47 protein-coding genes and 1 tRNA gene (1 of these 48 running past the window's edge) are annotated in these 57,671 nt (G+C 39.0%); 13 read left to right on the top strand and 35 right to left on the bottom strand.

From position 1 onward, the window contains the following. The 3 genes in view from IE056_RS16035 to IE056_RS16025 are tightly spaced (at most 1 nt apart) and all read right to left on the bottom strand, a layout consistent with a single transcriptional unit that may run on beyond the window. A protein-coding gene (locus IE056_RS16035) for a xanthine dehydrogenase family protein molybdopterin-binding subunit (RefSeq protein ID WP_189605808.1) crosses the window boundary here: on the bottom strand, positions 1-646 show its 5' end (the start). The gene continues 1,583 nt to the left of window position 1, outside the view; only the first 646 of its 2,229 coding nucleotides appear in the window; it begins with the start codon at positions 644-646; its stop codon lies off the left edge, out of view. A gap of 1 nt (position 647) precedes the next feature. Next, a complete protein-coding gene (locus IE056_RS16030; protein WP_189605806.1) occupies positions 648-1,637 on the bottom strand; it encodes an FAD binding domain-containing protein in 990 nt (329 codons plus the stop codon). Further along, positions 1,634-2,158, bottom strand: coding sequence for a (2Fe-2S)-binding protein (locus IE056_RS16025; protein ID WP_189605804.1), 525 nt, complete (start codon positions 2,156-2,158; stop codon positions 1,634-1,636). Before IE056_RS16025 ends, IE056_RS16030 begins: the two co-directional genes overlap by 4 nt. Positions 2,159-3,247: 1,089 nt before the next feature. Between IE056_RS16025 and IE056_RS16020 the strand changes: the two genes are divergently transcribed. The 3 genes from IE056_RS16020 (at position 3,248) to IE056_RS16010 (ending at position 7,578) form a co-directional block, all read left to right on the top strand. Beyond that, complete coding sequence (locus IE056_RS16020; protein ID WP_189605802.1) at positions 3,248-3,889, top strand: spermidine synthase; 642 nt, start codon at positions 3,248-3,250, stop codon at positions 3,887-3,889. A 293-nt stretch (positions 3,890-4,182) separates the two neighbouring features. Further along, entirely contained in the window at positions 4,183-5,178 is a 996-nt protein-coding gene (locus IE056_RS16015) for a glycoside hydrolase family 43 protein (RefSeq protein ID WP_189605800.1), read from the top strand. Positions 5,179-5,199: 21 nt separating this feature from the next. Next, entirely contained in the window at positions 5,200-7,578 is a 2,379-nt protein-coding gene (locus IE056_RS16010) for a GH92 family glycosyl hydrolase (protein WP_189605799.1), read from the top strand. A gap of 255 nt (positions 7,579-7,833) precedes the next feature. Here IE056_RS16010 and IE056_RS16005 read toward each other — a convergent pair whose 3' ends face one another. The 15 genes from IE056_RS16005 to IE056_RS15935 all read right to left on the bottom strand — a co-directional run bounded on the left by IE056_RS16005 (position 7,834) and on the right by IE056_RS15935 (position 28,156). Beyond that, complete coding sequence (locus IE056_RS16005) at positions 7,834-9,303, bottom strand: family 43 glycosylhydrolase (protein WP_189605797.1); 1,470 nt, start codon at positions 9,301-9,303, stop codon at positions 7,834-7,836. A gap of 236 nt (positions 9,304-9,539) precedes the next feature. Further along, entirely contained in the window at positions 9,540-10,718 is a 1,179-nt protein-coding gene (locus tag IE056_RS16000; RefSeq protein ID WP_189605795.1) for a glycoside hydrolase family 43 protein, read from the bottom strand. A gap of 53 nt (positions 10,719-10,771) precedes the next feature. Then, positions 10,772-11,851: a glycoside hydrolase family 43 protein gene (locus IE056_RS15995; RefSeq protein ID WP_229793788.1), complete on the bottom strand. Its 1,080-nt coding sequence runs from the start codon at positions 11,849-11,851 to the stop codon at positions 10,772-10,774. 13 nt (positions 11,852-11,864) lie between these two features. Further along, entirely contained in the window at positions 11,865-12,827 is a 963-nt protein-coding gene (locus IE056_RS15990) for a glycoside hydrolase family 43 protein (RefSeq protein ID WP_189605793.1), read from the bottom strand. Further along, entirely contained in the window at positions 12,824-13,837 is a 1,014-nt protein-coding gene (locus IE056_RS15985; protein WP_189605791.1) for a glycoside hydrolase family 43 protein, read from the bottom strand. Before IE056_RS15985 ends, IE056_RS15990 begins: the two co-directional genes overlap by 4 nt. After that, on the bottom strand, positions 13,834-15,018 hold the full coding sequence (locus tag IE056_RS15980) for an aldose epimerase family protein (protein ID WP_189605789.1): 1,185 nt from the start codon (positions 15,016-15,018) through the stop codon (positions 13,834-13,836). Before IE056_RS15980 ends, IE056_RS15985 begins: the two co-directional genes overlap by 4 nt. Position 15,019: 1 nt before the next feature. Further along, positions 15,020-16,081 (bottom strand): cellulase family glycosylhydrolase, encoded by a 1,062-nt coding sequence (locus tag IE056_RS15975; RefSeq protein ID WP_189605787.1) that lies wholly within the window; start codon positions 16,079-16,081, stop codon positions 15,020-15,022. 25 nt (positions 16,082-16,106) lie between these two features. After that, on the bottom strand, positions 16,107-17,087 hold the full coding sequence (locus IE056_RS15970; protein WP_229793790.1) for a glycoside hydrolase family 43 protein: 981 nt from the start codon (positions 17,085-17,087) through the stop codon (positions 16,107-16,109). Positions 17,088-17,136: 49 nt separating this feature from the next. Further along, the gene (locus IE056_RS15965; RefSeq protein ID WP_189605783.1) at positions 17,137-18,903 is read right to left on the bottom strand and encodes a sugar-binding protein; all 1,767 of its coding nucleotides are present in this window, start codon (positions 18,901-18,903) and stop codon (positions 17,137-17,139) included. A 14-nt stretch (positions 18,904-18,917) separates the two neighbouring features. Continuing rightward, positions 18,918-19,961 (bottom strand): glycoside hydrolase family 43 protein, encoded by a 1,044-nt coding sequence (locus IE056_RS15960; RefSeq protein WP_229793787.1) that lies wholly within the window; start codon positions 19,959-19,961, stop codon positions 18,918-18,920. Positions 19,962-20,007: 46 nt separating this feature from the next. Next, positions 20,008-21,189: a glycoside hydrolase 5 family protein gene (locus tag IE056_RS15955; RefSeq protein WP_189605781.1), complete on the bottom strand. Its 1,182-nt coding sequence runs from the start codon at positions 21,187-21,189 to the stop codon at positions 20,008-20,010. 65 nt (positions 21,190-21,254) lie between these two features. Continuing rightward, entirely contained in the window at positions 21,255-22,787 is a 1,533-nt protein-coding gene (locus tag IE056_RS15950; RefSeq protein WP_189605779.1) for a RagB/SusD family nutrient uptake outer membrane protein, read from the bottom strand. Positions 22,788-22,804: 17 nt separating this feature from the next. Beyond that, positions 22,805-25,870, bottom strand: a complete 3,066-nt coding sequence (locus IE056_RS15945) for a SusC/RagA family TonB-linked outer membrane protein (RefSeq protein WP_229793786.1) — start codon at positions 25,868-25,870, stop codon at positions 22,805-22,807. A 380-nt stretch (positions 25,871-26,250) separates the two neighbouring features. Next, positions 26,251-26,955: an NUDIX hydrolase gene (locus IE056_RS15940; protein ID WP_189605778.1), complete on the bottom strand. Its 705-nt coding sequence runs from the start codon at positions 26,953-26,955 to the stop codon at positions 26,251-26,253. Positions 26,956-27,493: 538 nt separating this feature from the next. Continuing rightward, complete coding sequence (locus tag IE056_RS15935; protein WP_189605776.1) at positions 27,494-28,156, bottom strand: DUF2652 domain-containing protein; 663 nt, start codon at positions 28,154-28,156, stop codon at positions 27,494-27,496. A gap of 406 nt (positions 28,157-28,562) precedes the next feature. On the opposite strand from IE056_RS15935, the gene IE056_RS15930 reads away from it, so the two are divergent. The 3 genes from IE056_RS15930 (at position 28,563) to IE056_RS15920 (ending at position 30,147) form a co-directional block, all read left to right on the top strand. Continuing rightward, positions 28,563-28,727: a hypothetical protein gene (locus tag IE056_RS15930; RefSeq protein WP_189605774.1), complete on the top strand. Its 165-nt coding sequence runs from the start codon at positions 28,563-28,565 to the stop codon at positions 28,725-28,727. Between the two features lie 241 nt (positions 28,728-28,968). Beyond that, on the top strand, positions 28,969-29,199 hold the full coding sequence (locus IE056_RS15925; RefSeq protein ID WP_229793785.1) for a hypothetical protein: 231 nt from the start codon (positions 28,969-28,971) through the stop codon (positions 29,197-29,199). Positions 29,200-29,385: 186 nt separating this feature from the next. After that, entirely contained in the window at positions 29,386-30,147 is a 762-nt protein-coding gene (locus IE056_RS15920; RefSeq protein WP_189605772.1) for a DUF481 domain-containing protein, read from the top strand. A gap of 158 nt (positions 30,148-30,305) precedes the next feature. On the opposite strand, the gene IE056_RS15915 is transcribed toward IE056_RS15920, so the two are convergent. The 3 genes from IE056_RS15915 to IE056_RS15905 all read right to left on the bottom strand — a co-directional run bounded on the left by IE056_RS15915 (position 30,306) and on the right by IE056_RS15905 (position 33,109). Further along, the gene (locus IE056_RS15915) at positions 30,306-30,911 is read right to left on the bottom strand and encodes a hypothetical protein (protein ID WP_189605771.1); all 606 of its coding nucleotides are present in this window, start codon (positions 30,909-30,911) and stop codon (positions 30,306-30,308) included. Between the two features lie 148 nt (positions 30,912-31,059). After that, positions 31,060-31,545: an SRPBCC family protein gene (locus tag IE056_RS15910; protein ID WP_189605769.1), complete on the bottom strand. Its 486-nt coding sequence runs from the start codon at positions 31,543-31,545 to the stop codon at positions 31,060-31,062. 448 nt (positions 31,546-31,993) lie between these two features. Next, entirely contained in the window at positions 31,994-33,109 is a 1,116-nt protein-coding gene (locus IE056_RS15905; RefSeq protein ID WP_189605767.1) for a DUF2914 domain-containing protein, read from the bottom strand. A gap of 359 nt (positions 33,110-33,468) precedes the next feature. On the opposite strand from IE056_RS15905, the gene IE056_RS15900 reads away from it, so the two are divergent. Next, positions 33,469-34,134, top strand: coding sequence for a class I SAM-dependent methyltransferase (locus IE056_RS15900; RefSeq protein WP_189605765.1), 666 nt, complete (start codon positions 33,469-33,471; stop codon positions 34,132-34,134). 93 nt (positions 34,135-34,227) lie between these two features. On the opposite strand, the gene IE056_RS15895 is transcribed toward IE056_RS15900, so the two are convergent. Both IE056_RS15895 and IE056_RS15890 read right to left on the bottom strand, forming a co-directional pair. Then, positions 34,228-34,563, bottom strand: coding sequence for a cyclic-phosphate processing receiver domain-containing protein (locus IE056_RS15895; protein WP_189605764.1), 336 nt, complete (start codon positions 34,561-34,563; stop codon positions 34,228-34,230). Continuing rightward, entirely contained in the window at positions 34,560-34,949 is a 390-nt protein-coding gene (locus IE056_RS15890) for a hypothetical protein (RefSeq protein WP_189605762.1), read from the bottom strand. Before IE056_RS15890 ends, IE056_RS15895 begins: the two co-directional genes overlap by 4 nt. A gap of 255 nt (positions 34,950-35,204) precedes the next feature. On the opposite strand from IE056_RS15890, the gene IE056_RS15885 reads away from it, so the two are divergent. Both IE056_RS15885 and IE056_RS15880 read left to right on the top strand, forming a co-directional pair. Further along, on the top strand, positions 35,205-37,127 hold the full coding sequence (locus tag IE056_RS15885; protein ID WP_189605761.1) for an ATP-binding protein: 1,923 nt from the start codon (positions 35,205-35,207) through the stop codon (positions 37,125-37,127). A gap of 1 nt (position 37,128) precedes the next feature. Then, positions 37,129-37,788 (top strand): DUF5932 domain-containing protein, encoded by a 660-nt coding sequence (locus IE056_RS15880; RefSeq protein ID WP_189605759.1) that lies wholly within the window; start codon positions 37,129-37,131, stop codon positions 37,786-37,788. A 51-nt stretch (positions 37,789-37,839) separates the two neighbouring features. Here IE056_RS15880 and IE056_RS15875 read toward each other — a convergent pair whose 3' ends face one another. From IE056_RS15875 to IE056_RS15865, 3 genes are all read right to left on the bottom strand, one after another. Further along, on the bottom strand, positions 37,840-38,913 hold the full coding sequence (locus IE056_RS15875) for an AAA family ATPase (RefSeq protein ID WP_189605757.1): 1,074 nt from the start codon (positions 38,911-38,913) through the stop codon (positions 37,840-37,842). Positions 38,914-39,015: 102 nt separating this feature from the next. Continuing rightward, positions 39,016-39,375 carry a hypothetical protein gene (locus IE056_RS15870; RefSeq protein WP_189605755.1) on the bottom strand — a complete coding sequence of 120 codons (360 nt, stop codon included), beginning with the start codon at positions 39,373-39,375 and terminating at the stop codon, positions 39,016-39,018. 59 nt (positions 39,376-39,434) lie between these two features. Further along, a complete protein-coding gene (locus IE056_RS15865; RefSeq protein WP_189605753.1) occupies positions 39,435-40,334 on the bottom strand; it encodes a helix-turn-helix transcriptional regulator in 900 nt (299 codons plus the stop codon). A gap of 486 nt (positions 40,335-40,820) precedes the next feature. Here IE056_RS15865 and IE056_RS15860 point away from each other — a divergent pair, with 486 nt between their 5' ends. Next, positions 40,821-42,077: a hypothetical protein gene (locus tag IE056_RS15860; RefSeq protein ID WP_189605751.1), complete on the top strand. Its 1,257-nt coding sequence runs from the start codon at positions 40,821-40,823 to the stop codon at positions 42,075-42,077. Positions 42,078-42,304: 227 nt separating this feature from the next. Here IE056_RS15860 and IE056_RS15855 read toward each other — a convergent pair whose 3' ends face one another. From IE056_RS15855 to IE056_RS15845, 3 genes are all read right to left on the bottom strand, one after another. Next, positions 42,305-44,788 carry a DUF5916 domain-containing protein gene (locus IE056_RS15855; protein ID WP_189605749.1) on the bottom strand — a complete coding sequence of 828 codons (2,484 nt, stop codon included), beginning with the start codon at positions 44,786-44,788 and terminating at the stop codon, positions 42,305-42,307. Positions 44,789-44,933: 145 nt separating this feature from the next. Continuing rightward, complete coding sequence (locus IE056_RS15850; protein WP_189605747.1) at positions 44,934-45,380, bottom strand: hypothetical protein; 447 nt, start codon at positions 45,378-45,380, stop codon at positions 44,934-44,936. 64 nt (positions 45,381-45,444) lie between these two features. Next, positions 45,445-47,043, bottom strand: coding sequence for an energy transducer TonB (locus IE056_RS15845; protein ID WP_189605744.1), 1,599 nt, complete (start codon positions 47,041-47,043; stop codon positions 45,445-45,447). A gap of 654 nt (positions 47,044-47,697) precedes the next feature. On the opposite strand from IE056_RS15845, the gene IE056_RS15840 reads away from it, so the two are divergent. The 3 genes from IE056_RS15840 (at position 47,698) to IE056_RS15830 (ending at position 49,596) form a co-directional block, all read left to right on the top strand. Next, positions 47,698-48,435, top strand: coding sequence for a sensor histidine kinase (locus IE056_RS15840; RefSeq protein ID WP_189605742.1), 738 nt, complete (start codon positions 47,698-47,700; stop codon positions 48,433-48,435). A gap of 9 nt (positions 48,436-48,444) precedes the next feature. Beyond that, on the top strand, positions 48,445-49,191 hold the full coding sequence (locus IE056_RS15835) for a LytR/AlgR family response regulator transcription factor (protein ID WP_189605740.1): 747 nt from the start codon (positions 48,445-48,447) through the stop codon (positions 49,189-49,191). A gap of 228 nt (positions 49,192-49,419) precedes the next feature. Beyond that, positions 49,420-49,596, top strand: a complete 177-nt coding sequence (locus tag IE056_RS15830) for a BF3379 family histone-like protein (protein ID WP_189605739.1) — start codon at positions 49,420-49,422, stop codon at positions 49,594-49,596. A gap of 136 nt (positions 49,597-49,732) precedes the next feature. On the opposite strand, the gene IE056_RS15825 is transcribed toward IE056_RS15830, so the two are convergent. The 6 genes from IE056_RS15825 to dnaE form a co-directional block, all read right to left on the bottom strand. Beyond that, positions 49,733-50,113: a site-specific integrase gene (locus tag IE056_RS15825; protein WP_189605737.1), complete on the bottom strand. Its 381-nt coding sequence runs from the start codon at positions 50,111-50,113 to the stop codon at positions 49,733-49,735. A 6-nt stretch (positions 50,114-50,119) separates the two neighbouring features. Then, positions 50,120-50,947, bottom strand: a complete 828-nt coding sequence (locus IE056_RS15820) for a site-specific integrase (protein ID WP_189605735.1) — start codon at positions 50,945-50,947, stop codon at positions 50,120-50,122. Positions 50,948-51,222: 275 nt separating this feature from the next. Continuing rightward, a tRNA-Asp gene (locus IE056_RS15815) sits at positions 51,223-51,296 on the bottom strand. A gap of 180 nt (positions 51,297-51,476) precedes the next feature. Further along, a complete protein-coding gene (locus IE056_RS15810; RefSeq protein ID WP_189605733.1) occupies positions 51,477-52,406 on the bottom strand; it encodes a DUF58 domain-containing protein in 930 nt (309 codons plus the stop codon). A gap of 153 nt (positions 52,407-52,559) precedes the next feature. After that, positions 52,560-52,892: a thioredoxin gene (trxA, locus tag IE056_RS15805; RefSeq protein WP_308427655.1), complete on the bottom strand. Its 333-nt coding sequence runs from the start codon at positions 52,890-52,892 to the stop codon at positions 52,560-52,562. A 104-nt stretch (positions 52,893-52,996) separates the two neighbouring features. Continuing rightward, the gene (gene dnaE / locus IE056_RS15800) at positions 52,997-57,382 is read right to left on the bottom strand and encodes a DNA polymerase III subunit alpha (RefSeq protein WP_189605730.1); all 4,386 of its coding nucleotides are present in this window, start codon (positions 57,380-57,382) and stop codon (positions 52,997-52,999) included. Positions 57,383-57,671 lie beyond the last annotated feature (289 nt).

Genomic DNA, 57,671 nt, shown 5'->3' with positions numbered 1-57,671 from the left:
TTTTTACACCCTGGGTTTTATCATAAATGGTAAGGCTACCGTCTTCCTCATAAAAAACAGTAGCAGCATGCATTTCCATAGGGTTATGATGTTCTGCACCATGAAAATATTCCACGTCCAGCTGTACTTCAGAATTTGAAAAGGCTTTTTTGAAATTACCCTGAGATTTAGGGGGTACAAAACCAGCCCGAAATCCATCTCCATCTATTGCGTCCTCCAGGTGATCTGCCAGTTTGGTGCGGTGTTCTTCAACTTCATATTCTACTTTTACAAGAGTGGCAGCGTACTGTGCCAGCTCCAAAGTCTCTGCCACTACCAGTGCCACCGGCTGCATGTTGAACTGAATTTTATCGTTATGAAGAGGCCGAAAGGGTTCCCCGGGAGGAGCATCCATATCTTTGTAGCTAAGATCCAGCCATGCCTGCTTTGGAGTGTTTATATGTGTAAAAACCTCTACCACCCCTTCTAATCTTAAGGCTGCAGTAGTATCGATATTTTTGATCCTGCCCTTTGCAATGGTCCCAGAAACAACTACCCCGTGCAACAGACCCGGCCGGTGGAACTCTGCCGTATATTTTGCAGTTCCGGTTACTTTGTCCCGGCCATCTACCCGGTTCTTTGGTTTTCCTATAAAGTTTGTTGCCATATTATTCCTCTATTTTAGCAGCCTGCATTAAAGCACGGACAACAGAGCGCCGGGCCAGTTCAATTTTAAATTTGTTGTATTCATATCCTTTTGCTTCGCGCACAATGACGTCTGCCACGGCCTCAAAATTTTCCCTGTTGGCTTCCTTGTTATTCAGAAAGGCTTCCGCTTCTTTATTTCTCCAGGGTTTATGAGCCACACCACCCAGAACAATTCGTGCTTCTTTTATTTTATTTCCCTTCATCTCGAGACCAACAGCAATAGATACCAATGCAAAAGAATAAGAGGCCCTGTCACGGTTTTTTATATAACTAAAGTTTTCTGCAAAACCATTTGCGGGCAGGTCTATAGAGGTTATGATCTCATCTTTGGAAAGGTTGGTGTCTTTTTCCGGATGATCCCCCGGTAAACGATGAAAATCTTCAAAAGGAATGTTACGCTCTCCATTTGGTCCGGTAACATTTACTTTGGCTTCCAGAGCTGCAAGCGCAACACACATATCTGAAGGATGAGTGGCAATACATTTTTCACTGGCTCCAAAAATGGCGTGCCAGCGATTATACCCGTGAATGGCAGAGCAACCGCTACCCGGCTCCCGTTTGTTACAGGGAGTAGCAGGATCATAAAAATAATAACAGCGGGTTCGCTGAAGTAAATTTCCGGCATCTGTAGCCTTATTGCGTAGTTGAGGGGAAGCACCGGCCAGGATTGCGTGCGAAAGCAAAGGATAACGATTCTCTACCTCCTTATGATAAGCAGTGTCGGAATTAGTGACCAATGCTCCGAGACGAAGGCCCCCATCTTCCAGATTTTTGATATAGTTTAAAGCGATTCCGGTAATATCAATAATGTTTTTAGGAATCATAACATCAAACTTCATAAGATCCAGCAGATTTGTTCCACCGGCAATGAATTTTGCTTCTTCTTTTTCTGAAATCTCCTTTACCGCAACTGCTGAGTTTCGGACTTTGGTGAATGTAAATGGTCTCATGATCTTTCCCTTTCCAGTGCTTCCTGCACTACTTTTAATATATTGTTGTAGGCTCCGCAGCGACAAATATTCCCACTCATGAGGTCACGAATGTCTTCAGGAGTTTTAGCTTTCCCTTCATTGATAAGCCCAATGGCAGAACATATTTGTCCCGGGGTACAGTAGCCGCATTGAAAAGCATCCTGTTCTATAAAAGCTTCCTGAACCGGGTGAAGCTGCTCTCCTTTTGCCAGCCCTTCTACCGTTGTGATCTCTGCACCATCATGCATCACCGCCAGGGTAAGACAGGAATTGATCCTGGTACCGTCCATTAAAACCGTACATGCGCCACATTGCCCGTGATCACAGCCTTTTTTTGTTCCGGTTAAATGCAGGTGTTCCCGCAACAGGTCAAGAACAGTTGTCCAGGCATCCACCTTAATTTCCTGTTCCACCTCATTAATAGTGAGGATAATTTTATGTTTCTGAATGGAAAAAGCAGCTTCTGCTGCCTGATTGGGTCGATGCGGTTTTTCTATCATGAATTTATTTTTTAAAAGCAGACTTTATATTTGTAGCAGTTCTGAATACGGCACATCCATTCGGAATAAATTGCCAGGCATCCGGGGAAACGTCACCCGATAAAACTGTTTAAGGCTACAGATTCTTCAGAAGAAAAAATACTTCCGGATTACTGTTTACTTCTGTTTTTGCTGAATTCTTAAGCTTCATGAGCAGCAAAAAAATGCCTGAAAAAACATCCTCGTGGGGAGCAGAAATTCAAAAAAGAAATAAAAAATTATTTTTACAGAATCAGAATACCAGACAATTACTTCTCATGACTTTAATTAAATTTAAGAAAAGAATTCATAAAATAGCTGATCCTCAATAATTTTAAAAGATTTTTATGAGAATTCAGGTAAATTCAGCTTCAGGGAATAAGAAAGAGATTTAAGAAATTTTTGCCAGGTGGTTTTGTCTGGCTTTGAATTTAGGAAAGAAAGGGATCGATCTTAATCGTTTGTTTAGGCAGAATTTCCCACCCTGTTTTCACCTGTAGCCATTCCGTTCTTAATTTTTTTAAAAAAAAATTGTGTAACAAAAGGCATGGTAAAGATTTCCAGTAGGAAAAGGGAAAAAGAAGAATTCCCTCAAAATAAAAAAGCCTCTCCTATACAGGAAAAGCTTCTCATTGGTTTACTAAACCCGGTAAATCTAAGATTTACCACAAACAACACAACTAACTTTCAATTTCACAAAAACTTCAATTTCCTGAAGCTTTTAAGCAGATTCAGCGAAAACAGATCGCCGGTATTTTATAGCCTCAAGGCTAAAATTATATTTTTTTATTCTTCCCTTAAGCTGCTTCTGATGAAAAAAGACGAGCTATAGAGTAAATTTTTATGAACTTCCAATCAATAATTTGATCCTGTTACCAATTGGGCGGACAAATATACGACCTTTAACTAATCACGAGCAAATTATTCCGGCACTTTTTGACCCCCTTCCGTTTTTCACCGGAAGAAATCTGGGTTTATTTTAGCGGAAGCACCCAAAAATTTAATAATATCTGAGCTTTGGAATTTAATCCTTTAGAAATATGAATTAGTATCTTTAAGGTAAATTTCAAAATGAAGAAGGCATTCAGTTATTTATGGCCACTTACCAGAAGGTTCAGCTCAGAATACAATGGAACTTTGGAGGTGACCTGGCTTAACGGCAAAAAAGTGCTGGATAGCAAGAATGCCAATTATTCTTACGGCTCCCTGCAACGGGTCCTGGATTTTGGATTAAGTCACACAAAGGCAGACAGAGGTGCAGAAATCCTTGTACTGGGCCTGGGAGGCGGAAGCGTACTCCCATTACTCCGGAATAAATATAAATATCTGGGGAAAATTACTGCTGTGGAAATTGATCCTGAAGTCATTAATATAGCCGAAACTGAGTTTGACATTGAAGATCATTCTCCCCTGGAGCTCATATGTGAAGACGCCTTTAAGTTTGTGCAAAATGCTTCAGCTCCATACGGCCTCATCATCATTGATATTTTTATCGACATAAAGGTACCTTTGCAGTTTTACTCTACGGGATTCTGGGAAAACATTCCGAAGCTATTAAATCAACCCGGAATAGTCCTTTTCAACGCCGGAATCAATTCAGCCAATGAAGAAGAAGTCCGTCAGCTAACGAAAAACGAAGCCTTGCAACTGGAATTCAGAAAACTTGAAAATGTGCATGGCACAAATACGCTCCTCCTGGGAATGAAAAAGTAGCCTTAAACCTCCTTTTTCGCTCCTCTTTGACAATGAAGTTTAAAGATTAGGATCATCTGGCTTATTGTTACTAGCTTCCTGGCATTCTTAATACTACTTCTTCATTATAAGATATGTCGGGAATTAAAATATTATTATGTTTACTTAACAAAAAAAAATTCTTTCAAAATACCTCATACATTTTAATTAAAAAGATCATATTTCCCGTAGAACTTAAAAGGCTCAATGGCAAAACGTTTCATGTTCAACAAATCTTTCCACCAACAAAATCTGACATAAAACTGATATTATTTATGAAAAACTTCATTTACACAATTCTTTTTTTCATCGGTCTTACATCTGTAGCCCAGGAAAAAGATGTTCTTAGACCAAAAGGCAATAATCCTGTCCTTCCGGGGTGGTATGCCGATCCTGAAGGGATAGTTTTTGACGATACCTACTGGATTTTCCCTACTTATTCTGCTCCCTATGAAAAGCAGGTGTTTTTCGATGCCTTCTCTTCTCCAGATCTGGTGAACTGGACTAAACACGAGAAGGTGCTGGATACTTCAGCCATTAAATGGGCAAACAAAGCGGTATGGGCTCCTTCAATAATAAAAAAAGAGGACCGCTATTTCCTCTTTTTCGGTGCAAACGACATACAAAGTGACGAAGAAAAAGGTGGAATTGGGGTTGCCGTCGCTTCCACTCCCGAAGGTCCTTATAAAGATCACCTGGGGAAACCTCTGGTAGATAAATTTTACAATGGAGCTCAACCCATAGATCAATTCGTGTTTAAAGATGCCGATGGACAGCATTACCTCATCTACGGCGGCTGGAGACATTGTAACATTGCAAAATTGAATGATGATTTTACAGGATTTACTGACTTTGAGGACGGAAAAACTTTTAAAGAAATAACTCCTGAAAATTATGTTGAGGGTCCATTCATGTTTATAAAAGATGGAAAATATTATTTCATGTGGTCTGAAGGAGGATGGACGGGACCAGATTACAGGGTGGCATATGCCATTGCCGATTCTCCAATGGGGCCTTTTAAACGCGTGGGAACAATTTTACAGCAGGATCCTAAAATAGCTACAGGGGCCGGACATCATTCTGTAATAAAAGTGCCCAACGAAGAAAAGTATTATATTGTTTACCACCGCAGACCCTTGAATGAAACCGATCGAAATTCCCGGGTAACTTCAATTGAAGAATTACATTTTGATGAAAAAGGTCTCATTAAACCAGTGACTATTACGCATGAAGGTGTACAAGCATACCCTATTAAAACCTCTCAGAATTAAACCATTACCAACTCTTATTAAATGACACTGAAACCTTTGAAAATTAAACCGTTCTTTCTTCGAAAATTAATTTATACCGGGTTTTGCATTAGCCTGTTCCCCCTTTTTACAAACTGCGAAAAATCTATTGCCAGGGAAGAAATTGTTTCAGAAACAGAAAACCTGAAGGATCTCGCACAGTATGTGGACCCCATGATAGGAACTGCAAAAATGGGCCATACCTACCCCGGAGCTACCGTTCCGTTTGGAAGTGTACAGCTTAGTCCGGATACTGATACGATACCCTATGCCGTCAATGGCAGCTATAACCCCGATGTATATAAATATTGTGCAGGTTACCAATATGATGATGAGACTATTGTCGGATTTAGTCACACTCATTTTAGCGGGACGGGCCATTCAGATCTGGGAGATTTTTTAATCATGCCTACCACCGGCGACCTGAAGTTAAATCCGGGAACTGAATCTGATCCCGACAGTGGCTACCGCTCAAGGTTTTCACATGAAAACGAAACTGCAGAACCAGGTTACTACAGTGTTTTGCTGGAAGATTACAATATAAAAGCAGAAATGACAGCTTCCAGCCGTGTGGGAATGCATCAGTACACATTTCCTGAAGCCGGTACCTCACATGTCATCCTTGACCTTGTAGCAGGGATCTATAATTACGATGATAAAAACGTCTGGACATTTGTGCGGGTAGAAAATGACACTTTGATTACCGGTTACCGCCAGACCAATGGATGGGCCCGCACCAGAAAAGTATATTTTGCCCTCTCCTTTAGCAAACCCATCCAAAACTACGGAAGGGAACGTTATGACCAGCAGCCATACGGTGGCTTTTGGAGGAAATTCAACCAATCGGAAAACTTTCCTGAAATAGCAGGTGAAAAGATCAAAATGTACTTTGACTTTGATATGAAAGAGAATGAAAAGCTGAACATCAAGCTTGCCATCTCACCGGTAAGTGCCAGAGGAGCATTGCAAAACATGAAAGATGAAATCCCTCACTGGAATTTTGAGCAGGTGAAGAATGAAGCCCGACAGGTGTGGAACAAAGAGCTAAATAAAGTTATTGTTGAAACAGAAAAACCTGAAGACATGGTCAACTTCTACACCGCCATGTACCACGCCTTTTTAGGACCAACAGAATATATGGATACCGATGGCAAATATCGCGGAATCGATATGGAAATTCACCAGGCAGATGGTTTTACCAATTATACCAGCTTCTCACTTTGGGATACCTATCGCGCCCTGCACCCACTTTTCAATGTTCTCCAGCCTGAAAGGAATGCCGATATGGTAGAAGCAATGATGGCGCATTACGACCAGAGTGTACATTCCATGCTTCCGGTATGGTCACATTATGCCAATGAAAACTGGTGTATGATTGGATATCACAGTGTATCTGTCATAGCAGATGCCATTGTAAAAGGTAATGCCGACTTTGACCAGGAACGGGCATTGGATGCTATGGTACAGACTGCAAAAACAGGATATTATGATGGGCTTGAATATTATATGGATATGGGATATGTTCCGGAGGATAGGAACGGAGCTTCCGTATCAAAAACCCTGGAATATGCTTACGATGACTGGGCCATTGCACAGGCTGCCAAAAAATTGGGTAAACAGGACATCTATGAAGAATTCATGAAAAGGTCCGAAAACTATAAAAATGTATTTGATAAAAAATCAGGGTTTATGAGGCCAAAATTGAGTGATGGCAGCTTTAAAAAAGAATTTGACGCGCTTGATACCCACGGACAGGGTTTTATTGAAGGAAACGCCTGGAACTACAGCTTATATGTCCCCCATGCCCCTGCTGAAATGATTGAAATGATGGGCGGAAAAGAAAGGTTCTCACACCACCTTGATTCTCTGTTTACCATGGATCTTCCCGATAAATACTTTGCCAATACCGAAGACATCTCCAGGGAAGGGATCATAGGGAATTATGTACACGGGAACGAGCCTTCCCATCATGTTGCTTACCTGTACAACTGGACAGACACTCCGTGGAAATCCCAGGATAAGATAAGGATGGTTTTAAAAGACCAGTATCAAACCGGAGCCGATGGATTGGGTGGAAATGACGATTTTGGACAAATGAGTGCATGGTATATTTTCAGTTCATTGGGCTTTTACCCTGTAGCCCCCGGAAGTGAAGAATATGCACTTGGAAGCCCTGCAGTCAATGAAGCTTCCATTAACCTTACTAACGGAAATACCTTCAAAGTAGTAGCCGTCAACCAAAGCGATAACAATGTCTTTGTAGAGAAGGTGGAATTAAATGGCAAAATTCTTATAACACCTTTTATAAATCACAGTGAGGTGATGAATGGTGGGGAATTAAAGTTTTATATGACAGAGACTCCTAATAGAGAATTATATTAAAAGCAGGTTAGTTCTAACTCTAAAAATAGAAAACTATCGAGGTTCGTAAACTTCGATAGTTTTTTATTAATTTCTTTTAATCGATGCAATAAATAAAGCAGGATCCCCTAACAATAAGATCCTCAGAAGCGTCTCTTTTAATTTGAACTAGAACAAGTTGAAATAAGAAAATCCAAACCTGCTATTCAGGAAAATTTCGGGGCTAAAGCAATTTGAATTTTTACGATAAAAATTATTGTTAGCCAAGGTATTGGTTTAATCATTTTTCATCTCAATAGTAAAAGAATTAAAAGCGATTTCCGTACCAGGTTCTCCTTTACTCACCAAACCAATGCGCACTGCTCTATCCCAGGGCGGCAAATAAAAGCCATTTACACTAGCACCTTCTCCTAAAACATGCCATTGTTTGCCATCTTCACTCCAGAAAAAAGAATAGTTCTCCCCATCCTCTACTCCCATTTTAAAGAAGATCTCATTTACTTCTGGTGCTTTAACTTGGGTTACTTCTGTTCTCTTATTCTGTTCTATCTTCCACACCACAACTTTTCCACCTGAATAGGAAATACCCAAAGCATTATTTTGATCTCCAATTGCAGCCATACCGTGTTCTCCCAATAAATTTTCCTTGATCTCAATCGAAGTTATGGCTTCGTAGTCAGGAGAAAGTGTCCTTTGAGCAAGAACAGCTCCGAGGTTCTCAGTTTTGGATTCCAGAATTAAGGATTCTCTACTTAGCTCATATGTTGGTGGATTGCCCACTGGCCATTGCCACGTTTTTGAAAGTTCTTCAGTTTCAAAATTGTCCTCAAAATTCCACTTTTTATTATCCTTTCTGGTACCCGTGACTGTATTAGTTTCTTTGAATTCTGGCCATCCATCTTCTTTCCATGTTACCTCAGCCAACATTCCCTGTCTTCCTGTATAAACAGATCCGTCTTTCCTGTAGGCATGGTAAAGGAAAAAATACCGCCCAGCTTCATCCTGAACCATAGAACCGTGTCCTGCACATTTCCATTGATCATTTTCCCTTTTAAGAGGATTGTTTTCATATTTCTCCCACGGTCCTTGTAAAGTCCTGGCCCTGGCAACTCCTATGCCATAGGTACATTCTCTCCCACAACAGGCATCTCCCGAATAAAATGTATAGTAAAATCCATTTTTTTTCAATAAATAGGCTCCTTCAACCAGATTTCCTTCCCAAGTTTCAGGATCATTCCTAAATAATTCAAACCGGTCTCCAATTAATTCAGTTCTTTCCTCATTCATTTGCTGTCCCCACATTGGTGTTGGTTCGCCTCTACTGTTTCCATCTTCCTTCCATATTAAGAACAACTTTCCTTCATCATCTCTTATTTGAAAACCGTCTATAGCTCCCGCTTCCTGGCATATTATAGGGCCGTGATCTTCGTAAGGACCTTCAGGGTTATCTGAACTTGCCACCCCTACACACAACGGTCCTTCTTTCTTCTTAGCTGTGTAATAGATATAGTATTTGTTATTATCATATGCTATTTCGGGAGCCCAAAAATGCGCCTCCGCCCATTCCGGAAGACCCTCAGGGAAAACATGATCTACTATTTCCCAATTTTCAAGATCTGTGGAGTGCAGTAAGGGAAATAAAGGTGCCCATTCCGAAGAGGTTGCTGTTGCCCAATATTCATTTCCGGTTCGAACGACAGAAGGATCTGCAAAATCCCCCGGTAAAACAGGGTTTTGAATCTGCATTGTAGCATTATTTTTCTCTTGCCCATTCAAGTTCTTCTTTTCTTCTTTCCCTTCTGCACAAGAAACCAACTGAGTGATTATAAGGATATACAATAAGAATCTCCCTGATTTTAATAAACTGACATACAATGACATAATTTTTATTTTAAATTTTTGATTTTCAATTCAGCGTATTTCATTGAACCAATTAATGCATTATTCAAACATTCATTAAGAGACGCGTAGCCAAGAAACTTTCACTCATTAGTTAAAGGTTTTGGTATAGGTTCAGTAGTAGGTCCTTCCACGACTAATCTTCCATTATCTTTTATCTTCAATTCATCAATGAAAACAACACGCTCATCTCCGCTGGACTTTGTTCTGCCATGGTACACGCAGTAAATTTTGTTGATATCCTTTAAAAAAACGAGACTATTATGTCCAGTACCAGTAACTTCTCCTCCTTTACCTGTGTTCTTTTCAAGGACAGGGTTGTTATCTGCTTTTGTAAAAGGTCCCAATGGTGAATCGCCCGTGGCATAACCAACCGCATAATTCTCACCTCCGTAAAAATTAGCAGAATACATTATATAATAGGTTTCTTTATTTTTAAAAGTATACGATCCTTCTGTCCATCTACGGTTCACTTCTTTTGAAGTAACAGATCTGCTCTCCCATTCCGCATTTTTATCATCCATAGTTTTAGGAGGACGAAGCAATAACACAGGCTCTCCAATAACACCTGTAAAATCAGGTTTGAGTTCTACACCATATACCCAACTCTCCTCAATTTCATCAAACCAGCCTTTATCCCTGGCCCACTCTGCAACTTCAGATTCTACAGGATGTTTATAAGCCACCCGTGAATAATACAAATAAAATTTTCCATCCTCATCCTGATAAACATTCGCATCTATAATGGGATATCCGGGGTCAAATAGAGGCTGGTTTTGAAGGTCTTCAAAAGGACCCTTTGGACTATCAGATACGGCTACCCCAATTTTAAAATTCTCCAGTTCGTTATTGGGATTATTCTTCCATTGAGCGCTGAAGAACATGTAATATTTATCGTCAAACTTATAAACCTCGGGGGCCCAGAATGCATCAATCGCCCAGGAGTCTTCTGTGTTACCTTTGTAAACTTGTCCCTGGAACTCCCAATTCACTAGATCTGTTGAGGAATAAGTAGCAAAACCGTCTACCGCTCCCCCGCCTGTACCATATAAGTAGTAGGTATCATCTTCGTTATTTAATATGTAAGGATCTCCAAATTCCACATTCAGAGGATTACTGTACATCTCTGTTTCAGTAAAATCATCTTTACTCTCAACATTCCCTTCCTTACTTTTACAAGAATTCAAAAAAATCGCAAAACCTAACGAAACGCAGGCTTTACAGAAAAACCTGGATTGGGTGGACGCTTTAAATAATTTCATTTCTTAGTATTTTATATTTATCTCAATTATATGTTGAAACCGTAATAATATTTTTAATTTGAAGAAGGGATTTTCATGGGGATACTGGTATCTGCAGGCACTCCTAAAACAGGAAATCCATTTTCATCCCAATCTATTTTTTGCATTCGGGGCTTCCTTTTTTCACCACAGCCCTCTCCAGAATTATTGTTTGCATGATATAATACCCAATCTTCTGTGCCGTCTGGTGATTTAAAAAAACTGTTATGTCCTGGACCATATACACTGTTTGCTTCGCTTTTCTCGAATAAAGGATCTACATGTTTAATCCATGAATCTGCATCAAGAGGATTTCCTCCTTTTAATTGCAAAACTCCTATTTTATATTCGTCTGTCCAGCAGCCTGAAGCCGAATAAAAAAGGAAAATCTCTCCATCAGGATTTCTCCACACTACCGGTCCTTCGTTAACCAAACCATTTCTTTCCCAGTCAAACTCAGGCTCTGAAATCATTACACGTGATCCTTCCAAAGTCCATGGATTTTTCATCCTGGCGATATAAAGTTGTTGCTTTCCTGAATTTTCAGGTTGATTTGTAGTTCGCCATCCAGACCAAATGAAGTAATTCCCTTCATCCATATTTAAAACTGTTCCATCTATAGCCCAATAATCAGTTTCATCTGAAATTTTTCCTTTAAACTCCCAATCTGTATTCATAGGTGATTCTGAAGAACTTTCTATTACGTACATTCTTCGATTCGCATCAACCTTTTCAGAGTCTTCGTTATGTGATGTGGCTGCGAAATACATATACCATTTATCATCAATAAAATGAAGTTCAGGTGCCCAGATCTGAAAAGAATAGTCCTCTCCCGACGGCGGCTCCCATATTTCCTGAACATCGGCATTCTCCAGATCTTCCATGAAAGCTGTTTCACGCAATTCTAAATTTCCACCTGTAGTGTGCGTGTAGAAATAAGAATTGCCATGTTTTAAAACCCAAGGGTCCGCCCCATTAGAAATTAAAGGATTTAAAAAAGTGTCCTTCCCGGGCGTATCTTCACCAACTTCTGATCCAGATACATCTCCTTCACTTTTCTTACTACACGAAACCAAGAAAAAGACCATTAAAGAGGTGACTAGAAGATTTTTCATATTATTGATTGTTCTAGCGTTGTTTCAAAAACCTGAAGGTTTCCTTTTGAACATCAAGAATTTCCCCTTCTTCTGAATTGGTAAATTGTAATTCTACAATAGCTGCTTTTCTGGGGTGTACATTCTCATCAGAAAAATGAGTGTGGAAGACATAAAACATTTTCCCACTTCCATCTGTGAAAACATCTCCGTGCCCGGAACCATTCTCTCCAATAGATTCTTTGTGAAGAATTGGATTTTCCGTTGACTTTTCCCATGGTCCAAATGGAGTTTCACTGGTAGCATATCCTACAGCATAATCTGGATTTCTGAAATCATTTGCGGAATATATCAAATAATACAGCCCATCTTTCTTAAGCACAGTAGGACCCTCAGCTACAGGCCATTCAACCTTCTGAGTATCCTCCCAACCAGCCTCTGCATTTATAGCTTCTTGTAAGGTTTCGGTTTTCATTTCCGTTAAATTCTCAGACATTTCTGCCACAAAAATTCTATTTCCTTCCTGCAATCTCACATGATACATATACACTTTCCCATGATCAAAGAAAACGAAAGGATCGATTTGCTTTACCTGAGCATCCAGGGGTTTCATTTCATTCTCAAATGGGCCTAAAGGACTGTTACTTTTTGCAATAGCAATGTTCTCATCGGCAGTATAAGCCAAGTAATACATATCCTTAAATTTAAAAATTTGAGGCGCCCAAAATCCTTTGGTACCATAAGCCTCTCCCTTTTTGAGCGCAAAACCCTCCTGAGCACCCACAGGGCCTTCCCAATGTTTTAAATCTTTAGATTTATAAACCAAAAAACCTTCTCCTTCTATTCGTGGGTCACCTTTAGTGCCATAGAGATAAAAAGTTCCGTTGTCTTCAAAAATTGTTGGATCAGCAAGATAAATTTGATCCTCATCCAATTCCTGTCCGTAAATATTAGTTACAAAAAATAAAAATAGAAAAGCAGAGGTCCAGTATTTCATTTTATAATGGTTTTAGGTGCTGGTAATTCTTTTGTAGAAGGAGAACCTTCTTCAATTACAGGCCAGCCATTTCTATAACTTAATTTATCCATTAAGAACATTCTTCCCTTTTCCGGGTGTTTAGAATTTATTGCATGGTACATAATCCAGTCGGCACCAGCTTCGTCGGTAATTACGGAATTATGGCCTGGAGCCAGCCATTGCTCATTCTGACCTAAAATTACAGGATTTCCCTTCTTATTTTTATATTTTTCAAATGGGCCTTCTGGGCTTTTGGAACGTGCAACCATAACGGCATAATGAGCATTCTCCCCACAACAATTATCTCCGGAGTAGAATAAATAATAGAAATCATCATGTTTTGTCAACCATACACCTTCAATTAATTTCTCATAATTTTCAGGCTCATCATTCATTACAGGATGAATAAGTTCTTTCATTTCTGATCCTTCCTTGAAATTTAAAAGATCATCTGAGAGTTCACGTATCTTTATACTTTCATGTCCAGAACCCCAGTACATATAATTCTTTCCTGTTGAATCATCCTGAAGAATCATAGGGTCAATATTAATAAAAGTATCTCCACATAGTAAAGGTTCACCTTTATCTTTAAAAGGCCCTAGAGGGGAACTGGAAACAGCAATTCCCAGACATTTTCCTATAGCCTCCTCATTTGATTCACCAGAATAATAGAGATAATAATCTCCACTCTTCTTATCATAGGTGACATGTGGTGCCCAGAAATCGGAAGAGGACCATTCCGGTGGTTCAGGCATAGCATCTCCTTCGTCTGTCCAAAGCACCAGATCGTCTGATTTTAAAATCTGTATATTAATCCTCTTTCCTTCCTTTGCAGTATTAGTTGCATAAGCATAGTAGCTGCCATCTCCAGCTTTGATCACAGTAGGATCTGGAAAATTAGAATCTACTACGGGATTTTTATAATTTGGATTTTGAGAAAACAAGTATCCGCTTAATAAAAACAAAAATAAAGAACAGTTAAGTTTCATAGGTTTGGCTTTCCTTCTAACGAAAATTGATATACCGATTCAGTAGAATATTGTTCTCCGGCGCTGAGCATGATCGAAGGGAAATCTGGTTGATTTGGTGCATCAGGAAAATGTTGGGTTTCTAAGGCAAATGCAGTTCGAAATTCATCTGTTGCACCAGATTTAAATTCGTTTTTTCCTTCCATAAAATTACCACTATAGAATTGGATTCCCGGCTCCTGGGTAAAGACATCCATTTTCACTCCTGAGTCGTCTCCAATTACCGTAGCAGCATGGTTCATATCTCCAACTTTGGTTTGATTAAGAACGAAGTTGTGATCGTAACCTTTACCATATTCCAACTGTTCATTATCTTGTTCTATGCGTTCCCCAATAGTATGGAACTGCCTGAAATCAAAAGGGGTTCCCTCTACATTAAAGAAGTTACCCGTTGGAATTAAACCGCTGTCCACTGGAGTAAATTCATCCGCATAAATTTTCACTTTATGATCCAGGATTCTTCCACTACCTTCACCGTTTAAATTAAAGAAAGCATGATTTGTAAGATTCACCGGGGTCATTTTATCCGTTTCTGCAGTATACTGCATTATTAAGGACCGATCGTCTGTAACAGAATAGGTTACCTGAACATCCAAATTTCCAGGAAATCCTTCTTCACCATCGGGAGATCTGTATCTAAAAATCACTTTTTTATCTCCTACTTTTTCTGCATTCCAAACCACATCCTGAAAGCCCTTTGTCCCTCCGTGCAAACTGTTTTCACCATTGTTTAAAGGGATATTAAATTCTTCATCTTGTATTTTGAATTTTCCCTTTGCAATCCTGTTTCCAACACGTCCAATGGTGGCTCCAAAATAAGGTTCTGTTGAATTCACGAAACCTTCCACACTTCCCATTCCCACCACTACATCAATTAAGTTTCCATTTCTGTCTGGCACCCATAATCCTACAAGTCGTCCACCATAATTAGTAAAAGCCGCTTTAATAGAATCGCTCTTTATCCAATATAGATTTACCTGTTTATCATCTATGATGGTATCAAAATCTGTAGATTTCAGCTTTTCTTCTATTTGATCGTTATTTTTTACCATATTCTCTGCTGGAGTTGTACTACTTTCTTTTTTATTATTACAGGAAGCTAATACTGTAATTAAAAAAACTGCTAAGCATAAATTTTTCATACTATTGTTTTTTACTTTCAGAGGTAAGATCTTCAATCAAATCTACCTCATCCTGGCGATAAGGTGTACCGTCTTTGCGAAAGACGTCATGAAACCATTCTGTAGGTTCTTCACCTGATTCTATAGGAGTATTCCATGCATAAATAGTATTACTTTTTCCATTCACCAAGCCCCAATTTATTGCTCCTATGTTTTCATTTTTAAGCATAGGCAAAGTGTTTGAAAATCTGTTATTCCTGGTACGTGCCATATATTCGGTACAAATCATTGGACGACCATGGCTTTTCAAAAGTTCAATTATTAATTCATGTTTCTCCGGATCATCATAACTGTGGTATGTAATAATATCAGAATTTAGAGCCTGAAAGGCATTGAGGTCTTTTAGTTCCCATTTCCATAGTCCGACTGAAAGTGGTTGAGATGGATTTACTGCTCTGGCCCATGAAAAAACTTCTTTTAATAAAGGCATGGATTCATTTCCTTTATCATTATTTCCAGGTTCGTTGTATAAATCCCAAAGCAGAATTCTATTATCATTTGCAAACGTTTGGAGTATATCCTTGACATATACTTCCAGCTCAGGAAAATTCTCCTCCTGAATAGAAGCAGGATATCCCGGATCTTGCACCCACCCTGAATTATGGGTTCCTGGCTGAGGTTCGGGTTGTTTTCCTATTTTAGGGTCTGCATTCCATACATCATCAAAAATTACAAACATGGTTTTAATTCCATGACTGTCGGCAATGGAGAGATATTGTTCCATTCTTTTTTTAAACCCTTCTTTATCGGCTTTATACGCCAGACTGTGCAAATAGACCCTCATCGTGTTCATTCCTATTTCTTCGGCATAAGATAGTTCACGATCAATTACTTCAGGATCAAAAGTATCTTCCTGCCACATTTCTAGCTGGTTTATAGCAGTACTGGGCACAAAGTTTGCCCCCACTATCCAATCATTTTGTTCATACCACTGGTTTGCTTTTTCCAAGCTCCATCGTTGCTCCTGCTGGGAGAATCCTGAAATGCTCATCAGGATAATTGCTGCAACTAATAACTGTTTCATCATGATTCTTATTTAAGTTTATAATTTAATTTGAAGGAATTTCTAACGTAGTATCTTCTGAAACTGGATCCCCGAAAATAGGAACCCCGTCTTTGCTCCAACTGATTTTTTGCATTCTGGGAGATCTTTTGCTTCCACAACCCTGGCCGGGTTTTGAATTTGCATGATATAAAATCCAGTCTTCCTTTCCATCAGGCGATTTGAAAAATGAATTGTGCCCTGGCCCGTAAACGCTGTTCTCCTGGGATTTGGTGAAAATCGGTTTGGAATGCTTTTCCCAGTTAGCGGGGTTAAGGATGTCTTCTCCCTTTAAGCGTAACAACCCTAAACTATAGAAGTCGGTCCAGCAACCACTGGCGGAATAAATTATAAAAATATTTCCATCATGTTCTAAATACTGTGGCCCCTCATTGACATTCACGTGAGGATTATCTTCATCATTTAAATCACCCTGTTTTTCCCAAACATAATCAGGCTCTGAAATCAATACCCTATTTCCTTCTATTTCCCACGGAGATTTCATTTTGGCAATGTAGATATTCTGTTGACCATTCTTATAACCTTCCCATCCAGACCAAATCATAAAAAGTTCATTTTTGTATCTAAAAACATTGCCATCTATCGCCCATCTGTCGGGATTGGCCGCAACCTTCCCTTTAAACTGCCATTCTCCAGAAAAAGGATCTTCCGAAATATTTTCCAGTACATACATTCGATGGTTAAGATTATCCCCATCATCTGCCGCAAAATACACATACCACTTATCATCGATTACATGAAATTCCGGAGCCCAAATGGAGTGTGAGTACATTGTATTTTTAGGAGGAATCCAAATTGTTTTCTTTTCAGCTTGGGTGAAATCTGCCAGGTTTTTTGTCTTCCATAGAACAAGTCTATCTCCAACAGTATGGGTATAATAATAAAAACCTTTATAATAGGTGCTAAAGGGGTCTGCCCCTGATGGTAAAATCGGGTTTGTGAATGTACTTGTTTGACCATACCCCAAAGAGCACGTAAGAAAAATAATTAAAACCTGTACATGTTTACACATATTCCTAATTATTTAATTTTAATGTTGACCAGCTATAGGGATGATCTGCTAAATTGGACGAGATACTTTCCTTATAATTAGATTCACCCTTTTCCAATAATTCCATGTTAAAACCAATACGGGAATTACTAGCTGCTTTTCCTCCAAGAAGACTCCATGGAATTGCAATTTCCTGAAAATACCCTTCAGAAGTCTCACTTGAGGCGGTAGTTATATTATCTCCTGAAATTTCTGTCCATGCTGAATCATCCCCTTCGAAAATTTCAGTATTACTATTGGCAGAAACCACAATTTTAAAAATTCCTGGCCCAGGAGCTACCAAACTTTCGTTGTGAGGATCCAGATAAACTACAACAGCGTCATTATTAGCGGGATTTGAAGATGTGGTTGAGATATCTTTATCTATAACTTTTGTTACCACATAAAGATGCTCATCATCGAAGGCAACATTAGAATATAGCTGAGTAGATCCTTTGTGACCTATGAAAACAGGATAATCTATTTTCCAGAGGTCTTCTTCAAGAGCCCCATCAATATTAATGGTTGAATTAAAAGCAATGATTTCTGAAATTACATAACCCTTAATCATCCAAACTTCTGAAGCATTGGAATTAGAAAATGCATTTGTTGTGGTTAAGGCAATAACAGAATCATCCTCTAATACTGCGATGCTATTCCATAAAGCGGATTTGTCCTCCTCAATAATAAAAGGAACAGTTTTCCGGTCAAAATTATAAGCCCGTTCATCCCCTATTACTACTTTCATATCTGCATTCCCGAGATTGTTACCTGATCTACCTTCAGTCCCCTGATATGAGAGCAAAGTTTCTCCTGAACTTAATTGAGCTAGATAAGGAGCTCCAGCATAGACAGCGGGATCCAACTCTTCTGATAATGAATAACTGCGATTAGGACTATTACCTGTAACCGTTTCCTTCCAGTTTTCATCAACAGAGTTTCTGATAATATAAGGTTTAAACTGATTATTCTCGCTGTTGTCTTCTATTGCAAATACGATTTCATTACTTTTATTGAGCAGAAGTGGTGAAGGCATCCCATCTCTGCTCCCTGATGTGAAACTGGCAATTTCTGGTGTTGATGTCCAGGTAACACCATTGTCTTGTGACCGCAAAAGAGATATATTCTGTTCATTTGACTCACGATAAATATTTTCATTAGAAAAAAAAAGCTGAATCTCACCATTAGGCAACTGCACCGCTGATGGTTCCCAAGCACCATCGCCAAAATTATTACTGGCTTCATAAACCAACTGATCATCTTGCCAGCTGGAACCACCATCGTAGCTCTTTGTGGTTCTAATAGCGAATTTTTCTGAAGGATCGGCATTATCGGTTGGCCTCGGGTTATAACTTATTAAGATTGAATGATCTTTTAACTGGATCAGATCTGGTGTTGCCATATTAATCCCATTTCTAGATGCCACTACTGGAACAGCTGCACTCCAACTATTACCATAATCCTCACTCTCCTTCATTACCACATTCCCATTCGATTCATATACCGTAAGTATGGAATTGTCGTTTAATTCAATTAATCTAGCGTATCCGTTATATTCACTGCTGTTACTTTCAGAAATTTGTTTTAATGATTGGTGGTCCCATGCAATTCTAATTCCTTCAACAGGTTCTTTAGAAGGAATTTCAGTAAGAGTTTCCACTTCTTCTTTTGGGTTTACAGGATCATCCTGACTACAGCTAAAGAAGAATACTTGCAAAAAGAGAATAGCTGAATATTTATTGAATTTAACCATATTTCATTTTTCAACTAGTTAGCACTTGGTTTATCATCAACTCCAAATTCTTCAACCAGGTTATTATATTCTCCTTTTGAAATTGTAATCATACAACCATGCCTCACTTTTTCCGGTAAACTGTATTTGTCCCAGTCGCTGAAAAAAGTATATCCAGAAGCTTGATACCAGGGACCATTTAAATTATCGGCTATGGAGAGTCCGTATGAAACTCCTGGATACTGCTCATAATACATGTACCAGGCTTTCCCGTTTGGGGAGGGGATTAAACTTGGTGCTTCCCTGAAATTAGGACTTATAGGATCTGATGGCAAGGAGTAAGGGCCTAACAAAGACTCCGATCTGGCAGTCCTGATGGTCTTACCGGTCGGCCAATATAAAGTAGGATAGGTCTCATCTTTAATAATGGCATAATAAGTATCTTCAACTTTTCGAATGATTACATCTATAGTTCCCATATCCCATTCAAATAACTTCTGGGGAGGTCCTTGAAAATTTTTAAGATCCTTGGATAGTACATACAAAGTTCTTTGACTTGCCCAATATCTTTCTGGATCTTCATCTGTTCCTTCTTTATGTGGAGTATGCCAAGTCATTACAAAATGGGCAGAATCTTTATCATAAAACAGTTTAGGTGCCCCAATTCGTTGCAAGGCTTCGGAATACCCAGGCGTTGCCTTCAGATCAGGGGTATATACAGAATGTTCCGTCCAGTTGATGAGATCATCAGATACCCAAATATTTATGTCAGGTGAACCATCGCTGGTATTCCCAGCAATATAATATTTGCCATTAGGCCCCTTTACTATATCTGGATGCCCCTGATAATCTTCAAACACTCTTTCTCCATTGTTAAGACGATTCCAATGGAGGCCATCCAGACTAACCGAATAATATAATCGACCATAATCCTGGTGGGTCATATGGGCAAAAAGATAAGCTTCGTTTTCAGCGGCTTCACCAGGTTCAACCTGTCCCGGAGGGTCTGGTTGTTGGGCAAATAACGGAATGCAGAAAAAAATTAGCCATAATTTCATATATCTTCCCCTTTCACTCATAGTAGATCAAGTTTTAAGAATTATTTTTCGCTCAAGAAAATGCCTGTTACCTCCTCTCCTCATTTACCTCCGAAACGGTAAGGTTTTTAATTAACTCCACTTCTTCCTCCTTATAAGGTGTACCATCTGCCTTAAAAATATCGTGGAACCAAAGATCAGGCTCACTGGTATAAGTTTTAGTCCAGCTATCCCATGGGTAAATTGTTTGTGTTTTACCGTTTACAAAACCCCAGTTATACATACCAATATTGTTCTCTTTAGCAATAGGAAGAAACCCTTCAAATGTACTACCATTCGGACGAGCCATATATTCCGTACACAGGATTGGACGATCATATCGTTGAAGCCATTCTATCCTTTTTTCAAATTCTCCCGGGTCATCATAGTTATGGAAAGAAATGATATCAGATTGTTCTATCTGTACCTTTTCAATAGGTTTTAATCCATCATGGGTACTCCAGTCTCCTACCCATATCCCTGAAGTCAATGGTTGACTAGGATTTACTGATCTGGCCCATACAAAGGCTTTTTCCAGTAAAGGCAGGACAAGTTCAACCTTATTCTCTATTTCCACATCTTCATATGAAGGCCCTGTCATGTTATCTGGTTCATTCCATACATCCCAACCTAAAATTCTTTTATCCTCCCTGAATTGGCCTATAGTTTCTTTCACATATCTCTCAAGACGAGGATACTCTGTACTGTCTTTTAAAACCTCCTGGCCTGGGCTTTGAACCCATCCAGAATTATGAACGTGAGGCTTTGGATCTCTTTGTTCTCCTGCTTGTGGAAACGGATCCCAACAGGAATCAAAAAACACAAACAAGGTTTTTATCCCATGACTATCTGCTATTTCAAGATATTCATCCATCCTTTTGTATAGCCCTTCAGGATCATTTTTATGCAGCAAATCGTGCAGGTAGACCCGCATCGTATTCATTCCTAAATCCTCTGCCCATCCCAATTCCTTGTCAATGGTTTCAGGGTCAAATGTCTCTTCCTGCCACATCTCCAGTTGATTTATTGCTGTACTGGGATTAAAATTGGCACCCACTAACCATGGTTGCTGGCCATACCAGCTATTTGCTTTTTCCTGGCTCCATATCTCTCTTGATTCCGAAGAAGTTGGGGTCTCAAGAGCAAGGGCTTTCTTTTCTGCTTCGGCTTCTTTACACGAAGAAAAGGCTAGAAGAATGAAAAAATTCAAAAAAAAATATCTTTTGTTCATTTGGCAGATTTTAAAAAAACCCTGAAGCGGCTAATTCTTTCACTCCAGGGTTAATCAATTAGTATTTAATATTCTGGATGTTGATCTAGATTAGGATTATTTTCGACGTCATCTTGAGGAATAGGTAATCTATGGTTTCTACCTACTACAAAATTATTGAAGTCTGGATCTCTATCCGCAATTTCATCCACAGATGCCTGGGTTTCCAGATCTCCCCATCGTTTTAAATCTGCCCATCTTACGCTTTCTCCCGAAAGTTCAAGAACTCTTTCCTTTTTCAATCTTTCCAGAAATGCATCCTGGTCGTTACCAATTGATGGATAAGCTACTGCCAATGGTGCCATGTTTGCACGGGCTCTCACCAAATCGACATATTGATAAGCTTCTGAAGTGTTTCCTAATTCATTAAGTACTTCGGCATATCGTAGTAGGATATCCGCATATCGGATTAACCTGAAGTTTACTTCTGAATAATAATCTTCATTATCCCTATAATAATCTCTGGCTCCTTTTCTGAACCATGCTTCATCTTCACCCCATTCCCATTCTCTACCGTAGGTTCGGTCACCAAAATCTTCGAAAAGATCAGGATAAAAGAAAGAGTGTTGCAGCCTCGGATCAAGATCCCCGTCTACAGTCGATTCTTCTTTAAAAGCATCGATTAACCAATATCTTGCCTGCCCATCTGACCAACCTATTCCTCTAGGTGCAAAAAATTGTGCACGAGTCGAAGACACGGCTGCATCTGGACCTTCACCTGTACCTCCCCTTCTTTGATCACCGAATTGAATTTCAAATACCGATTCCTGATTATTTTCATTTAGATGAGTGAAGTTATCTTTATAATTTTCAACCAAATCATATATAGCTCCGTCTCCAATCACTAAATAGTCTAAGGCTTCTTTTGCTTCCTGCCACTTATGTTGTTGCATATAAGCTTTTCCCAGCATAGCTTTTGCAGCACCTTTTGTTGCTCTACCCACCTGATCTGCCGGCCAATCCAGAGGAAGATCTGCGAAAGCTTCATTAAGATCTTTCTCTACTTGCGCATAAATTTGCTCTACTGGTACTTGTTGATGCAAATCTCCCGGTTGAGAAGGTTCTAGTACAAGAGGAACATCTTCCCAAAGAATAGCTGCATAGTAATAGTGAAGAGCTCTAAGAAATTTAGCTTCAGCTAAAATTTTCTTTTTATCATCCTCATTTTGAAATTCAATATCCGGTACATTTGCTAATACCTGATTTGCCCTGAAAATGGCTTTGTAGGTATCCCTCCAGGTTACCACGTTTCCTTCCCAGAAGTTATAATTTATATATTGGAATCTGGTCCAGTCGGCTAACTCTATCCAGGGACTCTGGCTAAAACCTTCATCAGAGGTTAAATCTAATCTGAAGTACATCCATCTCTGAAAAGATCCATCCTTGTAGAACATGGCATACACTGAATTTATGCCTAATTGCGCATCATTTTCAGTTTTCCAGAATTGTTCAGTTGTAAGTGCATTGGGATTGTCTAAATTCAATTCTTCTTCCTGACAGGACATTACGAGCCCTCCGAATGCAAGAATACAAGTTATTTTATATAGTAAATTTTTCATTATCCTTATTTTTTATATTAAAATCTCAAATCTAAACCTATAGAATAGGTTTGTAGATTAGGAAAAGATCCAAAATCTACCCCTCGCTGAAATATGTTCCCATTACTGAATTCAGGATCCAGACCTGTATAATCTGTTATTGTAATTACATTTTGGGCCGAAAGGCTGAACCTAACACTATTCATCCCTATCTTATCAATGGTGGTTTGGGGTAGACTATATCCTACTCCAATGTATTTAAGCCTCACAAAGCTTCCATCTTCCAACCATCTATCAGAATCACCTCTTGCATTTAATGTGCTCGCTCTTACCACTCGTGGAAAATCAGTATTAGGATTCTCAGGTGTCCAGGGCTGAATTCCTGATCTATAGTTACTATCATCATCAAAACGATCAACAATACTTCTATAACCGTTATAAACAGTAGCCCCAAAGGAACCTATCCAGTTCATAGAAAAATCAAATCCTCTATAACTTGCACTGGCATTCCATCCCATTTCAAAATCTGGCCAGGGACTTCCTACTACCGCTTTGTCTTCATTGGTTATTTCACCGTCATCATTTACATCTTTAAACCTTATATCTCCCGGTTGCGCACCAGGCATAATAACTGATCCGTCTGAATTGGTATAATTTTGAACTTCTTCTTCACTTTGGAATAAACCATCGGTTTGTAAAACATACCACATTCCTACAGGCTCTCCAGCCCTTGTGATGGTATTCCCCTGTATACTTTCATTCAATCCTGTTCCTAATGTGACCAATTCATTCTCTAATTTTGTAAAATTTAATGAGGTGTTATATTCAAAGTCACCCCTCGTTTCCCGGTAAGACAATTCAAACTCGAAACCTCTGTTTTCAACTGTTGCTGCGTTGGAAATAGGATTTCCTCCGTCATTCCCTGTAGTAAGTAAAATTGGAAAACCGAAAAGAACATCCTCGGTACGAGCCACAAAATAATCTGCAGTTAATCCAAACTTATTGTTATACATAGATAAGTCAAGACCAATATTGGTTTGTTTAAGCACTTCCCATCTCAGCTGAGAATTAGCCAACCGAACCTGGGTAGCAGAAGGATGGATACTTTGATCTTCACCGAGCACTATTGCTCCAAAAGTATTAATGAAACCGAGATATTCATACTCCCCAATATTACCACTTCCCAATTCACCATAACTGGCTCTTAGTTTCAAATCGTTAATATTTTCTACATTAAAGAAGGATTCATTACTCAATCTCCATCCCAGAGATATGGATGGAAAATTACCCCATTTATTCTCTTCACTGAACCTGGAGGAACCATCTCTTCTCAAAACAGCATTCAAAAGATACCTGTCGTCATAATTGTACTCTAATCTTCCTAAATAAGATAGAAGTGTAGCTTCATTCCTAAATCCACCAACCTGGGCCTGATCACCTAAATCAAGAACATCAAAATACTCCCCGGTATTAGAATTAACCAATAAGTTTCTTTTTGTTCCATTGATCTGTTCATAAATGTCTTTTTGATATGTATTTCCCACAAGAAGTGTAACTCGATGTTTTCCGAATTCTTCCTGAAATGTCAGAGTATTTTCTATAAGCTGGGTTTGGGACTGAGCCCTGTTCTGGTTCGTAAAGGTTTCTTCATATGGTTGGTTGAGCGTCCAACTCCCTGCTCTTCTTAAGTACAGGTAATTATCAAAACTTGTCTCATAACCAACATTCAGCCTGTATTTCAGGAAGGAGAAAGGCTCAATTTCTGACCATACATTTCCTCGAATCCGGAAATTTTCTGATTCAGAATCAATAATATTTGCGATAGCCACAGGATTGGCAGCGAAGGTATTCGCAACTCCTTCCCGACCATAACCAAAGCCTCCTGGGTTACTCTCATCATATACCGGAATGGTAGGGAACATTCGAATCACATCTATCATGGGATTACCACGCATAGCTTCCGGAGCTCCGATTTCATTTGTAACCGCATTGCTCAAGGCCAAATTTTGGCCAATACTAAAAATCCCTTTTTCACCACTTGTGTTGACACGGAAAGAAATTCGATCAAAATCAGTAGATATAACCGTCCCTTTGTTTCCGAAATAGTTTCCGGATACAAAATAGGAGGAATTATTACCACCTCCAGAAAAACTCACATTGTGATCCTGAATCAATCCTGTCCTAAATACCTCTTCTTGCCAATCCGTATTAACGTCTAAATTCAGCTCTTGCCTTGGAACACCAGCGTTATCATATGCCATGTTATTCAGACGAACAAACTCCTCCTGACCCGCCAGGTCATAACGCGGGATTTCAGTGAGACTAACTTTGGAAGAAACATTCACTTCCATTGGTCCCGATCTACCACTTTTGGTGGTAATGATGATAACTCCGTTTGCTGCCCTCGAACCGTAAATAGCTGCAGCAGCTGCATCTTTTAATATTTGAATAGATGCAATATCGTTCGGATTAAAATCTCGGTTCGCAGTAGTCACCAATCCATCTATAACATATAATGGATTAGAGTTTCTAAGATTTTTTAAGCCGCGTATTTCAATATTCGCCTCCTGCCCCGGTTGACCACCACCTCGAACATTAACACCTGAAGCAAGGCCCTGAAGACTCTCTGCTACCGTTGTGCTTTGTCTTTTTTGTATTTGTTCTGATTGTACAACCGAGATCGCACTAGTCAAATCCTGCTTCTGCTGGGTACCATAACCTACAACAACAACCTCATCAAGTTGCGCAACATCTGCTTCCAATACAACATCTATGGTTGAACGGTCGTTGACTGGAACTTCTTTAGTCCTGAAACCAACATAAGAAAATTGAAGAATAGCATCTGGAGCAGCAACCTCAATCTCATAGTTACCGTCAAAATCTGTAACTACACCATTACTTGTTCCTTGAACCTGCACTGTAACCCCAGGTAGAGGAAGCCCATCAGTATCGGAAATAACATTTCCTTGAACCACAAATTGTGGTATTTGCTTCTCCAGGTCCTTATTTGAACCTTCATTGGCAAACAACATATTGCCGGGGAGATAAATACAGAGAAGCATAAAAAGCCCTCTCTGCAAGATTACTTTAATTTTAATTGGCATAATTTTAAATTTAGATTTAACAATAATTGCAGACCATAACTATATCGATTTCGCAGTGCCCCAGGCTTGACGTGTAAAATCGAATTTTCCGGTATCCTTTACTCCTTTAACTTTTGAGTTAGGTAAATCTAAAAGAAAAATTAAAATAAAAAAAAGATTAAACGTAAAATTTACTATTATCTTTATTTTTAAAGCTATTTAACTGACTAACAATTATCTAAATCTATTGTTCTTGACATTAAAAATTAATTTAGGAAGAAAATCCCTTGCTTTTCATAGCATAATAAGGCCTAATAGTCAGCAAAAAAGAAGAATGAGAAAGTTTTAAACGTAAGAACTACATTTTAAATTTAGAAAAATGTCTTGAACATGAAAAGAAGTTAAGAAAGTTCAAAATTATAACCCGAAGTTAATAACTCCCGGTATCTTTTATTTTCAAACTTGTATAGAAAAGCTCCTCGACGCGATGTAGATTTATCTTTTTCATCCAATTTTAAAAGGACATTTAAAGAAAGAACCTTCTTTCTAAAATTTCTAGAATCAAGATCTTTTTGATAAATCGCTTCGTATAAACGTTGTAATTGAGGAATTGTAAATTTTTCAGGAAGAAGTTCAAACCCTATAGGCTTATACCTGGCTTTGCGCCTTATTCGCACGAGAGCATCCTGTACCATTTGGTTATGATCTAAAACTAGATTTGGCACCTCATTAATGTCATACCAATGAGCTCCATGTTTCTCCACGAGCTCTTTATCATAGTCATTAATTCTAATCAGGGCATACTGCCCAATCGACACACATCTAAAACCCGGATCTCTATCAGCTTTTCCGTAGGACTTCAACTCCTCCATAAAAACATCTTTTAAACCAGTAATTTCTTCTAAGACTCGCTGTGCCGCCTCTTCAACATCTTCATTTAGTTTTACAAAACTCCCTATAAGGGACCACTCACCTAAGAAAGGCTTAACCCGTCGTTTGAAAATTAAAAGTTTTAAAGATCCAGAATCAAACCCAAAAATGATACAATCTGTAGCCACATACATTCTGTCCTTCTGAATGTAATAATTTTCAGTAAAATTTACCATTAAAACTTATTTGTTGTTAAATATATAATTTTAAAACAAAAATGAGACGAAACTCAAATTCATTTATCCGACTTTACGATTTCCTGATCAAATCATAATAATTGCTTTCGCTACTATGAGAACCTTCACCGATTGTAGCATTTATACTCCTCAATATATATTCCGTCCTTAAAATCTTTGATAAGATTACAGTAACAACCAGGTTTAGTGCTCCACTATAAAAACTTAAAACCTGAAATACCGATTTGAAGGATTTTGAATCAAAGACTGGTGCAATTTTTTTTCGAGGTAAACCTAAATCCGGAAGTTAATAACCTACTCTTTTTATTTAACTTTTTATCATTATTTCTGCAACATCTTACTTTCCATAAACAGCCAACAGAATCTAAGTTTGAATTAGAAACTGAAGGAACAGTAAAATTTGTTTAATTCATAGCACCTTTACACACCTAAACTTTTCCTGATAATTTATGATAAAAAAAACATTTCCTTTCATAGTAGAACAATTCCAAACCTGCTATTCAGGAAAATTTCGGTGCTAAAGCAAATAATCGTCTTTACTTTCACTTCTATTCAGAATTTCTCCCGGGGAACATGCAGCTTCATAATTAAAAACAGTATATCTAATATTTCTTAAATCCCCATATGCCTGACACATTTTATTGCCTCTCAAAAATTCCGGATCATTAACGGCTGAAACGGTAGGGCTCTTTTCTAGCAGATCATCTGTCATTAGAACATACATTGAGCTTTTGACATCATTCTTCAATAATCTATGTGCCTCTATAATCGAAGTTCCATATAATTTTCTGAAAGTGCCCAGTTCATACTGACCAATTTCACCATAATGAGCAATTAGCTTCAGGGAAAGATTTATGTCGAGATTAAATTCTTTATTGATCAATGCCTGTTCCTTGTAGAAATTCTCAAGTATTGCCTCATACTGTTTTAGGATAGCATTAGGTTGAAGCTTTTTTCCAAACTTGTAAAGTAATGCCGCGTCGCCTTCAATTTCTGAAAGTTCCAGATCAAGAAGATCATTTTCTAGTAAAGATCTTATGAATCTTCGGGTGATAACCTGTCCATCGCTTAAATCTATACCCGTTACAAATTTTGTAAATCCGCTAATGTCAGGAATTAAAATATTCCCTGGTCCCGCTGTAGACCCTTTATTCTTACCCGCTCTATAATCCTCCTCCATTGATTCTCTTTTTAACTAATTTACATCCACCTATTTGTAAAACAGATGCCTGAATAAAAATTCCGCTGAAACAATTAGTGTAAAAAAAATTGAAAACGTCGTACGCGCAGAGCGGATCACCTTCAGGTATGAATGCTTGTCTACAAATTTACAGGCTTGGCAGCCAATAGACAATGATCTGTGATAAGAAATCGCCGTGATTTATATCACATAATTTTCCCGTAAGACGAGAGTACATGGCTTTTATAATTCTTCAAATAATTTTAAGCATTGATTTGAATATGATTCTCATGCACCTCTGCGATTTCAGTGTTTTTCTTTGGAAAATCCTTTACTGACTATTTCCTTTTTACGGCGTCATTGATTGTCGCCCCCTGCCCATAGATTGGCCCTAAGATCATAAACGATGAGATTACTAGAGATTCTTTTAATCGAAGAACAGTATCAATATATTATGGAAGAGGTAAGCTACGTCGGAAGACAGAATTTAGAAGAAGAAACCTTTGGAAGTTATGAACTCTGTCTCCACGTGGGCATCCCTAATATCTTCGAAAGCAGCCTGGAAATGTAAATGGCCAGAACAATTGATTTAGAAGAGGTGGAATGGACTTTCAGTCGGCAGTGAAAAAGTATTCGACATAATTACCTCTCCGACTTTATCCTGTGCCCAACCAGCGGGAGGAAAAGTCGAAGGCCCGGGGAAAGAAGTCATCAGTGGATTAATTTATCTTCTTTCACATTATACAAATAGATTCTACAATTTTGAAAAGAGCTCCTTAAAATACTTTAAATCCTTAATAAAATTCAAAACTATGACACCATACTGTGAAAAAATCATATTCACCTACAAAATCCTTCTTGAAATGCACAAAGAACTTCTTACCCGGACCATCAACGTAGGCATGGCCAGGGAATGGGCTGAAGTCAACTGGGCCTTTGAAGTAGGTGATACCTACCAGTTTGACATAGAACAATTCCGAGGCACCAGTGATACCAACCTCAACAAGCTTATATTTTCTTTGAAGAACTGGAAACGCTTATGAATTCCCTGGCGAATATTAATGGGATTACCGGGGAGGACCTGGGAGGACCTGGAAGGTTTTGATGACGAAGACCAGGAGGAGGAGATGTAGAAAAGCAACTATGCTCACAAGAGTTTATTTTTTGAAAAAAGCATAAACTCTTATTTTCTGATAAGTTGTTTTTACATTTGGTCTTTATTCGAGCTTATGAACAGAATTCTTTTTTTTAGTATATTTTGCCTGATTCCGGGGCTACTTTCCGCGCAACTGGTGAATATTGAATCCAAACGGATGCAAACCGATTCAATAAGATTTACATTAAATGCCGATTTCTCCTTCAATCACACCAATAATGACGGTGCGCAGGTGAACCAAATAGATGCTGCTCTTACCACCCAGCTAAAATCAAAGGATCTTCGGAAAATCTATTTTTTTCTGGGAAATTATAAGCTCATAGATTCCGAAGACGGGAACCTGCAGAATGCCTGGTTTCTTCACGGAAGATTTAATTATAAGTTCAATCAGCTATTGCGATTTGAAACCTTTCTACAGGGGCAGTATAATCAACTTTTAATTGTAGAACAACGCAATCTTATAGGAGCAGGATTGCGGGTAAAATGGATCGACAGGGCACGTGTCACAGGTTATGCCGGCAACAGCTATATGTATGAAGTCGAATATAGTGATAGTGCCGGAACAACAAACTATAACCACCGGAACAGTACTTATCTTACCTTATCATATACTGCAAAATCGGAAAAATTCTCTGTTGCGAATACAGTTTATTACCAACCCCTTTACAGGGATTTGAACGACTACAGGATCCTTGAACAATTTCGGCTGGATATTCCCTTATCCACCTGGTTAAAAGTTTTTACCACTTATAATTACTATTTTGACAGTAAAACTCCGCTGAATACAAAAGAATATACCTCCGAACTAAATATCGGAGTAGGAATCACCATCTAGAGATACGAAGTATGAAATACAAAATTAAGAGATTTCAGTTTTACATTTTCTGAATTCTGAATACTCTTTTTAGAAATATTTAATTCCCATAAAGAACGGCGGTTTAGCACCGGGCAAACAGCAGCAGCGCAGATTTACTTACTCAGCTTTTCACCTGATTACTCCCTGATCGCCTCTGCAAAGATTGGTTCCGATACACCCGGAAATCCATATAGGCTGAGGCCATCTTCAGTCACCTCCTGTATTGGCACCGCAGTTACTTTCTTGCCGTACCTGTAAATGACTAAAAAATAAGTGTCATCTATTTTTTCCAGATAAGAATGCACGATTTTGCTTTCAGGATGTTTTTTGAAATCTATCACGAAGGTCTCGCCTCCCCGATTTAAATTATATTCGGTTTTCCTGATCTCTTCCTTAGTTAAACTGGTACTGCTAGGTGTTAACCGTATATAATCAACAGGCTTTTCCAAGCGTTTCGAAGAAATAGTTAATCGGTCAGCGCTTTTAAAATTAAAAGTTGCGAAAGTAAGGGTGTCTACTTTGAACTTGTTCCCCTCCACTGTCAGAGAGGTTTTGCTGAAATATTCATTAAAATTGTAATGAGATAAAGAGTCTTCATCTATCTCCATGAGATGTATACCGGGAAAACCTTCAAAACTACTGTTTCCGCTGATAATCCACTTTCCTTCCAGCTCCTGCCCCTGAACCTGAATACTAATATTTAAAATAATTATTACTATAAGATATTTAACTGAATTCCTCACGACGCATATTTTACTCAATAACAACAACTTAGGCAAAAACTTTTAAAGAAACTAAAATAATCGACTAACTACTCTTTAAATGGTTAAACAAAAATAAACACCAGGATTTCTAAAATTTGTTACTGAATAATCCCATCTTACACATTATCTACTTGTAATTTTCCGGAAGTACTTCCCGCCACCTGCCACTTTCTGCATATTCTTTAAGGATCTTGTTCCGCCCCTTCAGGAAATTGGTCATGTAGGTTTTAAGAAATAATTTATTAGCTAGTCGACCTAGAATGCCCAGCGGAGCCTGAAATTGAAAGACATCTTTCATCAGTGTTCCTTCTTCGGTTGTCGCGAAATAATGCTCATGCCTCATTCTTTTAAAAGCTCCTTTCTCCATTTCATCTGCAAAAAAATGAGGCGGATAAAACTCTGTAACCCTGGTAGTAAGATGTTGCCACACCCCAAGATGTTTCCCATGCCAGGTTACGGTTTCATTCAAACCTATTAATCCGCTGGTTCTTCCTGCAACCGCTCTTTCGTTCGAAGATCTCACAGCCTCTGATTGAAAATCAATACTTATAGCCAAATCAAAAACAATTTTCTGTTTTGCTTTTATATGAGTTTCTAAACGAATTACCGGCATTTTCTTATTTTTTCATTGTATCTCTTATACAAGATAAGCAGAATTTTCAAGTCGCTAGTTGCGTGTTACGATCACAGATAATGGGTTCTCTTCCTATACATTAAACAGTATAAATCTTTTTTTAAGTGTCATTTCTATTCGCCCCTTCGATTTACCTTAGTGCTACAAAAGAAAAGGAAATGAGAAAGCTTATGAGGTGGAAACAAATCTGGATTCTACTCAGGTTTAGGGTCCCATCATCCTGAAACAGTAAACCCATATATAGCTGTAGTAGCTGCTTTTTTAAAAGATTTTGGAAAACTTTGCGCAGCATGGGGGTAAGGTTTTCGACAATCAAAATTCCAATAACAACAAGCACAATTTCACCAAACCTACCGGAAGTCGATGCAGGGTTCTGAAGCGCTTTATCAATGACTTTTAAAACATTGAATGGGATTATGGAACAGTTTTAAAATGTTTCCTTTACCATTCCTTCTATATTGGGTTCAGAAGTGGTTTTAATCACAAAATCTACCACACCAAGCAACAGCTCCTCTTGGGTAATTATATGAACTTCCCATTTGCCTTCCCTGAGGTTGTTTTTATAAGTATAACCACGGTAACCATGATCACGCCCACCGGTAACTTCAAAGCCAATGTCCTCGGTTATTTCCCACCTCCCGGTTTCAGGATTGTACCATTGCCAACGATGAAAAACTGACTTTTTTATAGCTGTAGGTGCAAAAACAGAAGTGAACACATAAACCCTTTCACCAGCATGACGATGAAAATTGATGTTATGCCTACGCCAAAATATATACCATTCATCCCTCTCGTAAGTAACGATGTATTCATTATTTTTTTTCCTGACATCATGAGCCACCAACCCGTTTTCCATAGCCAGTGGTACCGGCGGAATAAGATTGAAATAGTATAAAAAATTGATAGCTAAATAGATTGAAAGGATACTACTAATCAGTTTTTTTAGACTTATCTCTGCTCTTGTGCTTGGGCTAGAGGTGTAAATAAACAGGATAAGAGCCAGCGTACAAGCTAAACTCAAAAGTCCGGAAATAATAAAAATAAAGGTATTCATCTCCTTTATCAGCGTAGGAACCATAAAGGTGAAAAAGGTGAAACTTATAAAAAAATAAACACTGAACTGGAGGTATTTATTGGAGATTTTCTTCTTAAGAAACTCGTTTGCAAATAAGAGCAGCACCAGCAGTATGAAAAATACCATTGTTTTTGACAGTGACACACTTCTAAAAAAATAGATGACAAAAGCACTTGATAATGCCCCAAAGAAGAATTGTATGGCTAGCGGAAAATATTCGGAATAACGATCGATAAAAGTGTTTTTCCATTTACCATCATCCGACAAATTAAACAAATAAAGCGTTATCGATAATAAGGTCATATGCGAGCAAAGTACCACAGTATCATAAACACGATCTATTCGCCCTAAGGTCAATGTGTCAAAAATAAAACCACCCATAAAAAAAAGAATGGGAGCGTACTTTCGATTGCGAATAATATACCTTCCAAAAGCACTGTATCTATATCTTACTAAAGCTCTAATCATAATTTATTGAGTAGCGCCAAATTTAGTGTAAAAACTTCATCCGGATATTTGCTTTGAATTTAATGCCGGAGAGTTTTTGAAAGAAAGCGGAATCAGGATCTTATCAAATATTTCAGCGGAACGGAATGAATTATTCATTGTTATTCTGTGCTTCAAAATAACATGAATACAATAACAATTTTTCAGCTATTGCTGTTAGCCCAAATCTATTGGGATTTAGAATTTGGCATTGGGTGGTTTCATTATACCATCCTCTGCTTTAAGTCCACTTTTCAAAATTAAAATTTGGTTCTTCACCGTTGTATGTTCCAGATTTTAATCCTTTACTTTTGAGTGATGATCCAGTTTCTATCTTTTAAATGACAAAAAAGAAAAAAATAAAGCAGCCCTGGCCAACTCAAGATGCTATGGCGCAGATCTATGAAAAAAATCTATGGGGTGGGGATAGTGCTGAATTTTACTCCGGTTTAGGCTCCCATCATCTTGAGCTGGTATTTCCTTATGTGGATACAGTATTGACATTCTTAAAAGCTTTTAAAACTCCGCCAGTAATTTGCGATCTGGGGTGCGGGGATTTTAATGTTGGGAAGGAATTGGTGCAGCATTCTAAAAAGTATATCGCGATAGACATTGTGCCGGATCTTATAGCGCATAATAAAAAAGAATGCCAGGCAGAAAATTTAGAGTTTCAGGTTTTGAATATCGCAGAGGACGATTTACCATCGGGCGATTGTGCCATTCTCAGGCAGGTGTTACAACACTTATCTAATGCAGAAATAAAGAGCGTGGTTGAAAAATTATACCGATATAAATATGTTATTCTTACCGAGCATTTACCGGAGAAGAATTTTGAAGCCAATAAAGATATTATCTCCGGGCAGGGAATAAGGCTAAAGAAGCAAAGTGGTGTGAACCTTTTAGCGCCTCCGTTTAACTTTATAGTCAAAGAAGAAAAGCAATTACTATCAATGAAGCACCCTGATTTTAAGGGAATTTTAGTCACAACATTGTTTAAAACCTATTAAAGGATAATAAATTTTGAGCCGCAAATGAATCTATTCGGCTCATGATTTATAACTGGCAACTCACAGTAATTCCGGAACTGGAACAAGAAAACACTACTCATTCTTTAAATGATTGATATAATTATGCAATAACCCTCGAATCTGCTCGGCCGCAACAGGATTGGCGGAATGCACCTTAAATTTAAGATCAATTAAATCGAAACCCGATTCATAAACCAACCACTTTGCCGCAGCATAGCCATCAGGTGCCACTGCACCACTCTCATCTAGCCCAAGATCGTTATCGAAACTGATGAAATCCGGAAGTCCATTTCTTTCCAGATACGCTACAAATTCGGCATAGCTTCTTACGACGTGGAAATCTCCGGCTTCCGGTTCATTATAAACCATATCAGTTGTTCGAATGTCATCCAGAAAAAGCTTCTTCATATTCTCTTTTTACTTAATACGAATTCCCTCCTGTAGAACCGATACCTGTCGATAAGCGGTAATTGATATACCTCAACGTTTTTCATTCTTGACAGAAGCACCCGCTCCAGGAATTGCTTATCCTTCGGATTCAGGACGCAGAGAAAAATTTTCCTTTCCGGTTTCTCTTCCGTAAACCTCAGTACCGGAAGAAGGTTTTTCCGAATTTCCTCGCTCCGCAATGCCACTACAAACTGTTTTTCTACTTCCGAACCTTCAGAAGTGACAGTCAGATAATCCATTCCGTATGCTGATCCAAAGTCGATAGAGTAGCCATTTTTCAGCAATATTTCTGCAACAAATTCTGTAAAAGCTACAGGCCGATTATAAAAGTCATCGAGTGTCATATCCTTTTATGTTTAATCAAAACTATCGATCCAAAGCGCCAAAACCTGTCGTCATAAGTAAATTTTTAAAGCTTATCTTTTTGTTTTTGCTATTATAAATTATCCGTTTAGCATAGTTCATATTACTTTCTGTCATAAATTTCAGGTTAAATGTGCCTGCAATGATGAATCAGGAAAAGCTGAATTTAAAACTCTACTGTTAATAAACTCCGCTATATCTGCTGCTAAAACTTTCGTGTTTTTTATTTTTGGCGAATGAAGAAGTACCCCCTTATCCTGCTTATTTTCACTACTTTTCTTGGAATTCTTGCTTGCCGGGAGGACATTCCCAATAACTCCTTTGAAAAAAGAAATGATCGCGCATACCGGTTACTTGAAAAAAGCAAAGCAACAGAAGATATCGAGCAAAAGCTGAACCTACTTAGTAGTGCACTGGAAGAAATTCCAACTTCGAGGGATACCCTTTCGGCAATCATCTATGATAACCTTATTTATTACTATAATTTAAACAAGATTCTGGACAGCTCCATTTATTATTCAAATCTTTTAATAAATTATGGCATTGAAACAAAAGACACGCTACAAATTGCTAAAGGGTATTACAGAAAAGCCAGTGCTTTTAATTTTAAAAACGATCAGGTTAATGTCCTTCGGAATACATTCGAGGCGCAGAAGCATTATTTATTGGCAGGAGACAGCATAAATGCAGGGCAGCGTGGGCTGGAACTCAGCATTGCTCAAACAAGACTTGGAGATTTTCCGGGAAGTCAGAATTCCGCGGTCTGGGCGCTTTCCCTTTTGGAAAATTCCTCAGATTCCCTTTACATGGCCAGCATATACAATAACCTAGCCGTCACTTACAGAAAAATGAATGACCTTGATGAATCCATCAGGGAGTATAATAATGCCTTGAAATATGTAGGGACCCAGGCGGACAGCCTGACTGTTATGAACAACCTTGCGAATATTTATGCAGAAAAAGAGGAGTATGATACTTCGCTTGATTTACTGAGCTCCATAATTCCTTTAGCTGAAAAAACTAATGCCTTAAACAGGTTTAAAGATAACTATTACTACACACTTTGGCTTCGGAACAAAGCAGATGTTGCAGACTCCCTGATATCCATCATGGAAGCCCGAAACAGGGATCATGACCTTACTGGTCTCTTGGCGAGCTACGACCATTTGGTAAGGATATATGAAGAAGATGATCCCGAAAAAGCTTTGCATTACGCAAACAGGTACTATGAAACCGCACGAAAACTGCACAGCGTATCCGATGAAGTTTCTGCTCTGTATTACCTCGTTAATTTGTCTCCTCCCCGGGCAAGTAAAACTTATGCGCTGACATACATTCGTCTTAATGATAGCATTTTGAGTGCCAGGGACCAGGTCAAAAATCTTTTCGCTAAAATAAATTATGACGAGGAAAGGAAGTTAGCCGAAATAGATCTGCTTGAAAAAACAACTTTTCAGCAGCAGCTTGAGGTATTAAGAGGAAGAAACCGTTTAAATATTGCTATTCTCCTGGGGATCCTCTTACTGGGCAGCGTTGCAGTCATCTACTATTATTTAAAGCAACGACATAAAAAAGAAAGAATTAGAGAGATTCATGCCACTGAAGCCCGCATTTCGAAAAAAATACACGATGAATTGGCTAATGATGTTTACAACGTCATGACAGAACTTGAAAGACCTGCTAACCTGAATAAGGACGTTACGCTAAACAAATTAGAAAGTATTTATCTTAGAACAAGAAACATTTCCAGAGAAAATACCCCTTTACCCACAGGTTCTAACTATCAGGAGGATTTGCATGATATGCTCTCTCAAAGCGTACCTGCACACGTGAACCTGTATCTTTCAGGTTTTAATGAGATATCCTGGTCAAAAGTAAGCCGGGAATCCAAAATAGTCGTTTATCGTGTGCTTCAGGAGTTAATGGTGAACATGAAAAAACATAGTGATGCCTCTATCGTAAGTTTGAACTTCAATGAAAACTCTTCAAAACTTAAAATTACTTACAATGATAATGGAAGCGGATTTTCTTCCGCGGAATTAAAAAAAGGTGCCGGACTTAAAAATGTGGAAAACCGTATTGAAACTATCGGAGGTTCCTTTAATTTTCACCCGGAGAAAAACACCGGATTTTCCGCTGAAATTTTAATTCCTTTTTAGAATGTTCAAAAAAGTCCTTGTAGCAGAAGATATAGATGCCGTAAACAGTGCATTAAAAAAGTTCCTTTTGGGCATTGGGATTCAGGAAGTAGTGCATGCTTCCTACTGTGATGAAGCCTATCTTAAGTGTAAAAAGGCTCATCTGGAGCAATCTCCTTTTGACCTGCTGATCTGTGACCTTTCCTTTCGGCAGGACCACAGGGATGAAACAATTCGATCGGGTGAAGAATTAGCCCTTATTCTGAAAAAAGAAATACCTGAAACAAAAATCATCATTCATTCTATTGAGGACCAACCGGGAAGAGTAAAGAAAATTATCTCTTATGTTGATGGTTATGTTTGTAAAGGACGGAATGGTATGAATCACCTGGAGCAGGCCATTAACCATGTGTACCAAGGAAAAACCTATATTTCTCCTGATATTGAGCAAACACTTCAGCAAAAAAATGTCAAGGAATTATCTGATTATGACCTTTCTATCCTGAAACATCTTTCCCAGGGATATACCCAGGACCAGATAAGCAGCAGATTCAGGGAACAGGGGCTTGCTCCATTCAGCAAAAGCTCTATAGAAAAGAAACTGAAGGATCTTCGGGAAGAATTTGGCGCCAATACGAATCCGCAGTTGATTAGTATTGTGATTACACTTCAGCTTATCTAGATTATTCATTTAAGGTCTCGCAGCTAACATGAAAATCATGCTGCTGCGAATTTACCGAAACCCGACGGCTTTCCTTTCCTGCCCCGGATACTGCTCTTCTTCATCATTATTAAAGATCTCCGCGAGAGTCATTTCCTTTTCCGGAGTATATTCAAAAGCCTGCTCCTGTAGCAGGATGCTGGCCTTTTCCGGCGAAAGGGCTTTGAATTCATAAGACGATTTTAACCTGCCTTTCCTTCTTAACGCAGGATCAATATTTTTTAAATCGGTATTAAAGGTGGCTATGATCTGAATGCCCAGGGATTCTCCTAGAATTCCGTCGGTAATATTAAGGATCATAGCTAGATTGGAATTTCTCTGTTGATCTCTGGAGACAATGAGTTCTTCTGCATCTTCAATGACCAGGATTGAATTAGGATTGTCCATCAGGTATTTGGTCATGGCAATATTATCTAAATTCTGGGCCATCTGCCCCGGCAGAAATACGATCTCCTTTTCTACCTGTCCGCACAAATACCTTATGTACGTACTCTTCCCGGTGCCGGGCTTCCCGTAAAGCAGATGTAAACCACTCTTATTATCTTCCCTGAGAATCGCCAGGATCTTATGATGAAAACTACTGAAATCATCGTTATACATTTTTGAAAGCTCCAGTTCGGGTTTCTCAAACTCGATCTTTTTGTTATCCAGGCCATTTAGTTTCATGATGATCAGGTTAATATGAGCCTTCCTTTCTTTCTTCCTGACCAATGTTCTGGTAAAGTCAATGATCTTCTGTACCAGTTCGTTATTTTTATTCTGAAAGCTGATGCTGATTTCCTCGGCGTCTTTCTCTATCAGGATGTTTTCCTTTAGCACATAAATTTTATCGCTCTTCCAATCCTCCCGATCCTGTTTTAGATATTCATGCTCTCCCAGGATCCATTCCTCAAACTTCACCGGAAAAAGCTCATAAAACTGTTTAATATCAACCTGGGAGAAAATATATTCACTTGGTATGACGCCAAAGTAACCAACATACATTTTATAGAGATGCGAAAAATACATTCCGGTAATGCAACTGATATTAAAATCGGGAAGAGAACTCGTCTCCGGTAGATTTTCTTGCTTCAAAAGTTGGTTCATTCTTATTTTTTTAAACTGAATATTTTTAAAAATCCGCCACGACCTCCTTTCTATGTGCCCCCCAGCTTATGGAAAGAAGTAATGTCGCAGCGGTTTTTATTCTTAAATTTTTAGTTCTGAAGAGTCTTTACGAAAGGCAGAACATTCCTGTTCTGATAATCTATAGATCTTCACCTTATGCAGCTTTAGTCGCTGTAACTCCCTTAGCAGCTTTTGTTCCTCCTCTTTAGTGGCAACAGAAATAGTCAACTTCTGCTTTGACTCTATCTTTGTTAAGACCAAAGAATGAGCTTCCGGAGAAAAAGAAATAAAGGTTTCCGGCTCATGACCTTCAGTCTCCACTGCAAGTGCAGGTAATCCATTGAGATCTGTATAGCTGATGCTTTTTCCCTTCTGAAGAAAAGCTTCTGCCAGAAAATCCAGCAGATCGATCTCCCGATTTGACACCTCTTTGTTCCTCATTAGTCCTTTTTTTTTCAAAGATGCTTCAGAAGCACGACAAACAATGACGCCGTAAAAATTTATTTATAAGATTTAACTGCAGCTTCTAAAGTAGCTGCAATATCTTTTTTCAGGCTTGCAGGTTTTAATACTTTTACCTGGTCTCCGTAAGACAGGATTTCCTGCCTGAAGTCATAGGTGGGAATGATATAATAGGAAAAAACCGTTTCCTCCTTCGTTTCTTTAATTAATTCCTGAGAATGGTGCAGCGGTAAACTTTTAATATAACGCCCTTCCCGCGGAGTAAACGCCAGCTCCACCTTCTCTGGTTTTTCTCCGGTCCCGTTGATAATCCCGAAGGAATACCGATATTCATCTTCAGGATCAAAGTCCGTCAACTTTTCAAAACTTCTGCGGCTTATCTCCAGGTTTTCCATCCGATCCAGTCCGAAACTTTTATAAAGACCATCTTTAGTGTCACGACCAAGAAGATACCAGCGATTGCGGGCTTCTTTTATCGCAGCGGGTTGAATGTTCCGTTGGCTGACAGTATCATCATAAAATTTATGATAGGTAAAAGAAACTTCAAAACAATTTTTGATCGCGTGCAACAGGCCATGCAGGTTTTCTGTACCCAGGGCTTTCCTGTCTTCAAAAATAAGGCTTTGGCCATAGCTGTTCCCCACCTTTATCGCATTGTAAAGATCAAAGGTTTCCATGAGCCGTTCTGAATGTACTTCCCGGGCATCATCAATGATATGGTAAACTTTTTGGGATTTATCATATTCAATTGCAATATCATAGAGGGTGCTTATTGACTTCACATCCCGTTGAAAAGTACGAACGGAGCACAAAAGATCACAACGGGCGTAATCCCCCTGTACCTTGAGATAATCCAGTATTTCCTGAAAAGTGGAAGGATTCTGGGTAAGCTTATTAACAATGGCTCTTTGACGGAGGATGGTTTCCTGTTTGGACATGGGTGGTTATCTTTTACTACAGGACTAATGTAACAAATGTGAGCGACAATAACTGTCGCTGCAACTAACTTCCATCGATTTTATTGCCGTTTTACTACAATAATTTCCGATACCTCTCCTCAGCACATTCCCTTTCATTCCGTTACACTTCATTTCAGAAAAAGCGCTTCGTAAAAAAAGTCATGGACTCATTTCAAAACTTATTCCTCCCTTCATAACTTTCGAAATGCGTCCGTGGATTCGAACCTCTAAGGATAGATATCCAATATTTCGATTTCTCTTACAACATCAAATGAATGAAGTAACCAGCAGAAATAATATTTTAGGGTTTTCCCTTATAGGCTATTGATATTTAATGTTTTACATTTAAAATGTATTCTTCCCTCTACAGATTTAGAATATTTCACGCCCTAATGTTTTTAAGTTCAGAATCTAACCTCTTTCGAGGGGTACTTATATTTTAACCATTCTAAATCTTTAATTATTATGAAAAAATTCAATTTTTTTTCGACTCTTGTAGCCGGATTGTTACTAATGCTATCCTCTTGTAGCAAAGATGAAGTCAAAAACAATGAAATGGATACCGATAAGGCTATCCTATCATTTAGTGCCGTCCTGAATGATCTTGTTAAAGATCAGGAGGAGCTTAAACAGCAAATTTCAGCACTTCCTGAATGTTCTGATGCTTTGCCTTCGTATGTTGAAGTGGTCCTGACCGGAACTACTGAAGTGGGTTCTATGGAAAATCCATTAATAGTAAATATCAATCCAGTTCCGGCGGATTATGATGCCGATGGAGAGGAAGAATTTTTTACAATGGAATCCCAGGACCTGGAATTGGAGGCGGGACCTTATAGCCTGGAATTCTTTGCTGTATATGATTCCAATGATAATCTTATCTGGCTGGCACCCTACGAAGGTGGTGGTTTTGACACCTGGATAGATAATCTGCCATTGGAGTTTGATCTTGGTGTGGGCACAAAAAGATATCTGGATGTGGATGTTTTATGTTATGATGACAGGTTGGTAAATGAATATGGTTATCTATTCTTTGATCTTGAGACCACCGAAGCGATCGAATTCTGCATTTTCGGAAATATTTGTGATGAAAACGGAAGGCACTCAGTGGCAGAATATGAAGTAGATATATGGTATGAAATAGATGATTCTGCGATTCCTATTTATAGCAACGTGGGAAATACCATCGGAACAAATGATGATGGGGATATATTCTCTGAACCTGTCTGTTTTACCCTTCCTGACAGAGAAGGGATAGACGGCTATTATATTCAGATATCAATTGATGGAGAGGTCATTCGTTCAGGTTCTATTACAGATGAGGACATAAGAGATCTTTTTGGCAGTGAAGATGATGTGGATTATTACCACTTCAGGGAAGGGGATTGCAGTTCAATGGATAGCCCTAACCTTTTCGAAGAAAATGAAGAAGTAGACTTTACCGATGTGACCTGGTATTTTGACTTTATCCATGATGGAGAAGTAGGATGGCCTGCAGAAGTCATATTTTATGAAGATGGCACAGCTTTTTATACAGAACCTGCGGCTCCAGGCCAATTTGACTTTTGGGGCACGTGGTCTATTGTAGATAACATCCTCACCTATGATATGGATTCGAGCACTGATAATGGTGCCTATATTCTTACAGGCACAATAGAAGGTAAAACTATGAGCGGCACATATACTTTTGGGGAGCACAACTATCCCTGGGCTGCTACGCGATAGCTATCTGTTTCTTCTGTCAAAAAATGCCAGGACCACGTTGTGGTTTTGGCATTTTTGATTTATATAATAATTATTATATGCATGTTCAACAACAGGTAGGTTCAAATGTAAAATTGATGAGTATTTCGGGAAGAAAAATTTTGTTACCCTGGAACTAGCATAAATCGCTGTCTTTAATGGTATTGAATTTTTTAAAGAGAAAAGGGAGTGGTAACAAAAACCTGATGTCAATTCTTTCCAACTCTCATTTTGGAATCCAGGTAGCTTAGTCGATCCAGTTCTGCAGCAGGAGGCGTTGGGGATTTGAACCAGTTTTTAACCCTGCTGTAATCTAAATAATATGAAATTCGAAGAGAGAGACTATTTACCTGCGGCTGGTCGAAAAGATTTTTAAAATTGTTTCTTAGATTAAGATGTGCTTCTTCTCTATAGCTGTCGGTGGCATTGCGATATAACAAGGTCATCTGGCTCCCGGGAGCAAACCACCAGGAGAAACGCAGATCCAGATTCCAGCTGTTATAAGTAGTGTTATATTCGTTGTTGGATGAACCGTAGTACTTGAGTTCCCCGTTGTTTTCCAGGGTATAAAACTTACTGTAAAAAACCTCGGAATAGTAATGCCTGAAGGCAAGGTTTAATCCCATTTTGTTGTTGAAAATATAATTTGCTCCCAGGGAATTTACAATGGTATTGCGGTCACGTTGCCCGAACAGGATATCATCCTCCAGAAAATCCACAAAACCTTCTTCTTTATCTGAAAGAACCACATTGGTTTCCAGCTGCAGCCGGAATTTATCTGAAAATCTGTATCTCGGGCTGAAGTCCAGGATAAGATCTCCCCGGCCACGTTCATCATACTTGTACCAGTCGGCCACCGCCTCAACTACCAGTCTCTTCCTGAAATCTGTATTAAACCACAACCATTGATCATAATAAGCAGGAATGTTAAAATGAAGTCCCTCTACCCTCGGCTCATAGATGTCATTGGTACCTATAGGAGTGGTTTCAAAACCACCGCCGAAGTTGAAAAAGCTTTTCGTGGTAAAACTGGAATTAAAGTTCAGAATTAACCTGCTGTGAAGATCGGGCTGCAGGCGACGTTCATGTACCCCGACAAAATTCAGAAACATGTTGTTGAGGAAACCCTTAGGTTGTAAAAGGCGGCGCTGATACAGTCCCTGGTATCGCACATAATTTGTAGCGCTTGAGTAGCCAAGATCATTAATATCATAATCCCTGGTACGCAACTGGGCATTAAGATCCATCCTGTTTTTTCCGCTTATCTTTGAGATTCCTGCCTGTGCCTCCAGGCCTGCTTTGGTATCATCCTCCATGACCCAGCTCCCCTCAGCTCCAGCAAAATAATTGTACGTATTGTTTTTATTGGTATGGTCCAGATAGATCCCCGTGGCATTTGCATCTCTAAAATGTCCCTCCCGAGTGGTGTTTGTATTCACCAGTGAAACTGAAGAAGCATCTCCATAGCGCTGATCCAGCACCAGAATATTATAATTTGTAAAGGGTTCAATCAATTCACGGCGGGTATTACCTGTTTCTTTATTTTTTACAGTGACATAGGTCTTTTCGGTCAGAGCATTAAAAAAACCTATTCCCAGGCCTCCATCAGTACGGCCAGAAACTTTTAATGCATTGATAAGATCTACAGAAGAAGGAAAATCCAGCAACTCTTCCTCTTCGGAAAGCTCCACCGTTCCAAAAGGTGCCCCACCCACCCTTCGGGAATAAAAGAGGTCGCCTTTGGAAAACAGCTCAGTGCCTTCCGTAAAAAAAGGCCGTTGCTCATCATACTGCACCTCAAAAGCGGAAAGATTCAGGACCGACTCGTCAAATCTGGTCTGGCCAAAATCAGGTATCAGGATCATATCCAGGGTAAAGGCGTCATTAATTCCGTATTTAAGATCCATACCACCATTAACACTGGTAGTGGTTTCCCCGTCGTAGTTGTTGAGATATGTGGAAATGTAAGGTTGCACCGAAAGCCGGGTCGGGGTTTTTATATTCTCTATTCCGTGGATCTCTCCGTCGTAGATAGAGAAAGAACCTTTGGCATTATTGACAGGGCTCCAGCTATACCGGGTGCCGGTGCGTTTAAATTCCCGCTCCATTTGTAAACCCCATTCCTGAACTGGCTTTTCAGGAAATCTCAATTCTGAATAGGGAATGAACATTTCGGCAGTCCACCCCCGCTCATTGAAATCTACCCCACTGTACCAGATGGCATTCCAGGAAGCATCTTCAAACCCATTGGTCATTTTTGCATCATACTGCACGCCGGCAGCGGTGACAATAAACTGCATACTCTGTTGACGGTCATTGTAACCATTGAGTAAAACAAAAAAGAAGTCGTCATTTCCTATTCCGTCGCGTTCCGTGAGTTCTTTCCTGATTTCTGAAGGAAAAGGGTCCAGCATCTCTGCACCAAAGTAGATTCCCAGATCATCATATACAATTTTCACTGAAGTAGAGAGACTATCAGGAATTGGTTTTCCATTGTTTGGCTGCCTTTCAACAAAACCTGAAGCAATAACAGCATCTTTCCACGCATCATCATCTAACTTTCCATCAATCTTAGGAGATTTTGTAATTCTTCCAATGTGGATCTGTTTCCGGGGAATGCTGTCTTTTTCCTGAACCTGGGCATTAGCAGAAAAGCTGAAGGTGAGGAAAAGTACTATAAAAAATGATCTCATTAAGTTGGTTTGTTTGACCTAAAGACCTAACAAAACCCAACTTGTTGCAGTTTCACCTGAATTTTAATAAAAATGATGGGAGTGAATCTCAAAAGGAATTTATTCCGGCTTTATCGTTGTAAATATAAAAGATTTCAACAATAAATTACTCATTTTCAACATTGGTCGTGCTGGTATTCTCCTCTTCAGCTTCTCCCAGGGTATATTTCTTTGAAAATTGAAGCATATAGTTTATCGCTTTTCTGGATTTGTTTAAGCTCCCGGCCGCTCGTATTTTTCGCATGAATGGCGCTCCTTCCACATCACTCAACATTTCCGGAACAACATCAGACAAGCTATCGATCCGCGCTTCAAAATCTGCCGCTATCTCATCTTCTATTTCCGCAGGAATTTCTACCCCGGCATTTACTAAACTGTCATACACGAAAACAGTATTGTAAATCTTAAAACAATGATTTGAAAAGTCATCTATACTTTTGACTTTACTCTGTTTTTTTGGCGGAGTAATCCGCTCCTGGGCCGTGATTTCCATTGCCCCAAGGAAAATCCCAAGACTCATCAAGAATGTCCATATTTTAAAATTTGCTTTCATAGTGATAGAATTTAAATTAATACCTCGTTGTTCTTCTTTTCTTGCCGGGGGGTTTTAATCCTAATTATCTGTCATTCCCGTCCACATTAAATAGTTTTCTCAATTTATTATTGGTCAGGTTTTTTTGTGTTTGTGGTTTATTCTCTACTGTTTTTTCCTGGCTGATCGAATTCTTCTTTACCACATTATTCTTCTCAACTATAAAAGTTATGGGTACTGAGTATATAACATTCACAGGCCGTCCTCTTTGCTTACCGGCAGTCATTTTTGGCAGAAGCTTAACCACACGTTCTGCTTCCTGTTTTAAAGCTGGATGTGAAGCACGGGAATTTACATTTCCAATATTGCCCTTGTGGTCGATTTGAAACTGAACGTACACCCGGTTGATCCCGCTTAGACCCAACTTTCCTCCTATTTCTGTATTGAAGTTTTGATTAATCATTTCTGTGATTTTTTGAGCAGTACAACTCTTTATGGCTGCTGGACTTTTTTCGTTTGCACATCCGGGAAATATGGGTACAGTTTCAACCACAGCAAAAGGAACCGCCGCGCTTATTTCCTGACGGGTTGCTTTTGTAAGGGATTCCTGATTATTAATCTCACTTTGAACAACCGGTACTTTTTCTAAAGTGGCATACGTATTTTTCGCATACGCATTAGCGATTTTCCTGCTCGCCGGTCTGCAAACACTGGGGAAATCGAAAAAATACAAACAATCAGGAAGGCCTTTGCTGTCAAATGTCAGAATAACTGAACCTTTCTTATTCCCACTAAAACCTGAAAATAAATACTCGGCTTTAAGTTTCCCCGGGCGCCCCATATTATCATAATTCATGATTTGCACATTGTCCACACTTCCTCTTTGATATCGGTTAAAATTCCATTGTCGGGAATTTTCATAAACCAGATCCTCCATTAGTGGCTTTACATCCTGATTTCTGGCAACTTCAGTTTTATTCTCTTTTCTTTTTGCGATCAGTGTTTCTATGCGGATAGGTTCCTGACCAAGAGCAAATAATCGAAGATTTTCCTGAAAGCGTTTGAGACCCGGGCTATCACAACCATTTATCCTTATCAGGGCTGCCATATCCATATGTACCGCTTTCATCTCTCCCGTCATTTTGGCCGTAAAACCCATGATATCCTCCTGCCCCACTATGGATAATGCATTACTAAATAAAAATTCTTCTAAAACTCCCATGGCAGCATACATATCTGGAGCTGCATAAAAACCTGTGCCTACAGTAACCCAGCCCACACATTGACGGCTTATGGTAATTCCAAACCCATTTTTTATTTCCTGTTGCTTATTGCAGTCCTGTCGGGTTAGTTCTATTTTATCCGGTGGGAGACTATTCGCACAATATCTGGCATATTCAGTTACATAGGCATTGAACAAACTGCCAAAGAATAGATCTTCCCTTTTAAAAGGAACATCTTCAATATTGCCCATAAAAATATCAGTCAGTTCAGTTTCGTAGTTCAGCCCTTCAGCAGAAAAATCGGGTACATTATTATGGAAAATGGAATGTTTTAGTGGTTCCGCCGGAGGATAACTGAAACTTAATACTATATCAATTTTAGAATGCAGCTCATTTCCCCACACTCTTTCCTCTTGTGCTGTCCCTAATACAAATATCAAAATCAGAAAAAGCTTCTTCATGGCTAAACATTTTATCCTACTCCACATCCTGTACTCGCAGAGCTCTTTGACAATAATTCTCTAAATCCCGGGGGATTGATCAAATCTTTTGTATATTTAACCTAATCACCTCTACATCACTAAGTTAGTTTTAAACCAACTTAGCCCCCAGTACAATTTTGTATGCGCTATCTTTTTATGTTTTTTCGTGGTTAATGATGACATAAGCGTAAAAATTTATTTTTTGTAACTGCTTATAATCCATCCTTAATGATTAAAGCAATACCTACCATACAAATACGGAAATTAAGTTTGAGGGATAATTTTCCTTCGGAACCACCTCCTAATTCCGATAATTCCCTTCTGAGGAAAAAAAATTTGATTTCTGAAGAACATTTTCACTCCCTATTCTAAGTTTAAACCGACTGGCATTACACATTGCCAAATGACGAGATATCATAGAAGTAAAGGAATGAGGTAAAATTTTGAGACAGACATTGGAATCCCAGCTCGCCCCAGACAAACTGCATGCCTTGCCGGATTGAGAATTCGGAGAAGAAGAAGAAGAAGAAGAAGAAGAAGAAGATCACCTATATCACCTGTTGAGAGATGAAGAGTAGGATGCAACATCAAAACCGCATAAACAATGAAGAACTCCCTCTTCAAAAAAAATTCTTGCCAATAGCTTTTGGAGGTGGGGCCGTTTTAATTTCTTGCTTCCTCTTCGGTTACTGGCAGTACAACAAACGTCGCGTAGCCCAGGAAGCTGGTAAAATCGCAGATTACCAGGCTCGTGTAGCAGAAACTGAATTGAAAGCGTTACGAGCTCAGATGAATCCGCATTTTATCTTTAATTCCCTTAATGCTATCCGCTATTACATGGGTGAAAATGATATCGCAGCTGCCGATGATTACCTGGTGATGTTTGCCAATCTTACCCGTTCCATACTGGAAAATTCTGAAAAAAAATATATCTCAATAGCAGAAGAGATCAGAATACTCAAGCTATATATTGAAGCTGAAATGCTGAGAATGCCCGAGAGCTTTAACTATGAAATCAATGTCAGTAAGGATATTGACCAGCAAAAAACACTAATTCCCCCAATGCTGATTCAGCCACTGGTAGAGAACAGCATTTGGCATGGATTTGCAAAAAATGAAAATGACAAAGGTTTCCTCCAGTTAGAGGTATGCCAGAAAAATGGAAACCTCTATATAATGATCGACGACAATGGGGCAGGACGTAAAAATCATAAGGTACCCGCTGGAATTGGAAATTCCATGGGACTACGGCTTACCGAAAATCGTCTCAAAATTCTGAATCACTATCATCGTGAAAATGGAAGCTTAAAAATTCTCGATAAGAAAAAAGGAACACGTGTGGAAATAAGTCTGCCTTTACAACAGATTTAAAAAGTGTCTATGAAAAAAATAATTTTGGTAGATGATGAACACCACTGCCTCCAGGTTTTAAAAAGACTCCTTGCCGACTATAGGGATCTTGAAATCTGTGCAACAGCCTCCACCCTCCATGAGGCCTACCACGCAATGCAAAAATTTCATCCGGACCTGGTCTTTCTGGATATTCAACTGGAAGAAAAGAATGCCTTCGACCTGCTGAATATGTTCAAAGAAGTTAACTTCAAAATTATCTTTACTACCGGGTATCAGAATTATGCAGTGAAAGCTTTTAGATATAGTGCGGTAGATTATTTGCTAAAACCCATAGACCGGCAGCAATTAAAAAATGCGCTCGAAAGAATCACAGATCCTCCTGAACTTCTAAACCTAACTCAGCAGTTGGCGACGTTAAAAGCTAATCTGACAAGTGCAAACCCGGCCCTTCATAAATTGGCCGTTCCTACGCCGGAAGGTTTATCGCTCATCGAAATTGACGATATTATGAAATGTGAGGCTCATTCTAATTATACTGATATCTTTATGTTAGACGAAAGAAAGATTACCATCACCAAGCCTCTAAAGCAAGTGGAAGAACTCCTGAAAGATCACAACTTCTTCAGAGTACATCAGTCTCATCTGGTAAATTTAAAGTATGTAAATCGCTATTATAAAGGCAAAGGCGGTTATGTAGAACTTATAAATGGTTCAACTGTAAATGTATCAGTCAGAAAAAAAGAGGACCTCCTGAAGATCCTCACTGGAAAGTAATCGACTAAGCAGCGTAAAGACACTATTCCATCATAAAATTCGAGTATTATAATAGACCTTTTAATGATCATTTTTCAACTTTAAAAGATGTTGACTTGGGGTCGTCATGATTTTAATATTCCGAAAACAGTAGGCTGCCATTAAAAAAAAATCGTTAGAAAAACCCAAAACCTAAGGTAGACACAGTTTAATCCTTTATTTTAGCATTTTAATTTTAAAAATACTATCATGAAAAAACTTATTGAAAACATCCAAACTACTTATGAGTCTTTCCAAACAGATGCTAACTCTCAATTAGAAGATGGAAACAAAAGCGCCGGAACAAGAGCAAGAAAATCTTCTTTAGAGTTGGAAAAGCTTTTAAAAGAGTTTAGAAAAGTTTCTATTGCAGAATCTAAGAAATAAAACATAAGCCTCCTTTTTGAAAAGGAGGTTTTTTTTTAACTCTTCCTAACTACTAGCTCTAAAAGATTTAATAAGCATCTTCCTGCCCGTTATTGCTATTTTTATCGGTCAGTCGCATTTCCGGATTCTCCTCTTCTCACTTCTTCCTGGTCTGCAGGCTTTTCTGTTGCTGTTCCAGCATTTCCATATCTCTGGCTACTTTTTCATCAATTACCTTTGCATAGATCTGTGTTGTCTTAAGGGATCTATGCCCAAGCATCTTACCCACACTTTCAATAGGAACTCCTTTAGATAGCGTTACAGTGGTAGCAAAAGTTTTTCGGGCTATATGATGAGTTAGATTAATCTTAAGCTCACATAGGTTCGCTATTTCCTTTAAATAGGCATTAAAGTGAGCATTAGTCTTACTAGGAAGCACATTATACCCATCCAGTGTACCTGAATAACTATCGAGGATTTTCTGAGCCACAGGAAGAATTGGAACCGAAATAGATTTACCAGTTTTCTGACGCTTCATTTTGATCTAGTTCTTTCCATCTTTTCCCTGTACAATATGCTCGTGTCTAAGATTACTCATTTCTCTAAAAGCCAAACCGGTATAGCAGCAAAAAACAAAACAATCCCTCACCTCTTTCAGCCGCTTATTACCTAACTCATTTTTTTGTAGACGGGAAAGCTCAACCTTGGAGAGATAGACAACCTCCTTTCTTACTACTTTAGGTCTATGCATTAAAAATGGATTTCTATCAAGGTAATCATGTGCAACAGCAAAATTGATCATCTTCTTAAACCTCTGTAAGGTCTTATTTATGGTACTCTGCTGCATATTCTCCTCAGTTCTCAGGTAGTATTCAAAATCCTTTATAAACTGGAATTTTAAGCTACTGAGCTTTATCTCCCTTTTCATAAACTTCCATTGAATGAATTTTTTAAGGTGACCTTTGGTATTTTCAAATTTCTGCCAGGATACTTCTTTAATTTCCCTACCTACTAATTTTTTGTAATAGGTATTATGCTCCTCATAAACAGCCATTACTCCCATTTCTTTCTTGATATCTTCACCACTATAGATCTTATAAACATCGTCTACATCAAAAGATTCTCCTTGAATCTGGAGCATTAAAAAAGCCTGACCAAGTTTTTGCTTAATCAGGCTTATCTGAGAATTTACTGTATTAGAATTTTCAGCATCTTCTAATACCTTCTGTTTGTCCTTATCCCATTGTCCTGGTTTAATATATGTTCCTGTCGAGAATTGTTTTCTTGATTTGTTGTAGGTGATTCTACACCACAACGTTGTAAGCCCAGCCTTATTAATTTTGTTAGACTGAATTAAAAATAAAATTTTCATAATTTTTGTTTTTGGTTAGTTTTTAATCTAAAAAGTGGGTACCAAAGGAATTTTTGGGTACCTTATAGCTACCTATTTTGAAGTAAAAAAGTTGACAATTTGACGTGAAAGAAGAATAGGCAATAAACAAGAAAAGCTCATCCTATAACAGGACAAGCTTTGCAATTTCTAATTAACTCCAGTAAACATGGGAATTCCCACGACTGCACGAGAATTTACCCCATAAAAAAAGCCCCTCGATTGAGGAGCTTAATGCAATTTTGGTATTCTAAAAGCGGTCTGGACGAGACTCGAACTCGCGACCCCCTGCGTGACAGGCAGGTATTCTAACCAACTGAACTACCAGACCAACTATTCTACTTTTGTATTTCCTGCATTTACATGCTTCCTATACTCCAGCTTTAATTTTTATAAGAACTTACGGCTTCTTTAAAAGTATAACCGTTTCCTGATTGCGAGGGCAAATATACGCCTGTTTTCCATTTCTGCAAACCTTTTTTTAAATAAATTTTCAAACTTTTTTCAGCAGCTAAATAAACTTTTGACGTTCAACTAAATATGTGGTCAAAATTCTATTAAAATTTTCATTGACGTCGGCCTCCACGTACTTAATCCCGTACTGGGCACACTTTAATTTAAGATCATAGAAGTATTCTGAAACTGCTTTTTTATAGTTTTCCCTAATATTCTCAGCATATAGATCTATTTTCTCTCCAGATTCCACATCTACAAATCGTCTCGGACTATTGTCAAAATCAAAAGAAAACTCCTTCTTTTTATCAATGGTGTGAAACAGCACGAGTTCATGTTTGTTATATTTAAGATGCCGCAATGCTTCAAATATCTTTTCTTCCTCCACATCTGACTGAAACATATCGGAAAATAAAAAAATAAGAGAGCGTCGTTTCAGCTTTTCGGCAATTTGATGGAGATAAGTATAGGTTTCAGTTTTTGTGTTTTTAGATAGCGAAGTAACTATACTGGCTAAGGCATGTAGCAGCATTTGATGATGCCGGCCACTCCCTTTCTCTGGTGCGTAGTATTCATAGCTGTCACTGTAAATACTTAATCCTACTGCATCCCTTTGTTTCTTCAGGATATTCATCAGACAGGCAGAAGCAAGGACCGAGAACCCAGCTTTATTAAGGGAATTTATTCCAAAGCTCTTAATATCGGGAAAATGCATGGAAGCCGAATTATCAATGATAAGATGGCAACGCAGGTTCGTCTCCTCTTCATATCTCTTGGTGTACATCTTATCGGTCTTGGCAAAAAGCTTCCAATCGATGTGTTTGGTGCTTTCCCCGTTGTTGTAGATTTTGTGTTCAGCAAATTCTGCAGAGAAGCCGTGAAAGGGACTTTTATGCAGGCCGGAAATAAATCCCTCCACCACCTTTTTCGCCAACAGCTCCAGGTCTGTAAATCCGCTCGTTTTATGTACTTCCTGTTGTAAATCCATAGTTTCCTTAAACCTTCTGAAGAAAGAAGGCTTTAATATTCAAACAATGTATGAAATTCCTGAAACTTCGAGCGCTTGTTCCAAAAACAAAAAGGTTCAGCAAATGCTGAACCTTTTTTATTCGTCCGAAGTAAATTTCAGATTAAATTTCTACTACAATAAAGCATCCAGTGCTTCAGCGTATGTATTTTTAGGAGCAACCCCTACCTGACGTCCTACTACTTCCCCGTTTTGGAAAATAAGAACGGTAGGAATGTTACGTACACCATATTTTGCAGCGAATTCCTGATTTGCGTCTACATCCAGCTTTCCAACTACTGCTTTACCTTCATATTCCTGACTGATATCATCTATGATTGGTCCAACCATTCTACAAGGGCCGCACCAAGCTGCCCAGAAATCTACCATTACAGGTTGATCACTCTTGAGTACTTTCTCTTCAAAATTTGCATCTGTTATCTCTAAAGCCATAATATTGTCTTTTATTGTTCTTTTTCTATTTTAATGTAAAATTAATCAAATATTTTGCAAAACCTGGCAACTTTATATTGGATTTGCCTATTTGCCTATTGTGCAGGATTATTTAGAACCTAATTTAATTTATACAATACCTGTTCTTCCTCCAGAGAATCAAGAAGCTCCTGAGAGATTTTCACCTTTTGTTTCCTGCTGGGCATGTGTAATTTCACCTGATCTTTCATTTCATAAATCACAAAATTTAAGAGATGTTCTCCCTGATGCATACTGAAAATATCTTTTAAGGCTGTGATCTTTTCTTCCAACAACTCATCAATATTAAGTTGAACCGTGAGCTTTTTGGCATAAATATCCATCACATCATGCAGCAATTGAAACGAATTAAACTGAAGTCTTGGCTCTCCTTTTTTCCCGGTATCCTTATTTGTCCAGCCTTCTTTCACAAAAGCTTTTATAAAAACAAAAGAGTTTGGCACCAGGAAGTGCCTGTACTTGAGATATTCTTCCCCAAACATCCTGAATTCATAAGAATCTGAGTAATCTTCTACCGTGAAAGCAGCCCAGCCTTTCCCCATTTTAGAGGTTCGGTGTTGGACGTCACTTATCACTCCTCCAAAAGCCAGCTCCCTGTTTACATGTTTTTCGAGATCTTTAAAGTCTGAAACTTTTCCTGTACAGAAATAGTTCATCTCAATCTTAAAATCATCCAGTGGGTGTCCGGAAATATAAATTCCCACCACTTCTTTTTCCCTCTTTAACTTTTCCATGGTTCCCCATTCTTCACAAGGTGGCACTACAGGCTCTGGAATCTGCACATCACTGGCATCTCCAAATAAACTAACCTGCGCCGAATTTTCATTCTCCTGAAATTTAGCTGCATATTTTATGGCTTTCTCCAGGAAGGTAATTCCGTCACCTTCATCATGAAAAAATTGTGCCCGGTGACTACTTCCCAGCCCGTCAAATCCACCGGCAAGAGCAAGGTTTTCAAAAGCCTTTTTGTTGGCTGCACGAAGGTCGATTCGTTTTGCAAGGTCAAAAATAGACTTGTAAGGGCCTTTTTTGCGGTTTTCTACTATGGTGGCAACAGCACCTGAACCTACTCCTTTAATAGCGCCCATTCCAAAACGAACAGCATTTTCTTTGTTTACAGAAAATTTGTGGTATGATTCATTCACATCTGGTCCAAGAACATTCAGTTTCATCCGCTTACATTCTTCCATAAAGAAGGTCACCTGCTTAATGTCATTCATGTTGTTGGAAAGTACCGCAGCCATATATTCCGCAGGATAATGTGCTTTCAAATAGGCGGTCTGGTATGCGATCCAGGCGTAACAAGTGGAGTGGGATTTGTTGAAGGCATAAGCCGCAAAAGCTTCCCAGTCTTTCCATATCTTTTCAAGGACTTCCCGCGGATGCCCCTTGGCCTCTCCTCCATTCAGGAATTTTGGTTTTAACTCTTCCAGTAAGGCAAAGATCTTTTTACCCATTGCTTTCCGAAGTACATCGGCTTCACCTTTTGTAAATCCGGCGAGTTTTTGGGAAAGCAACATCACCTGCTCCTGGTAGACAGTAATTCCGTAAGTTTCCTTTAGATATTCTTCCATATCGGGAAGGTCATAGGCGATTTCCTCCTGCCCGTGTTTACGTGCAATAAAACTCGGAATATATTCCATCGGACCCGGACGGTACAGGGCGTTCATCGCAATAAGGTCATCAAATACCGTTGGTTTCAGATCCTTCATGTGCTTCTGCATTCCCGGAGATTCGTATTGGAAGATCCCCACCGTTTCCCCTCTCTGGAAAAGCTCGTAGGTTTTTTGATCATCCAACGGAAAACTATCCGGATCCAGATCTATATCATGCCGGCCTTTTACAATTTTTACAGTGTCCTTAATTAAGGTAAGGGTTTTCAATCCCAGGAAATCCATTTTTAGAAGTCCGGCGCTTTCCACGACCGAGTTATCAAACTGGGTCACATACAAATCTGAATCTTTTGCTACGGAAACCGGAACGAAGTTCGTAATATCACTCGGGGTAATGATCACCCCACAGGCATGGATCCCTGTATTTCTAACGGAACCCTCTAAAATTCTCGCCTGGTTTACCGTTTGTGCTTCCAGATCATCCCCTTCAGAAATATTCAGCAGTTCATTGATCTTTTCAAGATCATCTGCCCGAAACTTCTTTTTCAGTTCTTTTTCATCTACTCCGAAAATCTTGCCCAGTTTGGACATGTTCGGAATTAGTTTCGATATCCTGTCGGCTTCATGTAAAGGTAGATCCAGCACCCGTGCGGTATCGCGGATGGCCGATTTTGCAGCCATGGTTCCGTAGGTGATGATCTGCGCCACCTGGTTGGCTCCGTATTTTTGAATCACGTAATCCATGACCCTGCTACGGCCTTCATCATCAAAATCAATATCAATATCGGGCATACTCACCCTGTCTGGATTCAGGAATCTCTCGAAAAGCAGATCGTATTTAATAGGATCGATATTGGTGATCCAGAGACAATAGGCCACTACACTTCCCGCAGCCGATCCACGCCCCGGTCCTACCGAAACATCCATTTTTCGGGCTTCCCTTATGAAATCTTCCACAATAAGAAAATAACCGGGATAACCTGTATTCTCGATTACCGAAAGTTCGAAATCCAGACGCTCTTTTATCTCAGGAGTAATTTCTCCATAGCGAATCTCGGCGCCACGATAGGTTATATGTTTCAGGTAGGCATTTTCACCTCTTTTCCCGCCGTCGAGCTTATCTTCTTCCACAATAAACTCCTCGGGAATGGTAAAAGCAGGTAACAATACGTCCCTTGCCAGCTCAAAAGGCTCTACTTTATCCACTACTTCCTGAACATTGGAAATTGCTTGTGGCAAATCTTTGAACAACGACTTCATGTCGTCGCCCGATTTAAAATAATATTCATTATTCGGAAGCCCGTAACGGTATCCACGGCCACGGCCAATGGGCGTCGCCTGTTTTTCACCGTCTTTTACACACAGCAAAATATCATGCGCATTGGCATCTTCCTGATCACAATAATAGGTATTATTCGTCGCCACCAGTTTCACCTGATGTTTTTCGGCAAACTGAACCAAAACAGTATTTACCCTGTCCTCGTCTTCCTGGTTGTGACGCATTAATTCAATATAAAGATCCTCCCCAAATTCCTGTTTCCACCACAAAAGAGCTTCTTCGGCCTGGTTTTCACCAACATTCAGGATCTTTCCGGGTACTTCCCCGTAAAGGTTTCCGGTGAGGACAATGATATCTTCCTTATACTTTTTGATCACCTCTTTATCGATCCGCGGCACGTAATAAAATCCGTCGGTATAGGCGATAGAGGACATCTTTGCCAGGTTGTGGTAACCTTTTTTGTTCTTTGCCAGCAACACCACCTGGTATCCGTTATCTTTTCTGGATTTGTCTTTATGATTTTCACAAACAAAAAATTCACAGCCTAAGATAGCTTTCACTTCTTTTGCAGCGGCAGGCTCACCCTTTGCAGCAGCAGCTTCATTTTTAGCCTTGACACCTTTATTATAGATCCCCACTTCTTTCACGAAATGGAAAGCTCCCATCATGTTCGCGTGGTCTGTAAGGGCAACCGCCGGCATGTTATTTTTAGCAGCCGCATTTACAAGGTCTTTTATACTAATTGTGGATTGCAGAATGGAAAACTGACTATGATTATGAAGATGCGCAAACTGCACTTCATCCAGCATCTCCAGGTTTTCTTCTATTTCTTCGGAGGAAATTTCAACGCCACCCTGTTCTTTTTTAAGCTTCTTGCGAATCGCGTCGGAAGCTTTCTTCAGGTTGATATGTTTAAGTCCGATTAATTGAATCGGCTGCGGATTTGCTTCTGAAAAATTTCGGAAATAATCTGGTGATACATCCAGTTCTTCAGAAGTAAAGGATTCCTTCCTGATCAATTCCAGGAAGCAACGGGTGGTCGCTTCCACATCGGCAGTAGCGTTGTGAGCTTCGGCGAAAGGTTCGTTGAAAAGAAATTCGTGAAGTTCGGTTAGGGTTGGCAGCTTGAATTTTCCACCACGCCCACCGGGAATGCAGCAAAGTTGCGCCGTATTTTCCGTACAGGTATCGAGTACAGGCAACCGTTCCAGAGAATTTTCCATTTTCTCACGGTAATACTCCGCTCCCATGATGTTTACATCAAATCCTACATTCTGGCCAACCACAAATTTGGATTTGGACATGGCAATTTCAAACTTTTCCAGCACCTCCCGCAAGCTTATTCCCTGTTCCCTTGCCAGTTCGGTAGAAATCCCGTGCACCTGTTCCGCATCATAAGGAATATTAAAACCTTCTGGCCTTACAAGGTAATCCTGATGCTCCACAAGATTTCCCATTTCGTCATGCAACTGCCATGCGATCTGGATACATCTTGGCCAGTTATCAGAATCGGTTAAAGGGGCGTCCCAACGCTTGGGTAATCCAGTGGTTTCAGTATCAAAAATCAGGTACATTCTATAGGAATTTTTAGTGTTTATGCTGATAATTAGGCATCAGCAAAAATCATTCGAGCAATAAATCGGGTATAAAATTAGGTATAATATCAGCCGGTTTTCAGGAAAGTTTTTAAGATTTATTAACGTTAGAAAAACACATTTTATTTAAAAAATTCCACTCAAAATCCTTACCGATTTTAGAAAATGTCTAGTCCTAAATAACCGATACAGTTTATTAAAGGATTAAATTTATTAAAGAAAGCTGAACAATACATCATTGTTCAGCTTTTTTTGATCTGTATTGTAT

The organism is Salinimicrobium marinum (genome assembly GCF_014651535.1).
Classification (GTDB): domain Bacteria; phylum Bacteroidota; class Bacteroidia; order Flavobacteriales; family Flavobacteriaceae; genus Salinimicrobium; species Salinimicrobium marinum.
This window is presented reverse-complemented; position numbering and strand designations above follow the sequence as displayed.

What these genes read in the sequence shown, in the direction of transcription:
- IE056_RS16030 (WP_189605806.1), bottom strand. Translation starts at nt 1,637, where the DNA reads ATGAGACCATTTACATTCACCAAAGTCCGAAACTCAGCAGTTGCGGTA.
- IE056_RS16025 (WP_189605804.1), bottom strand. Translation starts at nt 2,158, where the DNA reads ATGATAGAAAAACCGCATCGACCCAATCAGGCAGCAGAAGCTGCTTTT.
- IE056_RS16020 (WP_189605802.1), top strand. Translation starts at nt 3,248, where the DNA reads ATGAAGAAGGCATTCAGTTATTTATGGCCACTTACCAGAAGGTTCAGC.
- IE056_RS16015 (WP_189605800.1), top strand. Translation starts at nt 4,183, where the DNA reads ATGAAAAACTTCATTTACACAATTCTTTTTTTCATCGGTCTTACATCT.
- IE056_RS16010 (WP_189605799.1), top strand. Translation starts at nt 5,200, where the DNA reads ATGACACTGAAACCTTTGAAAATTAAACCGTTCTTTCTTCGAAAATTA.
- IE056_RS16005 (WP_189605797.1), bottom strand. Translation starts at nt 9,303, where the DNA reads ATGCAGATTCAAAACCCTGTTTTACCGGGGGATTTTGCAGATCCTTCT.
- IE056_RS16000 (WP_189605795.1), bottom strand. Translation starts at nt 10,718, where the DNA reads ATGAAATTATTTAAAGCGTCCACCCAATCCAGGTTTTTCTGTAAAGCC.
- IE056_RS15995 (WP_229793788.1), bottom strand. Translation starts at nt 11,851, where the DNA reads ATGAAAAATCTTCTAGTCACCTCTTTAATGGTCTTTTTCTTGGTTTCG.
- IE056_RS15990 (WP_189605793.1), bottom strand. Translation starts at nt 12,827, where the DNA reads ATGAAATACTGGACCTCTGCTTTTCTATTTTTATTTTTTGTAACTAAT.
- IE056_RS15985 (WP_189605791.1), bottom strand. Translation starts at nt 13,837, where the DNA reads ATGAAACTTAACTGTTCTTTATTTTTGTTTTTATTAAGCGGATACTTG.
- IE056_RS15980 (WP_189605789.1), bottom strand. Translation starts at nt 15,018, where the DNA reads ATGAAAAATTTATGCTTAGCAGTTTTTTTAATTACAGTATTAGCTTCC.
- IE056_RS15975 (WP_189605787.1), bottom strand. Translation starts at nt 16,081, where the DNA reads ATGAAACAGTTATTAGTTGCAGCAATTATCCTGATGAGCATTTCAGGA.
- IE056_RS15965 (WP_189605783.1), bottom strand. Translation starts at nt 18,903, where the DNA reads ATGGTTAAATTCAATAAATATTCAGCTATTCTCTTTTTGCAAGTATTC.
- IE056_RS15960 (WP_229793787.1), bottom strand. Translation starts at nt 19,961, where the DNA reads ATGAGTGAAAGGGGAAGATATATGAAATTATGGCTAATTTTTTTCTGC.
- IE056_RS15955 (WP_189605781.1), bottom strand. Translation starts at nt 21,189, where the DNA reads ATGAACAAAAGATATTTTTTTTTGAATTTTTTCATTCTTCTAGCCTTT.
- IE056_RS15950 (WP_189605779.1), bottom strand. Translation starts at nt 22,787, where the DNA reads ATGAAAAATTTACTATATAAAATAACTTGTATTCTTGCATTCGGAGGG.
- IE056_RS15945 (WP_229793786.1), bottom strand. Translation starts at nt 25,870, where the DNA reads ATGCCAATTAAAATTAAAGTAATCTTGCAGAGAGGGCTTTTTATGCTT.
- IE056_RS15940 (WP_189605778.1), bottom strand. Translation starts at nt 26,955, where the DNA reads ATGGTAAATTTTACTGAAAATTATTACATTCAGAAGGACAGAATGTAT.
- IE056_RS15935 (WP_189605776.1), bottom strand. Translation starts at nt 28,156, where the DNA reads ATGGAGGAGGATTATAGAGCGGGTAAGAATAAAGGGTCTACAGCGGGA.
- IE056_RS15930 (WP_189605774.1), top strand. Translation starts at nt 28,563, where the DNA reads ATGAGATTACTAGAGATTCTTTTAATCGAAGAACAGTATCAATATATT.
- IE056_RS15925 (WP_229793785.1), top strand. Translation starts at nt 28,969, where the DNA reads ATGACACCATACTGTGAAAAAATCATATTCACCTACAAAATCCTTCTT.
- IE056_RS15920 (WP_189605772.1), top strand. Translation starts at nt 29,386, where the DNA reads ATGAACAGAATTCTTTTTTTTAGTATATTTTGCCTGATTCCGGGGCTA.
- IE056_RS15910 (WP_189605769.1), bottom strand. Translation starts at nt 31,545, where the DNA reads ATGCCGGTAATTCGTTTAGAAACTCATATAAAAGCAAAACAGAAAATT.
- IE056_RS15905 (WP_189605767.1), bottom strand. Translation starts at nt 33,109, where the DNA reads ATGATTAGAGCTTTAGTAAGATATAGATACAGTGCTTTTGGAAGGTAT.
- IE056_RS15900 (WP_189605765.1), top strand. Translation starts at nt 33,469, where the DNA reads ATGACAAAAAAGAAAAAAATAAAGCAGCCCTGGCCAACTCAAGATGCT.
- IE056_RS15895 (WP_189605764.1), bottom strand. Translation starts at nt 34,563, where the DNA reads ATGAAGAAGCTTTTTCTGGATGACATTCGAACAACTGATATGGTTTAT.
- IE056_RS15890 (WP_189605762.1), bottom strand. Translation starts at nt 34,949, where the DNA reads ATGACACTCGATGACTTTTATAATCGGCCTGTAGCTTTTACAGAATTT.
- IE056_RS15885 (WP_189605761.1), top strand. Translation starts at nt 35,205, where the DNA reads ATGAAGAAGTACCCCCTTATCCTGCTTATTTTCACTACTTTTCTTGGA.
- IE056_RS15880 (WP_189605759.1), top strand. Translation starts at nt 37,129, where the DNA reads ATGTTCAAAAAAGTCCTTGTAGCAGAAGATATAGATGCCGTAAACAGT.
- IE056_RS15875 (WP_189605757.1), bottom strand. Translation starts at nt 38,913, where the DNA reads ATGAACCAACTTTTGAAGCAAGAAAATCTACCGGAGACGAGTTCTCTT.
- IE056_RS15870 (WP_189605755.1), bottom strand. Translation starts at nt 39,375, where the DNA reads ATGAGGAACAAAGAGGTGTCAAATCGGGAGATCGATCTGCTGGATTTT.
- IE056_RS15865 (WP_189605753.1), bottom strand. Translation starts at nt 40,334, where the DNA reads ATGTCCAAACAGGAAACCATCCTCCGTCAAAGAGCCATTGTTAATAAG.
- IE056_RS15860 (WP_189605751.1), top strand. Translation starts at nt 40,821, where the DNA reads ATGAAAAAATTCAATTTTTTTTCGACTCTTGTAGCCGGATTGTTACTA.
- IE056_RS15855 (WP_189605749.1), bottom strand. Translation starts at nt 44,788, where the DNA reads ATGAGATCATTTTTTATAGTACTTTTCCTCACCTTCAGCTTTTCTGCT.
- IE056_RS15850 (WP_189605747.1), bottom strand. Translation starts at nt 45,380, where the DNA reads ATGAAAGCAAATTTTAAAATATGGACATTCTTGATGAGTCTTGGGATT.
- IE056_RS15845 (WP_189605744.1), bottom strand. Translation starts at nt 47,043, where the DNA reads ATGAAGAAGCTTTTTCTGATTTTGATATTTGTATTAGGGACAGCACAA.
- IE056_RS15835 (WP_189605740.1), top strand. Translation starts at nt 48,445, where the DNA reads ATGAAAAAAATAATTTTGGTAGATGATGAACACCACTGCCTCCAGGTT.
- IE056_RS15830 (WP_189605739.1), top strand. Translation starts at nt 49,420, where the DNA reads ATGAAAAAACTTATTGAAAACATCCAAACTACTTATGAGTCTTTCCAA.
- IE056_RS15825 (WP_189605737.1), bottom strand. Translation starts at nt 50,113, where the DNA reads ATGAAGCGTCAGAAAACTGGTAAATCTATTTCGGTTCCAATTCTTCCT.
- IE056_RS15820 (WP_189605735.1), bottom strand. Translation starts at nt 50,947, where the DNA reads ATGAAAATTTTATTTTTAATTCAGTCTAACAAAATTAATAAGGCTGGG.
- IE056_RS15810 (WP_189605733.1), bottom strand. Translation starts at nt 52,406, where the DNA reads ATGGATTTACAACAGGAAGTACATAAAACGAGCGGATTTACAGACCTG.
- dnaE (WP_189605730.1), bottom strand. Translation starts at nt 57,382, where the DNA reads ATGTACCTGATTTTTGATACTGAAACCACTGGATTACCCAAGCGTTGG.